Annotated in this window: 67 protein-coding genes and 4 pseudogenes; 16 read left to right on the top strand and 55 right to left on the bottom strand. The window is 34.9% G+C overall.

All coding sequences use genetic code 11. From position 1 onward, the window contains the following. Positions 1–14: 14 nt before the first annotated feature. From KA909_RS09695 to KA909_RS13675, 31 genes and pseudogenes are all read right to left on the bottom strand, one after another. Positions 15–203 (bottom strand): DUF1514 family protein, encoded by a 189-nt coding sequence (locus tag KA909_RS09695; protein WP_210130154.1) that lies wholly within the window; start codon positions 201–203, stop codon positions 15–17. Positions 204–207: 4 nt separating this feature from the next. Further along, positions 208–693: a hypothetical protein gene (locus KA909_RS09690; protein ID WP_210130153.1), complete on the bottom strand. Its 486-nt coding sequence runs from the start codon at positions 691–693 to the stop codon at positions 208–210. Beyond that, a complete protein-coding gene (locus KA909_RS09685) occupies positions 693–866 on the bottom strand; it encodes a regulator (protein WP_210130152.1) in 174 nt (57 codons plus the stop codon). Before KA909_RS09685 ends, KA909_RS09690 begins: the two co-directional genes overlap by 1 nt. After that, a complete protein-coding gene (locus KA909_RS09680) occupies positions 859–1,140 on the bottom strand; it encodes a DUF1381 domain-containing protein (RefSeq protein ID WP_210130151.1) in 282 nt (93 codons plus the stop codon). The genes KA909_RS09685 and KA909_RS09680 overlap by 8 nt, the downstream gene beginning before the upstream one ends. Next, positions 1,140–1,448, bottom strand: coding sequence for a hypothetical protein (locus tag KA909_RS09675; RefSeq protein ID WP_204193017.1), 309 nt, complete (start codon positions 1,446–1,448; stop codon positions 1,140–1,142). The genes KA909_RS09680 and KA909_RS09675 overlap by 1 nt, the downstream gene beginning before the upstream one ends. Before the next feature lie 88 nt (positions 1,449–1,536). Next, a complete protein-coding gene (locus KA909_RS09670; RefSeq protein ID WP_210130150.1) occupies positions 1,537–1,851 on the bottom strand; it encodes a MazG-like family protein in 315 nt (104 codons plus the stop codon). Further along, positions 1,852–2,043 (bottom strand): hypothetical protein, encoded by a 192-nt coding sequence (locus tag KA909_RS09665; RefSeq protein WP_210130149.1) that lies wholly within the window; start codon positions 2,041–2,043, stop codon positions 1,852–1,854. After that, positions 2,030–2,287 carry a hypothetical protein gene (locus tag KA909_RS09660; protein WP_210130157.1) on the bottom strand — a complete coding sequence of 86 codons (258 nt, stop codon included), beginning with the start codon at positions 2,285–2,287 and terminating at the stop codon, positions 2,030–2,032. The genes KA909_RS09665 and KA909_RS09660 overlap by 14 nt, the downstream gene beginning before the upstream one ends. Positions 2,288–2,374: 87 nt before the next feature. After that, positions 2,375–2,584, bottom strand: a complete 210-nt coding sequence (locus KA909_RS09655; RefSeq protein ID WP_210130148.1) for a hypothetical protein — start codon at positions 2,582–2,584, stop codon at positions 2,375–2,377. Then, positions 2,585–2,770, bottom strand: a complete 186-nt coding sequence (locus KA909_RS09650; protein ID WP_210130147.1) for a hypothetical protein — start codon at positions 2,768–2,770, stop codon at positions 2,585–2,587. Then, positions 2,757–3,017, bottom strand: a complete 261-nt coding sequence (locus KA909_RS09645; protein ID WP_210130146.1) for a hypothetical protein — start codon at positions 3,015–3,017, stop codon at positions 2,757–2,759. Before KA909_RS09645 ends, KA909_RS09650 begins: the two co-directional genes overlap by 14 nt. Further along, the gene (locus tag KA909_RS09640; RefSeq protein ID WP_210130145.1) at positions 3,014–3,388 is read right to left on the bottom strand and encodes a YopX family protein; all 375 of its coding nucleotides are present in this window, start codon (positions 3,386–3,388) and stop codon (positions 3,014–3,016) included. The genes KA909_RS09645 and KA909_RS09640 overlap by 4 nt, the downstream gene beginning before the upstream one ends. After that, a pseudogene (locus tag KA909_RS13550) lies at positions 3,385–3,570 on the bottom strand (hypothetical protein). Before KA909_RS13550 ends, KA909_RS09640 begins: the two are co-directional and overlap by 4 nt. Continuing rightward, positions 3,567–4,031 (bottom strand): nucleoside 2-deoxyribosyltransferase, encoded by a 465-nt coding sequence (locus KA909_RS09635; protein ID WP_245339371.1) that lies wholly within the window; start codon positions 4,029–4,031, stop codon positions 3,567–3,569. The pseudogene KA909_RS13550 and the gene KA909_RS09635 overlap by 4 nt, the downstream one beginning before the upstream one ends. Before the next feature lie 2 nt (positions 4,032–4,033). After that, positions 4,034–4,246, bottom strand: a pseudogene (locus KA909_RS13545) (DUF3310 domain-containing protein); the annotation flags it as partial. A gap of 33 nt (positions 4,247–4,279) precedes the next feature. After that, positions 4,280–4,462: a hypothetical protein gene (locus KA909_RS13540; RefSeq protein WP_053017320.1), complete on the bottom strand. Its 183-nt coding sequence runs from the start codon at positions 4,460–4,462 to the stop codon at positions 4,280–4,282. Positions 4,463–4,466: 4 nt separating this feature from the next. Further along, the gene (locus KA909_RS09625) at positions 4,467–4,718 is read right to left on the bottom strand and encodes a hypothetical protein (protein WP_210130143.1); all 252 of its coding nucleotides are present in this window, start codon (positions 4,716–4,718) and stop codon (positions 4,467–4,469) included. 149 nt (positions 4,719–4,867) lie between these two features. Further along, entirely contained in the window at positions 4,868–5,062 is a 195-nt protein-coding gene (locus KA909_RS09620) for a hypothetical protein (protein ID WP_210130142.1), read from the bottom strand. Next, positions 5,062–5,466, bottom strand: a complete 405-nt coding sequence (locus tag KA909_RS09615) for a RusA family crossover junction endodeoxyribonuclease (protein WP_210130141.1) — start codon at positions 5,464–5,466, stop codon at positions 5,062–5,064. Before KA909_RS09615 ends, KA909_RS09620 begins: the two co-directional genes overlap by 1 nt. Before the next feature lie 10 nt (positions 5,467–5,476). Further along, entirely contained in the window at positions 5,477–5,719 is a 243-nt protein-coding gene (locus tag KA909_RS09610) for a hypothetical protein (protein ID WP_034172827.1), read from the bottom strand. Then, positions 5,694–5,873 (bottom strand): hypothetical protein, encoded by a 180-nt coding sequence (locus KA909_RS13535; protein ID WP_136737414.1) that lies wholly within the window; start codon positions 5,871–5,873, stop codon positions 5,694–5,696. The genes KA909_RS09610 and KA909_RS13535 overlap by 26 nt, the downstream gene beginning before the upstream one ends. Next, the gene (locus tag KA909_RS09605; RefSeq protein ID WP_210130140.1) at positions 5,867–6,640 is read right to left on the bottom strand and encodes an ATP-binding protein; all 774 of its coding nucleotides are present in this window, start codon (positions 6,638–6,640) and stop codon (positions 5,867–5,869) included. Before KA909_RS09605 ends, KA909_RS13535 begins: the two co-directional genes overlap by 7 nt. An 11-nt stretch (positions 6,641–6,651) precedes the next feature. Then, entirely contained in the window at positions 6,652–7,371 is a 720-nt protein-coding gene (locus KA909_RS09600; protein WP_210130139.1) for a helix-turn-helix domain-containing protein, read from the bottom strand. A gap of 6 nt (positions 7,372–7,377) precedes the next feature. After that, positions 7,378–7,587, bottom strand: a complete 210-nt coding sequence (locus KA909_RS09595) for a helix-turn-helix domain-containing protein (RefSeq protein ID WP_210130138.1) — start codon at positions 7,585–7,587, stop codon at positions 7,378–7,380. After that, positions 7,577–8,257, bottom strand: a complete 681-nt coding sequence (locus tag KA909_RS09590) for a putative HNHc nuclease (protein WP_210130137.1) — start codon at positions 8,255–8,257, stop codon at positions 7,577–7,579. The genes KA909_RS09595 and KA909_RS09590 overlap by 11 nt, the downstream gene beginning before the upstream one ends. An 11-nt stretch (positions 8,258–8,268) precedes the next feature. After that, positions 8,269–8,718 carry a single-stranded DNA-binding protein gene (gene ssb, locus KA909_RS09585; RefSeq protein WP_149809775.1) on the bottom strand — a complete coding sequence of 150 codons (450 nt, stop codon included), beginning with the start codon at positions 8,716–8,718 and terminating at the stop codon, positions 8,269–8,271. After that, positions 8,715–9,365, bottom strand: coding sequence for an ERF family protein (locus KA909_RS09580; RefSeq protein WP_210130136.1), 651 nt, complete (start codon positions 9,363–9,365; stop codon positions 8,715–8,717). Before KA909_RS09580 ends, ssb begins: the two co-directional genes overlap by 4 nt. Beyond that, entirely contained in the window at positions 9,366–9,851 is a 486-nt protein-coding gene (locus tag KA909_RS09575; protein ID WP_210130135.1) for a siphovirus Gp157 family protein, read from the bottom strand. After that, positions 9,835–10,074, bottom strand: a complete 240-nt coding sequence (locus KA909_RS09570; RefSeq protein WP_210130134.1) for a hypothetical protein — start codon at positions 10,072–10,074, stop codon at positions 9,835–9,837. Before KA909_RS09570 ends, KA909_RS09575 begins: the two co-directional genes overlap by 17 nt. A 73-nt stretch (positions 10,075–10,147) precedes the next feature. Continuing rightward, on the bottom strand, positions 10,148–10,321 hold the full coding sequence (locus KA909_RS09565) for a hypothetical protein (RefSeq protein WP_210130133.1): 174 nt from the start codon (positions 10,319–10,321) through the stop codon (positions 10,148–10,150). Continuing rightward, on the bottom strand, positions 10,294–10,419 hold the full coding sequence (locus KA909_RS13675) for a hypothetical protein (protein ID WP_281059140.1): 126 nt from the start codon (positions 10,417–10,419) through the stop codon (positions 10,294–10,296). Before KA909_RS13675 ends, KA909_RS09565 begins: the two co-directional genes overlap by 28 nt. Before the next feature lie 53 nt (positions 10,420–10,472). Between KA909_RS13675 and KA909_RS09560 the strand changes: the two genes are divergently transcribed. Beyond that, positions 10,473–10,676, top strand: a complete 204-nt coding sequence (locus KA909_RS09560; RefSeq protein WP_049394957.1) for a hypothetical protein — start codon at positions 10,473–10,475, stop codon at positions 10,674–10,676. Positions 10,677–10,820: 144 nt separating this feature from the next. Here the strand turns inward: KA909_RS09560 and KA909_RS09555 are convergent, their stop codons facing one another. The 3 genes from KA909_RS09555 to KA909_RS09545 are packed head-to-tail and all read right to left on the bottom strand — an operon-like array spanning position 10,821 to position 12,528. Then, positions 10,821–11,360, bottom strand: coding sequence for an ORF6C domain-containing protein (locus KA909_RS09555; RefSeq protein WP_053042362.1), 540 nt, complete (start codon positions 11,358–11,360; stop codon positions 10,821–10,823). Continuing rightward, positions 11,353–12,279, bottom strand: a complete 927-nt coding sequence (locus KA909_RS09550; protein ID WP_210130132.1) for a DUF3102 domain-containing protein — start codon at positions 12,277–12,279, stop codon at positions 11,353–11,355. Before KA909_RS09550 ends, KA909_RS09555 begins: the two co-directional genes overlap by 8 nt. A gap of 39 nt (positions 12,280–12,318) precedes the next feature. Beyond that, the gene (locus tag KA909_RS09545) at positions 12,319–12,528 is read right to left on the bottom strand and encodes a helix-turn-helix transcriptional regulator (RefSeq protein WP_119527341.1); all 210 of its coding nucleotides are present in this window, start codon (positions 12,526–12,528) and stop codon (positions 12,319–12,321) included. Positions 12,529–12,691: 163 nt separating this feature from the next. Here KA909_RS09545 and KA909_RS09540 point away from each other — a divergent pair, with 163 nt between their 5' ends. From KA909_RS09540 to KA909_RS09515, 6 genes and pseudogenes are all read left to right on the top strand, one after another. Beyond that, positions 12,692–13,018: a helix-turn-helix domain-containing protein gene (locus KA909_RS09540; RefSeq protein ID WP_180525229.1), complete on the top strand. Its 327-nt coding sequence runs from the start codon at positions 12,692–12,694 to the stop codon at positions 13,016–13,018. A 14-nt stretch (positions 13,019–13,032) separates the two neighbouring features. After that, entirely contained in the window at positions 13,033–13,497 is a 465-nt protein-coding gene (locus tag KA909_RS09535) for an ImmA/IrrE family metallo-endopeptidase (RefSeq protein ID WP_210130131.1), read from the top strand. 13 nt (positions 13,498–13,510) lie between these two features. Further along, positions 13,511–14,200 carry an Ltp family lipoprotein gene (locus KA909_RS09530; RefSeq protein WP_204193080.1) on the top strand — a complete coding sequence of 230 codons (690 nt, stop codon included), beginning with the start codon at positions 13,511–13,513 and terminating at the stop codon, positions 14,198–14,200. 55 nt (positions 14,201–14,255) lie between these two features. Beyond that, positions 14,256–15,641, top strand: coding sequence for a recombinase family protein (locus KA909_RS09525; RefSeq protein WP_210130130.1), 1,386 nt, complete (start codon positions 14,256–14,258; stop codon positions 15,639–15,641). Between the two features lie 28 nt (positions 15,642–15,669). Beyond that, positions 15,670–16,860, top strand: a pseudogene (merA, locus tag KA909_RS09520) (hypothiocyanous acid reductase MerA); the annotation flags it as partial. 233 nt (positions 16,861–17,093) lie between these two features. Further along, complete coding sequence (locus KA909_RS09515; RefSeq protein ID WP_053031400.1) at positions 17,094–17,297, top strand: cold-shock protein; 204 nt, start codon at positions 17,094–17,096, stop codon at positions 17,295–17,297. A 220-nt stretch (positions 17,298–17,517) separates the two neighbouring features. Here the strand turns inward: KA909_RS09515 and KA909_RS09510 are convergent, their stop codons facing one another. The 6 genes from KA909_RS09510 to pta all read right to left on the bottom strand — a co-directional run bounded on the left by KA909_RS09510 (position 17,518) and on the right by pta (position 23,469). Further along, positions 17,518–17,859, bottom strand: a complete 342-nt coding sequence (locus tag KA909_RS09510) for a YuzB family protein (RefSeq protein WP_070854315.1) — start codon at positions 17,857–17,859, stop codon at positions 17,518–17,520. A 209-nt stretch (positions 17,860–18,068) separates the two neighbouring features. After that, the gene (locus KA909_RS09505) at positions 18,069–19,145 is read right to left on the bottom strand and encodes a phosphomevalonate kinase (protein WP_210130129.1); all 1,077 of its coding nucleotides are present in this window, start codon (positions 19,143–19,145) and stop codon (positions 18,069–18,071) included. Between the two features lie 12 nt (positions 19,146–19,157). Beyond that, entirely contained in the window at positions 19,158–20,141 is a 984-nt protein-coding gene (mvaD, locus tag KA909_RS09500; protein WP_075109119.1) for a diphosphomevalonate decarboxylase, read from the bottom strand. Between the two features lie 4 nt (positions 20,142–20,145). Beyond that, positions 20,146–21,069 (bottom strand): mevalonate kinase, encoded by a 924-nt coding sequence (mvk, locus tag KA909_RS09495; RefSeq protein WP_053031392.1) that lies wholly within the window; start codon positions 21,067–21,069, stop codon positions 20,146–20,148. A gap of 568 nt (positions 21,070–21,637) precedes the next feature. Further along, on the bottom strand, positions 21,638–22,480 hold the full coding sequence (locus tag KA909_RS09490; RefSeq protein WP_193839702.1) for a lipoate--protein ligase family protein: 843 nt from the start codon (positions 22,478–22,480) through the stop codon (positions 21,638–21,640). Further along, complete coding sequence (gene pta, locus KA909_RS09485) at positions 22,480–23,469, bottom strand: phosphate acetyltransferase (protein ID WP_053031388.1); 990 nt, start codon at positions 23,467–23,469, stop codon at positions 22,480–22,482. The genes KA909_RS09490 and pta overlap by 1 nt, the downstream gene beginning before the upstream one ends. 174 nt (positions 23,470–23,643) lie before the next feature. Between pta and hemQ the strand changes: the two genes are divergently transcribed. The 3 genes from hemQ to KA909_RS09470 all read left to right on the top strand — a co-directional run bounded on the left by hemQ (position 23,644) and on the right by KA909_RS09470 (position 26,499). After that, positions 23,644–24,393, top strand: coding sequence for a hydrogen peroxide-dependent heme synthase (gene hemQ, locus KA909_RS09480; protein ID WP_210130128.1), 750 nt, complete (start codon positions 23,644–23,646; stop codon positions 24,391–24,393). 873 nt (positions 24,394–25,266) lie between these two features. Next, on the top strand, positions 25,267–26,034 hold the full coding sequence (locus tag KA909_RS09475; RefSeq protein WP_053031384.1) for a threonine/serine exporter family protein: 768 nt from the start codon (positions 25,267–25,269) through the stop codon (positions 26,032–26,034). Positions 26,035–26,046: 12 nt separating this feature from the next. Continuing rightward, entirely contained in the window at positions 26,047–26,499 is a 453-nt protein-coding gene (locus KA909_RS09470) for a threonine/serine exporter family protein (protein WP_053031382.1), read from the top strand. A 202-nt stretch (positions 26,500–26,701) separates the two neighbouring features. Here KA909_RS09470 and KA909_RS09465 read toward each other — a convergent pair whose 3' ends face one another. The 4 genes from KA909_RS09465 to KA909_RS09450 all read right to left on the bottom strand — a co-directional run bounded on the left by KA909_RS09465 (position 26,702) and on the right by KA909_RS09450 (position 29,749). Next, the gene (locus KA909_RS09465; RefSeq protein WP_053031380.1) at positions 26,702–28,183 is read right to left on the bottom strand and encodes an APC family permease; all 1,482 of its coding nucleotides are present in this window, start codon (positions 28,181–28,183) and stop codon (positions 26,702–26,704) included. Between the two features lie 126 nt (positions 28,184–28,309). Then, on the bottom strand, positions 28,310–28,678 hold the full coding sequence (locus tag KA909_RS09460; RefSeq protein ID WP_161632370.1) for a DUF423 domain-containing protein: 369 nt from the start codon (positions 28,676–28,678) through the stop codon (positions 28,310–28,312). A 27-nt stretch (positions 28,679–28,705) separates the two neighbouring features. Beyond that, the gene (locus KA909_RS09455; RefSeq protein ID WP_193839704.1) at positions 28,706–29,089 is read right to left on the bottom strand and encodes a DUF5327 family protein; all 384 of its coding nucleotides are present in this window, start codon (positions 29,087–29,089) and stop codon (positions 28,706–28,708) included. Beyond that, on the bottom strand, positions 29,090–29,749 hold the full coding sequence (locus KA909_RS09450) for a uracil-DNA glycosylase (RefSeq protein WP_210130127.1): 660 nt from the start codon (positions 29,747–29,749) through the stop codon (positions 29,090–29,092). Between the two features lie 139 nt (positions 29,750–29,888). On the opposite strand from KA909_RS09450, the gene thiD reads away from it, so the two are divergent. Both thiD and vraX read left to right on the top strand, forming a co-directional pair. Then, a complete protein-coding gene (thiD, locus tag KA909_RS09445; protein ID WP_193839705.1) occupies positions 29,889–30,719 on the top strand; it encodes a bifunctional hydroxymethylpyrimidine kinase/phosphomethylpyrimidine kinase in 831 nt (276 codons plus the stop codon). 251 nt (positions 30,720–30,970) lie between these two features. Further along, a complete protein-coding gene (vraX, locus tag KA909_RS09440) occupies positions 30,971–31,141 on the top strand; it encodes a C1q-binding complement inhibitor VraX (RefSeq protein ID WP_046309718.1) in 171 nt (56 codons plus the stop codon). A gap of 325 nt (positions 31,142–31,466) precedes the next feature. Here vraX and KA909_RS09435 read toward each other — a convergent pair whose 3' ends face one another. From KA909_RS09435 to hxlA, 8 genes are all read right to left on the bottom strand, one after another. Then, positions 31,467–32,873 (bottom strand): MFS transporter, encoded by a 1,407-nt coding sequence (locus KA909_RS09435; protein WP_070854321.1) that lies wholly within the window; start codon positions 32,871–32,873, stop codon positions 31,467–31,469. 193 nt (positions 32,874–33,066) lie between these two features. After that, entirely contained in the window at positions 33,067–33,327 is a 261-nt protein-coding gene (locus tag KA909_RS09430) for a hypothetical protein (protein WP_193839706.1), read from the bottom strand. After that, entirely contained in the window at positions 33,317–33,697 is a 381-nt protein-coding gene (locus tag KA909_RS09425; RefSeq protein ID WP_193839707.1) for a protein VraC, read from the bottom strand. Before KA909_RS09425 ends, KA909_RS09430 begins: the two co-directional genes overlap by 11 nt. Continuing rightward, positions 33,666–34,811 (bottom strand): thiolase family protein, encoded by a 1,146-nt coding sequence (locus KA909_RS09420; protein WP_193839708.1) that lies wholly within the window; start codon positions 34,809–34,811, stop codon positions 33,666–33,668. The genes KA909_RS09425 and KA909_RS09420 overlap by 32 nt, the downstream gene beginning before the upstream one ends. After that, positions 34,808–36,193 carry a long-chain fatty acid--CoA ligase gene (locus KA909_RS09415; RefSeq protein WP_193839709.1) on the bottom strand — a complete coding sequence of 462 codons (1,386 nt, stop codon included), beginning with the start codon at positions 36,191–36,193 and terminating at the stop codon, positions 34,808–34,810. The genes KA909_RS09420 and KA909_RS09415 overlap by 4 nt, the downstream gene beginning before the upstream one ends. Positions 36,194–36,362: 169 nt before the next feature. After that, positions 36,363–39,653: a CapA family protein gene (locus KA909_RS09410; protein ID WP_210130126.1), complete on the bottom strand. Its 3,291-nt coding sequence runs from the start codon at positions 39,651–39,653 to the stop codon at positions 36,363–36,365. Positions 39,654–39,928: 275 nt separating this feature from the next. Then, positions 39,929–40,477 (bottom strand): 6-phospho-3-hexuloisomerase, encoded by a 549-nt coding sequence (gene hxlB / locus KA909_RS09405; protein ID WP_193839710.1) that lies wholly within the window; start codon positions 40,475–40,477, stop codon positions 39,929–39,931. Positions 40,478–40,479: 2 nt separating this feature from the next. Continuing rightward, entirely contained in the window at positions 40,480–41,112 is a 633-nt protein-coding gene (gene hxlA, locus KA909_RS09400) for a 3-hexulose-6-phosphate synthase (RefSeq protein WP_053031358.1), read from the bottom strand. Between the two features lie 269 nt (positions 41,113–41,381). Here hxlA and KA909_RS09395 point away from each other — a divergent pair, with 269 nt between their 5' ends. The 3 genes from KA909_RS09395 to folE2 are packed head-to-tail and all read left to right on the top strand — an operon-like array spanning position 41,382 to position 43,315. Continuing rightward, complete coding sequence (locus KA909_RS09395) at positions 41,382–41,744, top strand: YojF family protein (protein WP_174841478.1); 363 nt, start codon at positions 41,382–41,384, stop codon at positions 41,742–41,744. Positions 41,745–41,757: 13 nt separating this feature from the next. After that, positions 41,758–42,423, top strand: coding sequence for a bacillithiol biosynthesis deacetylase BshB2 (bshB2, locus tag KA909_RS09390; RefSeq protein ID WP_193839711.1), 666 nt, complete (start codon positions 41,758–41,760; stop codon positions 42,421–42,423). Positions 42,424–42,436: 13 nt separating this feature from the next. Beyond that, the gene (gene folE2 / locus KA909_RS09385; RefSeq protein ID WP_053031353.1) at positions 42,437–43,315 is read left to right on the top strand and encodes a GTP cyclohydrolase FolE2; all 879 of its coding nucleotides are present in this window, start codon (positions 42,437–42,439) and stop codon (positions 43,313–43,315) included. Positions 43,316–43,388: 73 nt separating this feature from the next. Here the strand turns inward: folE2 and KA909_RS09380 are convergent, their stop codons facing one another. After that, positions 43,389–44,690, bottom strand: a complete 1,302-nt coding sequence (locus tag KA909_RS09380) for an MFS transporter (protein WP_193839712.1) — start codon at positions 44,688–44,690, stop codon at positions 43,389–43,391. 250 nt (positions 44,691–44,940) lie between these two features. On the opposite strand from KA909_RS09380, the pseudogene KA909_RS09375 reads away from it, so the two are divergent. Beyond that, a pseudogene (locus tag KA909_RS09375) lies at positions 44,941–46,081 on the top strand (IS3 family transposase). A 186-nt stretch (positions 46,082–46,267) separates the two neighbouring features. Here the strand turns inward: KA909_RS09375 and KA909_RS09370 are convergent. Then, positions 46,268–47,884, bottom strand: coding sequence for a poly(glycerol-phosphate) alpha-glucosyltransferase (locus KA909_RS09370; RefSeq protein ID WP_210130125.1), 1,617 nt, complete (start codon positions 47,882–47,884; stop codon positions 46,268–46,270). A gap of 124 nt (positions 47,885–48,008) precedes the next feature. Continuing rightward, positions 48,009–51,779 (bottom strand): MSCRAMM family adhesin (locus KA909_RS09365; RefSeq protein WP_348634711.1); only part of this gene is annotated, 3,771 nt, incomplete at its 5' end.

Raw genomic sequence — 51,779 nt, 5'->3', positions numbered from 1 at the left:
AATGATTACCTCCATTACTTAAAATGTTTCTTCGCTCTCTCTATCTCACGTTCAATATCTTCTATATCACTTTCTCTTACAAACTTACTAAAGAGATATACGTTGGTGTATTTCAGTGCATCTAATTCATTACGCAAGATTGAGTTACTACCTAATGCAATCAGTAATGCTATTGCTAAGATGATTGATATTGTTATCCACATAAAGTTAGTCCTCCTCTTTATATTTCCATGATTTAGCTATATGCCCACATGTACTACATTTCCATTTTGCAGATATCGGATAATCAACTCCACCTAATCTAGCCATACCATATTTATTTGGAGGACTTACCCAAGAATTTTTGTTTTTATATTCAATTTCTATCTCTAATGTATCGCATAGACATTTGCCACAAACAGGTTCATCATTCAACTCAGATTTCATTTGTATTTTATATTTCCATTCGTTGAATTGTTTCCATGTCTCAGCTATCAACTTATCATTTCTTTCTTTAATTAACGGTTTAACTTGTTTTTCTAAATTATTTATTTTACTATCTAAACGAGCGTTATAATTATTTGAATAAATTCCATCTTTTTTTATTTTCTCGTTTAACTCTGACTGATTATTAACTACGTAATAAATAACTATGCTACCAATAATTATGATTATGAATAAAAGAATAACCCCTATTGTAATCAATGTACTCATTACTCACTCACCTCAGCTTTAATTCTGTTAATATCGTATTGATTGCTCTCACTAGCAAAGTCTTTAGGTGCAGTATCAATATCATCTTCGCTTTCTAGCTTGATGATGAGTGGTTTAATAAGTAGGTATAGTAACTCTGCAAATAAAAGGTTAATTAATATACGTTTAAACATCATACTCACCTCCAAATCTGTGATATTTATGTCCACAATGTTTGCATTCCATATATTCAAGTGGAGTATCATAATCTTTGGCTACTAAATTTCTACCTAGTTGTTTACAAACAGGACATTCGCTTAATCCTGTGATTTTCTTATGTTTCTTTTTAGCTTCTTCTTCGCTCCATTCCTCTACCAACGTCATGTGTTCATTCTCTCTAGGTTGTTCTACATTTACATGCACATAACCTGTGCTATCCGTAAATTCTCTGATTAGGAATTGTGTCATTACTCCAGCACCTCTTTTACATTACTTTCGTATGTTCCAATATTACGTTTTACAAATTCTTTATGTGCCTCTGCGATTTTATCTTTCATCACTTGTCTGAATATATTTTTAAATTCTTTCTGAGTTTTGCTAGGTACTGTTAAAATTTCATATTCATCTCTTCCTAATGGTAATTTGCAATCGAACTTCATTTTGTTCAATTGCTTAAACCGTTCTTCCATATACGTAAAGTGCATAGCTAACTTTGCATCAGATAATTCTTTTAATTGTTGTTTAGGCATGTTGAAACTTCCGATAAAATTACTCACTTTATCTACTCCTCGTTACTCCGTTTTACTCTTCGTTACTCCACATCACTCTTTGCGAAGTATTCTTTTAATCTCTGCTACTATGTCTTTACTCTTTAAGGTCTTCTTCTTTGATGAAACTCCCATCTTTAGACATAACTCCTTTTCTATCTTTAATCTCTCCGTAAGCCTGTTCTAAACACTCTTGTAACGTCATATTATTTTGTTGAGCTAATATCACTAAAGTTACGATAACGTCCCCTATACCGTCTCTGAGAGCGTCTATATCGTTTCTACATAAAGCGGCAGCAACTTCTCCACATTCTTCTGACGTTTTAGCATATTGTGTGAATGAATTACCTTTGTGTAAATCTTTATCAATACTCCATTGTTGTACTTGTTCTACTAATTGATCTAATGTCATTTATTGTTCCTCCTTGATTTCTTGAACTTCTACAATTTCTCTTTGTAACTTCACATTGTTAGGGTGGCTATTAAATGCTTCTTGACCTTTTTCTTTAGCTTCTTCAACACTATTCGCTTCGACTATATAACATGGATGAAAGAAGAAAGCTGGATGTATAAACGTTTCAAATATCACTCTATATTTTTTCATCACTACCACGCTCCCAATCACTTGGAATTTCATTAAAAATATCTCTTAAAAATTTATGGTCTTTTGCGTCTAATGTTTCCCATGGTTCTAAATCTTTTACGTGATAAAGATTAACTTTTATCTCATCAAACGCCTCTGCCTTCCTTTTCACTTCTGCCATATCATTGATGAGTTCGTCACGTTCTTTTGATACATCATATAAATTACCTTCTATTTCATAACTTAATTTAATCTCTTTATTCAATTTTTCTTCCAAATCTATATTTCGCTTGCGCAATCTTTCGAGGTCATCAAGCAATGCGTCATAACTTTTTTTGTGATAATGTTACTGTCATTTATTTTTCCTCCTTAAATTTTCAGAATATAGTTCAGCTTCTTTCGGCGACATATTCTCCATACCTGGAATACTTTTATAACCTTCTTCTGCAAAGTATTCTTCTCTCGCTTGTTTTTTAATTTCTGTTAATAAATCTTTAAAGCTTTTTTCTTCTTTATTTTCTTCTTCCGAAGATTTATCTTTTAGTTTCAAATTGTCATTCATTTATTGTTCCTCCCAGTATTTAATTAAAATGTATGAACGTTCTCTATTATTTGCGTTCTCAAAATGGTTAACTGAATAACCTACTACATGTAAGTTTGGATATATGGATAAGTAACTTTCTAATTTTTCAGTAGCTAACTTATCGTCGTTATTCTCAAAATCTCTTAATTCTTTAACTTTCCACATCACTACCACGCTCCAATTTTTGATATTTCAAAACCTCTAATTTTATCCTTGCAACCAACTCATACGAATTAGCACTTTCATCAACGGCATTGACAATCTCATCAAATGCCTGTACTTTATGCTTTAGCTCTCTGTTACGTTTAGTTAGATTCACATTTCTAACCATTAATTCAGCAATTTCTTCATGCAATTTTTCATTATCGTTAAGTAAGCCGTGGTAACTTTCATCTGATAGTATTACGGTCATTGCGATTCCTCCAATAACTCTGGGTTTTCGTAGATATTGCCTAATATCTTAAAAGGTCTACCTGCACCTATACCTGATAAATAGAAATTACGTTCTTTACGACTAAAACAAAGAGCGTCGTTACAATGTTTAATAAAGCCTATTTCTTTATATATATTTTCGACAATATCCCCTTCATAAATCTCAACACCGTTCTTATCTTTTAAGCCTGTTGATTGCATAGCTTCATAAAAATACATAGGTTGCGCAAACTGACCTGTTGGCTCAAAAATAATTATTTCATCTTCGCCAAGTTCTTTTGTTAAATCTAATTCTTTCCAATCGAGCATTTTTTTATTATTTTTATCCCACACTCTAAATTTAGGTATCATCTCAAACACTCCCTGTTCCTTTTTATGTCACACTCACTAACTTTCATCGTCACTCTACTTCCTGCTACCTTAACCACAAAGCCTTTGACACCTAGCTTGCGTAATTCATGTTGTATCTGTGTAGGTGTCTTGCCTTATGTAGCATAGCGATAGCGTTGGTTAATTGTATCGCTAAGTATCATGAGACTAACTCCCTACATATCTCATCAAACGTTTGAATACCTCTGCCGTCAGTGATATCCATTATTACGCCATACACATATTGATTGATACTGAACTCTGCACGATCTTGTTCATCTGAAATATGTCCCGTTCCTTGTCTAATGTCGGTACATTGAACGTAAATTTTAATATCCTTCTCACTTGCTCTTTTGAGATGCTGTGCGTACCCCATTTCGCAAATTGTCCCTTGTGCATGTGGTAAGTAATCAAATATCATTACATCGCTTGTTTCCATGCCTAATGTGTCATTAAACACAATACGTTCGGCTAACTTATCTTGCTTAGCATTTGCTTTATCATTGATGTCTTTATCGTCATGTGGTGCGTACACTTTAAAGCCTAATCGTTGTAACTCTTGCTTTTCCCACTCTCTGCGCATCTGTTGGCCTATACTTAGCATGTCACCACCTAAATAGATCATTGTTAGTCCTCCCATTTCGTAAATGCACGATTTAAGTACCAACGCGCTTTATCTAAATCTTCTTTGCCGTTTTTATAATTAGCACGACTGATATATTTGATTGCATTACCGATACTGAACGCAAGTTCTGGTTTGTAATCTTTAGTTACTTGTTCAATAAAATCAATGACTTCAATATCTCCGTACGTGTAATGTTTCGGCTTATTTACCATGTCTACTTTTTTATTACTAATAATTGTCATTTTTATCTACACCTTTACTATGTCGTATCTATCATCAATCTTTACTAACTCACTACCAACGCGCACCATAAGGTAAGGTTCGCCATTAAAGTTATAATTCAATTCTTCCACAACCGCCGGGAATGATGTTTTAGCTTTAGGATATTTAAACCAAATGTCATCTCCTGGATTTAATTCATGTAATTCCATTCCGCTACCCCCTCTGCACATTGCCGTACTGATCTGTTTTGACTTTAACAATAAGATTGTTTTGCACTAGATTTTTAAAGTATTTAGTGTTCACTCTGTGCCTAGCAACTTCACGTTCTGCACGTTTAGCCCTAGCAATACGTTCTTCTCTACGTTTACGTTTCAACGCTCTTTCGTGTCTAATTTCTGCTTGCTGTATCTCATACAATTGCTTAGCTGTTAATTGCTTTTCATTTCTTTCGTACGTCTGCACCATATTGATATACTCCCTTACCATGTATTAATTCCGGACCACGCAGGCCTTCGTCATATCTCTTACGAACCGTGCTATCTGATACATCAAAATATTTGTACACATCACACAATCTGTAACGTTTACCTTTTAAATTCACTTTTTTCATGGTGTCACTTCCAATCTGCATAACTGATACTAACGTCAGTAATGTTTTTGATATTATCCAGTAAGTCGTCAGGATCGTTTTTATATCTATTAGCGTAATGTTCGATGTAGTTTTCTCTATCTGCATGTTTGTTTATCCAAATAGGTTGTTCTACTTCGACGGTTAAATCGAATGTGAGTTTTAGTGTTTCTTCCTGCATTACACTTCCTCCACTTCTAAAATAATTTTCGGTTCCTCTGCATATTGCTTAAAACTGTGTATTTCAACGATTTTGTTATCGTCTTTCCATAGATGATCATTCGCTGCATCTAACACAGTTTTGATTAAATTATCTATATCTGGTTTAGTACGTTTGTACTGACCTATCGCTATCAGTTTCTGTTTTTTCGACCAACTCTTAGGCGGTTTAAAATAAAAGTAAAGCGACACCTTAAGTTGTGTATTCAACATTTTTTTAGGTAACTGGTTCTGTATAAACTTCTTATGCGCCGTATATGACGCTGGCATGTATGTTTGAACAAATCTACCTGTATTCCTGAAACGTGGACGAGGCGAGCCAATAGGTGCCTCATACGTTTCGTTAAAGTTAATTTCTATCCGCACGTTGTCACTCCTAGAATAAGAATTCATCTATTGTTGTCTGCTGTTGTAATTCTTCTTTTCTAAATAATTTATGCTTACGTTTCATCTTTGCTAACTCATCTTTAGTCACAGATGCTTTGAAATGCTTATCACTCATTCCACCTTTATTAGCAAGATAGAAAGTACCGTCATCTCTAGGTAGAACCCTAAGCATTTCCCAACCGTCGCTTTCATATAGGCTATATGCGTTAGGTTGATTTTCTATAAGTCCCATATTCGACCACAGCCTCCCTCACACGACGTTCTGCAAGTTTCTGGAAGTATATATCCTCCAATTTGTCTTGATCGCCCTGTGCGTATTCTATGAGTTTCTGAGCATACACATCTGAACACTCAAGATTAAGTTTGATGTCGTCTATCGTCACCATGCGTCACGTCCTCTGAAATCATCTCCCAGCACTCGAACTGTTCTCGCATTTTGTTTCATGCGTGAATTGATCCGTTGCCAGTTCATATTCTGATTTAATTCTTTGTCACTAAAGTTAGTAGTAAAGATGTTATTCTTACCTACTCTGTTATCTACAATTGAAAATAGTTTATTTAATGTGTGTTCAGTATTTTCTACACCTACATCATCAAGTACAAGCAAATCAATATCACTTAATAATTTAACTAACTCATCTGTAGTCTCTACTGCATTTTTGTTGTATGTTGCTTTGATACGTTCCATTAGCATTGGTATGTGCATAAAAGCAACTGTATGTCCTTTAGCTTTAACTGCTTTTGCGATAGCATATGCTAGGTGGCTTTTTCCTGTTCCGTACGACCCTTGTAATATTAATGATTTTGGTTCTTTTGTAGAGAAACTTCGAACATACTCTATTGCCGTTTGTTTAGCGTTTACTTGTTGTTCGTTTTGTGGTTTATAGTTATTAACTGTTGCATTCTGCAAAGACGGATTAACGTTTGATTGGTTAAAAATATAATCTAGTTTCTTTTGTTTGTTACGTTTATATTCTTCATAAGCTAATTTTTGTATCTCACATTCACAACCATCTTTATATTCGTATCCACTTTCGAATTTATACAAATCATACTGATGTCCGCATTTATCACATTTCAGTCTTAGTTCTACTTCAATAGGTTGATATTTTTTTAAACTCTTTTTTATCTTTTCACTAAATAACGGTTTCATATTATCCCCCTCTAATCCCAATAACTTTCGTCATACTTCATTCTATTTAGTTGATCAATGCCACTAGGTTGTAGTTCTTTGCTAAAGTCATTTAAATAACTTTCTTGAGATAAAAATGTTTTAGGATATTTTTGGTATTGTTTATCGGTAATAGTTTTTAGATATTCTTTAGTACCGTTCATGATAGTTTCAAATTCATGTTCCTTAAGCGCTGATTTGAATAAACTGAACGCCTTTTTTTTATCTAACTTTTTATCGTAAAGTTCCCACCATTCCTCAAAACGCTCACGCGTAACGTCAGTTGCGCTATTATTAATTGTCTTACTGTTACTTGTAATACTGTTATTTGTAATACTGTTATTTGTAGTGGGTTGACTGTCGACCGATTGAATTTCAACCGGTTGACAGTCGACCGGTCGGATATCAACCTGTCGAGGACTATGAAACAGTGTGTATAAATTACTTCCGTAGATGTTTCCATTTTGTTTTCTATCAACTTGTAAGTAACCTGCGTTTTCTAACTCACGTCTAGCACGTTGATAACGTTGTTTTCCAATGTTGAGTTCATGTTTTATCAATTCAACGCTAGGGAATGAACTCTCATCTGCACCAGCATAAGCTGATAAGTAACTGTACAATGCTTTAGCTTCTATACTGATATTTCTATCTTTCATCACTCGTTTAAATACAAGTCCATAACCAGTAATGCTAGTTTTTACCTTGTCACTCATATTTCTTCACTCCCCATACAACAAATATTCTTCGCTATATTTAAGATGTTTAGCTATTTTAGGTATCGTTTCTTTTTTAGGTAGATGAACGCCATATTCCCATTTTTGAACTGTCGATTTAGTTGTGTCTGTTTTACTAGCTAATTCTTTTTGTGTCATTCCTAACCGCGTTCTGCGGTCACTGATACGCTCTCCTACATCAAATCTATCTATCATTCACTTTCTCTCCTTTCAGCATGGCATTTAATTTATCGTCAACTTTTATCCAGCTGTTCTCTAAGTGGTAATATTCATCAAAACTTTTAACGCCCATTTGGTGTTGAGTTGAATGATGTTCTCTGCAAAGTGCTAACACTTCGTAACCGTAGTGGTCCATTGTTTTGCGATTTGCACCACGTCCTATTGCGTAATGATGTGCTAAATCGGCATTTGCTTTACCGCAAAGTACACAGTTACGATTGACCGTAGCCCAATATAAAAATGATTTATCTTGCTTGAGTAAGTCGCTTGTTTTATATGCAAGTGGTATATCGTTATGGAATATCCAGTCCAATGTAACCTCGATAATTCGGCTTGCTTGTGTACGTGTGCAATCACTTAATGAGATGCGCTTGTCGTAACCGTAGTAAGTCCGAACGTATTCGATGAACATATGGCGCATGTAGTCCATAGGTTGCCCTGTATGTGCCTCTATGTCCTTTACAAGTGCAAATATCTTACGGCGTTGTTTGTCGGTTATTCTGAAAGGGTCTACGACTTGCACATCTACCTCTACCTCAAACCCGTTATCCAGTAAGAGTGAAGTTTTGTTATCTAGTTCTACACCCTCAATGACAACGGTAGTTGTACCGTCATCTTGAGTGATGTAATTTTTGATTAAAGGCATTTACTCACGTCCTAGAATGGTAAATCGTCATCAGTGATTTCAATTGGACCGTTAGCATTTTGCATTCCGTTTCCAAACGGGTTATTGCCTGTTGGTGCTTGTCCTCTTTGTTGTTGTGATTGATTGTTTTTTTGATTGTTATTCTTTGGCTCTAAGAACTGAACACTGTCTGCTACTACTTCTGTTACGAATACACGTTGGCCTTCTTTATTTTCATAGCTACGTGATTGAATACGACCGTCTACGCCAGCTAAATTACCTTTCTTCAAATAATTATTGACGTTATCAGCTTGTTTTCTGAACACTACAATGTTAATGAAATCAGCCTCGCGTTCACCTTGTGCGTTTGTGAATGTACGATTGACCGCTAGTGTGAAAGTGGCAACATTCACACCGCTTTGTGTTGTTCTGAATTCTGGATCTTTCGTTAATCTACCTACTAAAATTACTCTGTTTATCATTCTTTAATTCCTCCAAGCCATTTATTAATTTGTTGTCTTGTAACGTTTATTTGTTGTTTGTTTAAATCATTTACATTCATATTTTTCAGTTTTTCTATCTGTTCTTGATATTTGCTTGCAGAGTTACTTCTTTCAGCAATTTCGATAAAACTATCTGCTTCTTGTCTAAGTAACTCTTTCAATTGATTATTTGATGTTGCATATCTCTCTTGCTTTTCTTTTGCATCTGCATCATCTTCATCAGTTGGAATATTGAAGAATTTCATTAAGAAGTATCTTTCTGCGTAAGTTAAAGCTGTTCCGTGTGCTTGTGAGATATCGCTTTGTTGACCGTAAGCGTGATAACTTACGTCAAACTTTTCTTCAGGTTTTTCTGCATTGATCCATGTATAATTTAAGTCCATTTCAACAATAAATTCTGTTACCTCTTGGCCACGTTTATTTTTAAAAGTGTGTGTAGTCCAGTTCTCATTACTTGTACTAGGGACTAGTAGCAGATTATGTTCAATCATTTTCTTTCTAATTCTGTGTAGTATTTGTGACCCTGATACATAAGAGAAGTTGTAGCCTTTTGTATCTTTAGTAAAACCATCAATATTAGCTTTAACGTCTGCTATCTTTTGGAATAAGTTAAGTTGTTCAGCCATCTACTTCACCACCAAACTAACAGTATGTTTCAACTTTGCACCCGGAACGTCTTTGCCGTTTTTCAAATCATCTGTAAGCATTTTAGAGTTGAGTTTTGGTGCTTGTGATACCCAATATTCTTTAGGTATTAATTTTTCATCTATGACCTCTTTACTTGGTCCATTATTACGTTTGTAAATGTAGTTAGTAGACGTACGGTACTTATCCAATTGACGTTGTTCTAACATGTCGAGTAAATAACCTTTTAATTTATCAGAAAGGTTAGATTTCTGTTTTTTGATTGCTTGTAGACGTTTGATTTCTTTATCAATAGTTTCAACATCAGCATCTACTGAACGTTTTAAGCCGATTGTATTATCAACTTTTATATTTAATTCTTCTTCGATGCTATCCAATGTATCTTTTAAATCTTCGAACGAATAACCTTCGTCTAATTTGTTTAAAACTTCTAAATAGGCTTGGTTTAAGTTATATGTGTTTGACATTGATATACTCCTCCAATCGTTGGTATGCCCTGTCTGCTCTAGCATCTGCACTTTGATATAGGCTTATATATAAATTGATGTTGTCGTTTAAATCTTTAATATGCTCTTTAGCAGTATCTAGTTGTCTTTTTAAATGTTTGTTTTCTAAACTGATTAAAACTAAGTCTTTGCTATCTTTTAGCAGGTTGTTATATTCTTTTAAAGATATAGTTACCTCTTGCATATATGTGCCTCCCGTTATATGATTAAGATGAAATTTTTGTTAAGTGCTTGACTGTTAGTCGTTGCAGCGACTTTCAGTCTTTTTTTTGTGCGTAATATAGTTTGTCGAAAAACAGATACGTTAGCATTGATGCTAATAAAGCAATTGCTACCGCGTTTGTGATGAATACACTCATCATCATTGCTAAAAAGAATATTACGTTGAACGCCATCCCGCTGATTAAGATTGTTTTGTCTTTGATTGACATTCTTTTGTCTTCCTTTCTTCTAGATTTTTCATCGCCGGCTCTAAGTAGCCACGTTTGGCAAAGAATTGGAACATCATTGTTTGTATGTGTTTTGGCATTACGACCACTCCTTTCGTGTATAATTTAGTTATCAACCTAAGGAGGTGATAACATGGATAAAATTTCTAAAGATGAACTTTTAAAATTGTTCAATCAAAGAAATGAAGTTGCTTCTCAAAAATTTGAAGAGTTTCATGCAGAAAGAAAGAATAATGATCCAAATACTATTACAAATAATTTTTTTAAAGCATTCTCTCAATCAAACGATGAAATGATTATGCAAATTTTAGATAAGTTGAATTTAATCGAGAACTAGTCGAATTTTATCTGCATCGCAATTCATATTAACGTTTGTTTTCTTAGGTCTTGAGTAATTCTCAATCTTTACAACCTTCCACGTCACAACCGCCATTGTGATGAGGAGGGTTGTTTTGTATAAAAATTTCATGGTTACGCCTCCTTAACCTAGTCTTTTTAAAATTTCAAAGTCGCCATGTCTTTCAGCAACGTCGATTTGATGGTCAGTAAGTCTTAAAAAATGAGGTGGCATATTTACTAATTCTAGATTTCCTATAAATTCCATAGCTTTTTCGAAGTCGACATGTCTAATTGTTGTGTAAGTAATTGAATTGAAATGTCTATTAAGTGTCGAATAAATACCTTGAACAAAATGACAACGTTTTTTATGGTAAAGTTCTTTAGATACATCTTCTTTGAAAAATTGGTTGGTTAAATAATATGACCGCTCTCCTACTTTTGATTGAATATACTTCCCTTCACCACGACTTAATACGTTGTTTTTTTCATTTTCTTCCATACGTTTATTAAGTCTGTTTTCCGTATCAATCATTTTGCTTTCAAACTCATTCATTTTTTCATCTTGTTCTTTCATTTTTTTATCGTGCTCTTCCATTTTGATAAAAAGTTCTCTGCTAAATTCTGCTTGCTGCACTAATTGGTCTGCTTGTCGTCTACTGATATCGATTAAATTTTTAGACATCGATTACATCTCCTTTGTTAAGTTGTTGGTTTAATTTTTTTGATAAATCGAGTAAATCATCTGCTATCTTTTTAATAGGCTTAATCGCATATTCATTACTTAAAATATATTCATCATGAATGAAGTAAGTCATAGGTGCGATTTCTTTGATAAGTGCCTCACCTTTTTTAACAAGGTCGTACACTTCTTTTTGGGCCTTTAATCTACGTTGTCCGTCATCTAACTTTCTATTCATATCACCTAACGCTTTATTTAATTCATCATATTTCTGCGACTTCTCACTTATTTCATCTCTACGTCGCTCCATATCTTTGATGTCTTTTTCCAATTTTTCATTACGTTGTTCAATCAGTTTTTGTTGGTGTCTTGATTGAGCGAGCGCATTTTTAGTTTCTTGATAGTCCTCAGGCTCCATATACTTCTCAATAACTTCCGGCTCTCTACTCTCTGCATCTTCCAGTTGTTTCTTCGCAATTTCTTCTGAGCGTTGTGCTTGTTCTACTTGAGATTGAAGTTGGGCGTTTTGTTCGTCACGTTGTTTGAGTTGCTTCTTTAATTCACGTAATTCTCTTACTGTCATTTCATCGGGTGTTTTTGTTTCTCCTTTTGATGTTGTATGTTCTTTGTTCCGTTCTGGTTCGGGAAGAGTTGTAATAAGATATAAAGCATTTGAACCTAAATTGTGGTACGTATCAGAATTTGGTAATTCTGACGAAACTTTCATAAATCTGTTAGCAGTATTCCAATCTAAATTTAAATTTTCTAACCACTTGCCAAACTCACCATGTGCCAAGTCATTCTCTTTCACGTGTTTCAATCTTCGACCAATTTCAAAAATGGACTGACCAGCAATATTTTGGTAACTCTTGATTTCTGTTTCTATTGTGGTTAAGTCATTACTAAGTTGTAATTCGTTCAATTATTATCACCTCTATTATCACTTAAAGTGATATTGATATTAAATTTTTTTAGCCTTTATATAATCAACTTCAGTGTTGAATAATTTGGCTAAAGCATAAAGTTGTAACCCTTTTAATTCAGCGTCATCTTTTTCCCATCTTATTACAGATTGCTTAGTGACACCTAATTTATCAGCTACATCTTGTTGTGTCATTTTTGAATTAGTACGCCACACTTTTACTGGAAACTCTTTAAAATCCTCTGGCATTTCGTATCACCTCCTGTTGACACTTACAACTATACTATCACTTAAAGTAATATGTCAACACTTAAAGTGATATTTTTTTAGAAATAGTGATAATAAGTGTTGTAAAGTAATATCACTTATGGTAAATTAGTATTACATTAAGTAATACTAAAGGAGAAAAAACATGGAATACAAAAGCGCTAGAAAAATTTTATCGGAGAACTTAGAACAACTTATGAAAGAAAATAACATCACTCAAGTAGAATTATCTGAAGCAATCGGCGTAAGCCAGTCCACAATCTCTAACTGGCTAAAAGAAATTAAATATCCTAGAATTTCAAAAATACAAGAATTAGCCAATTACTTTAATGTACCTAAATCTAGAATCACAGAAGATAAAAGTTTACAACAAGATACAATGGCTGCTCATTTCGATAAAGACGGCCTAACAGAAGAAGAAATGAAAGAAGTTCAAGATTTTATTAAATTCATTAAAAGTAAAAGAAAATAAAAAGGGTGTATTGAATGGGGTTATTTGAAGAATTATGTATAAAAAACGACTGGATAGAAATAGAAGAAACTAATCGTTTACCTAAATTTCAACCCGGTTTTTATATAAATGGGAAAATTTATATCAATAGTAACCTATCCGAAACACGCAAAGCAGAGGTTCTCTTCGAAGAATTAGCGCATCATAAACTTACGTATGGGAATATCTTAGATCAATCTAAAGACATAAATCGAAAATTTGAAAACTACGCTAGGCGTCACGGGTTCGAAGCAGCACTTCCCCTACGTATTATTGTGGAGGCACATAACTATGGTGTAAGTAGCTTATATGAACTAGCTGATTATGTTCAATTAAGTGAAAAGTACATAGTAGAGATACTGGGACATTATAAACAAAAACATGGTTTAACTACTCGATATGGTAAATACGTTATTCAATTTGAACCATTGCGAGTTTTTGAATATAAAAATATTAATTAAGGGGGACATTTTTATGTCTGAAAAAAAGAAGTGGTATAAATCCACATGGTTTACTATTTTAACTCTAATCTTTATTTTCCCATTAGGATTGTTTCTAATGTGGAAATACATGGATTGGAAGCGTTGGGTTAAAATTTTAATTACTGTTTTAATTATTATAATAGCTATCACCAATTTTACAAGCCAACCCGAATCAAATAACGAATCTTCAAAGAAAGAAGTAACTACTGAAAAGAAAAGTTCTGAATCAAAAGAAGAATCTAATGATGAATTAGATACCGAAGAAGAGACTACTTCTGAAGAAAACGCATTTGAAGAATCTAATGATGAATTAGATTCTACTGATAAATCTACATATAAGGAAGAATCTACAGAAGAAGAAACTTCTAGTAAACCAACTAGAGAACAGAAAGCTGCATTAAACAAAGCTGAGACGTATTCTGAAATGATGCATATGTCTAAAAGTGGTATTTATGATCAATTAACTTCAGATTATGGTGAAAAATTCCCTGCTGATGCAGCTCAATACGCTGTGGATAATCTAAAAGTTGATTATAAAAAGAACGCACTAGAAAAGGCTAAGGATTATGCAGAACAACAAGACATGTCTACTGATGCTATTTATGATCAATTAACTTCGGATTATGGTGAGAAATTTACCGCAGAAGAAGCTCAATATGCAGTGGATCATTTAGACGAATAATTTATGGGTAGCCCGCCTACCCTTATTATTTTTTTACTTTTTTTGAGGTGATTTAATGAACGTAGCAATATATTGCCGTGTCAGTACACTAGAACAAAAAGAACACGGCTATTCTATTGAGGAGCAAGAACGTAAATTACGTTCGTATTGTGATATCAACGATTGGAACGTTAAAGATGTGTATGTAGACGCTGGTTTCTCTGGTGCTAAACGTGACCGACCGGAATTAAAGCGATTGTTAAATGATATTAAACACTTTGATTTAATCTTAGTTTATAAACTGGATAGACTTACACGTTCAGTTAGAGATTTACTCGACTTGCTAGAAGTATTCGAGAATAATGATGTTGCATTTAGGAGTGCAACCGAAGTATACGATACCACAACTGCAATGGGACGACTGTTTGTCACATTAGTAGGTGCGATGGCTGAATGGGAACGTGAGACAATTAGAGAACGTACACAAATGGGTAAACTTGCAGCACTTAAAAAAGGTATCATGCTCACTACTCCACCGTTTTATTATGATCGTGTAGATAATAAATTTGTACCTAACGAGTATAAAAAAGTAGTGCTATTTGCTTATGAGGAGGCGTTAAAAGGTAAGAGTGCTAAATCAATAGCACGTAAGTTGAATAATTCAGATATCCCGCCACCAAACAACAGAAAGTGGGAAGATAGGTCAATCACACGAGCATTGAGAAGTCCGTTTACACGCGGTCATTTTGAGTGGGGCGGAGTTTATTTAGAGAATAACCACGAGCCTATTATTACTGAAGAAATGTACAATAAAATTAAAGATAGACTGAATGAACGTGTGAATACAAAAGTGGTTGCTCACACATCTGTGTTTAGAGGTAAACTCACATGCCCAACATGTGGCGCTAAATTAACGATGAATACCAATCGAAAGAAAACACAAAATGGCTATACAACGCATAAAAATTATTACTGTAATAATTGTAAAATAATGCCTAACTTAAAACCAGTTTATATAAAAGAACGGGAGGTATTACGAGTATTTTATGACTACTTACTCAATCTAAATTTAGAGAAATATGAAATTGAAGAAAAACAAAGTGAGCCTGAAATAACTGTTGATATCCACAAAGTTATGGAACAACGCAAAAGGTATCATAAGTTATATGCGAACGGGTTAATGCAGGAAGATGAGCTGTTTGATTTAATTAAAGAAACTGACGAGGCTATTAAAGAATATGAAAGTCAAACTAAAAACAAAGTAGAAAAACAGTTTGATATTGAAGGTGTTAAAAAATATAAAAAATTACTTTTAGAAATGTGGAATGTATCCACGCTTGAGGATAAAGCCGAATTTGTACAAATGGCGATTAAGTCAATTGAATTCGACTATATTATAGATGACGGACCACCAACTAGCCGTAAGCATTCGTTGAAAATAAACCAAATAATTTTTTATTAATTTAGTACGGAAGTATGCACAATTGAGCAATCACGGCTGTATACCTTCTAAAGTTCTCGTGCATGATGGTATTGACGGTACAGATTTTGGTTCTGCCTTTTCAAGAAAAAAAGACGTAGTTCGCGCATTAAATAAGAAAAATTATGATAACTTAGCAAATGATGCAAATATTGATGTATTCACTTACAAAGCTCAATTTAAATCAAATACTGAAGTCAATCTTGTAAGCGAAGATGGTACTATTGCTCAGACATTAACAGCAGATAAGATTATTATTAATACTGGTGCGAAATCAAATATTCCTGCTATCAAAGGGATAGAGACCGCACAACATTTATATGATTCACGTGGATTATTAAATATTTCATATCAACCGAAACATTTAGTAATTATTGGCGGTGGCTATATCGCTTTAGAATTTGCTTCAATGTTTGCAAATTTTGGTACTAAAGTTACTGTTTTAGAATATGGTTCACAAATCATGCCACGAGAAGATCAAGACGTGGTTGCCTATGCACTTAAAGATTTAGAAGATAAAGGCATTTCGTTTATTACAAATGTAGAAACACAAGCATTTAAAAATGAGGGCAATCACACAACAGTTGTAACTACTCAAGGTAATTTCTCAGCTGATGCCGTACTGTTAGCGACAGGACGTGTACCTAACACTGACTTAGCACTTGAACACACTGATATTGAACTTGGCGAACGTGGTGAAATTAAAGTGAACGCGCATTTACAGACATCAGTTGCCCACATTTATGCAGCAGGAGATGTCAAAGGTGGACTACAATTTACGTATATCTCGCTAGATGATTTTCGAATACTGCAGTCTGAATTATTTGGAGATCGTTCGCGAACAACGGGGAACCGTGGTACAATCCCTTACTCTGTCTTTATTGACCCACCATTATCTCGAGTTGGTTTAACGGCTAAAGAAGCACAGTCTCAAGGCTATAATTATATAGAAAATACATTACTTGTCTCTCAAATTCCAAGACATAAGATTAATAATGATGCGCGTGGAATTTTCAAAGTAGTTATAAACAAAGATAACGATATGATTTTAGGTGCTACCCTTTACGGTAAAGAATCTGAAGAAATTATCAACTTAATTAAATTAGCTATCGATCAGCATATTCCTTATCAAACATTGAGAGATACGATTTATACGCACCCAACTATCGTCGAATCATTTAATGATTTATTTAATATTTAAAATATTTTTTATGTGCCAAAACGTTGTCATATTAGTGCATGGAGAGATATAATTTCAACTTATCAATATTTTTAAAAATAAAAAGCTTTACTTATTAATGAATAACAGTTATAGTTAATCTAACGTAATAAAAGCTCGTGAATTTAAATGTAGTGTGTTTGTCTAGAATACTCTCTTTTTTATAAATGAATTTGTTACAAATATTCGTGCAAAAGCACATGGAGGTATTCTATATGAATAACGGTACAGTAAAATGGTTTAACGCAGAAAAAGGTTTTGGTTTCATCGAAAGAGAAGATGGTAACGACGTATTCGTACACTTCAGCGGTATCGCTGGTGAAGGTTACAAAACTTTAGAAGAAGGTCAAAAAGTTGACTTCGATATTACTGAAGGTCAGCGTGGCGAACAAGCAACTAACGTTGTTGTAATGTCATAGGATTAAACCTAATTAAGCGTCCGGGACAAAAATAATATANNGCTGACTGAACTGAGCAATCGCTTAATTCAAGCTTTTCTCAGTTCTAGTCACCCTTGCGGGGGTGGGACAACGAATTTAAAAAGAATTCTGTCCCACTCCCGCTTTTTTTAACATTAAAAAAGCTACGACAATATTCAGATTAGAATACATTCATAGCTTAATTTATACTAACATTTAATTATTTATTCGCTTTACGTTTAGCTAATTTTTCTTTTAGCTTGCGGTCTTGTTCTTCTTTACGACGTTTACGTTCTTCATTACGTTTTCTTAGACGCTCTTCTTCTTCCGGATCTCTTGGTTTTTTAAGCTGGGCTGTGACTTTTTCTAATAGTTCGTCTTCAGTAAGCGCAGCAAGTGGACGATTATTGACAAAAGCAAACGTTTTTCGACGTCCAGGACCACAATAAGATTGGCAACCAATTTCAATTTCTGCTTCTGGATCTAACTTCTCTAGTTTTCTCTTCAACGTTTTAATATTAACCGCCTGACATTCATCACAAATTAAGAATTTATTTTTCACCTTGCCACCTACCTTTCTATATTGTCATTGCTATATAAATTTTTTAAAAAGTTTTACATACGCATCAATAAATTTAACTCTAATTATTTTACTCCTTTTACTAAAAAATTCAAGCAAATCATTAAAAGTCATGCGCACTTTCATTAAAAAAGAGCAAGACATTGATTCAACATTTGAATTTAGTCCCACTCGTTTACGTGCGAATATGATTATTGTCCATGATAAATTCTAAATTTCAACGGTTTAATACCGTGAGATGCCCATTCATCATAAATACGATTTTTATCGATACGATTATCGATAATTGCGATACCACAGTCACCACCGCCAGCTCCTGATGTCTTAGCAGCAGCGCCATAACGTTCTCCAATATCACATAATAATTTTAAATTTTCAGTTTCGATATCAACCGTCGCCTCATTATCCATTTGTTGAATAATCATGCGATTTTGTCGTATCATCTTTTGAACACCTTTAATGTTATTCGTTTTAAAGGCATAAATTAAGTTTTCAACACACGCATGCGATTGATCAAGGAATCTTCCGTAGAAAGAAGGGTCTGATTTCAAGCGTTTGACTTCACTAACTAAATATGGTGATGATGCAGGTGAACCTGTCCACCCGATTAACACTTCCATATTTTCTGGTGCCTGTAGTGGTTCAATATGAAGTCCCGGCCAATTCTTTTCTAGTACTTCATTAACTGAAGTTTCTTCCATCTGTTGTTTAACCCAATCATGGTCAAACGTACTATAAGCTAGCCATCCACTATACACGCTGACAGCTATATCACCACATGAACTTAAACTTTGTAGTCGCATGTTAGAAATGACCGCCAATTTATAAATATATAAATTAGACAATTGCATATCGTAAAACTCATTTAAAGCCTTAACAACAGATACTAAGACAGCTGCACTCGAACCAAGCCCATACTTATTACCTGAAGCATCATCTAAGTTACTGTCAATTTCTAAATGAAAGTGCTTTAATTCAATATTGCAACTTCTTGCATATTGTTCAAAAACTTCAATCGCAGTTACAACATATTTCAATTGACTCGCAGCATTGGCATCAGAGATATCTATTTTATCTTCATTGCGATTAAACGTTACAGGCTCATAATGTAGTGTCTTTGAGTGAATCGTACCTGTTACCTCATTTGAAGCTTCAATCGTAGCAGTCACAAATCGATCGACCGCAATTAAGACAGACTTATATCCCGGCTCAGTCACTGCATATTCGCCTGCTACATAAAGCTTTCCTGGTGCTTTCACCTGAATCATTATATCTCTTCCTTACTTAATTATTTCGACTCCTGATTGTGTAATATCACTTGTGATGATTTTTGATTGATCAAATGCTTGTAAAAATTTATCTACGATGGCTTGTTGATTTTTCTTCTCGATCAACACTTTGACATTAGGTCCCGCGTCCATTGTAAAGTAACATGGTAAACCCGCTTCCCTACATTCCTGAACGATGCGCATTGCATCGTAACTTTCTTGTACTAAATATGTAAATGGCGGTTGTGCACCTAAATTTGTAGCGTGCATACGTAAACCATTGGCTTCTATCACTTCACCCATACGCTTGAAATCTTTTTGACTAATTGCCGCTTTTGTCTCTTTCAAATCTGGTTCAACATGATCTAACCAATATTGATAAAAGCGAGACGTATCACGTGTCAATGACATGCCCGAGCGACTAGATACTTTTTTAGATTTATTATTAATGACTACAAAAATCATAGCCAATTCGTTTTCCCAATTGTCGGATTCAACACGGTGTGCATAAGACGTTTCATCATCATGCCCTTTTTCCCATTCAGCAAATCCGCCATAAATACTTCGCGATGCTGAACCAGAACCACGACGCGCTAAACGTGAAAGGTCTTTATCAGACAAACCTAATTGTAGAGCTTCATTACACGCACCAGCTAATGCAGCATACGCACTCGCTGAAGACGCTAATCCTGCAGCTGTCGGAACAAAATTCTCACTTTCAATAAGTGCATGTTCTGAAATACCTGCTTCTTTACGAACCATGTCCATATAACGTTGAATCTTAGCGCTTTCTTTAGCGTTTACAGTTTCCCCGTTTAGGATTAACTGATCTTCAGTCAATGTGTCGTCAAATGTAACACGCGTTTCAGTGTAGAAACGGTCTAGTGTAACTGACAAACTATTATTCATTGGAATAATTAATGCTTCATCTGCTTTACCCCAATATTTAATCAGTGCAATATTCGTATGTGCGCGTGCTTTACCACTCTTTTTCAATGGTTTATCCTCCTAACTTCTCAATCCATGTATGTTGTGCACCAGCTTTTTCAACGGCAGCGACAATACGCTTAGCTGTTTGCAATTCTTTAGCTAAGATAAGCATACTGCCACCTCGACCGCCACCTGTTAACTTGCCAGCGACCGATCCATTTTCTTCTCCTAAACGAAGAAACATTTCAATTTTATCGTGACTTACTGTTAATGTTCTTAAGTCATCTTGACATTGATTAAAGATTGTTGCTAATTGATCAAAACTATGATGCTCAATGGCTTCACTTGCTGAATACACTAAAGATCCAATATGTTCAACAATTTGCATGTAATTTTTGTCGTTATCACATAATTGATGGACATCTTCAACTGCTTGCTTAGTTGAACCTTTGACACCTGTATCGATAACAACCATATAGCCATCTAAATCTAATGTCTTTAATATTTCAACTTCACCTTTTTGATACCAAACAGGTTGATTTGTCACAATCGTCTTTGTGTCTATACCGCTTGGTTTACCGTGTGCAATACGTTCTGCCCAGTCTGCATTTTCTAATAATTCTTTATCCGTTAATGGTAAGCCTAAATAATCATAGCTTGCTCTTATGAAAGCTACAGCAACTGCTGCACTTGAACCTAACCCTCTAGATGGGGGTAAATTAGCTTGAATTTTAATTAATAACGGCTCTTCTACCTTTTTATTTTCAACGAAATGCCCTATTAACGATTTCAAATGTTCTGGCGCATCATAAAGTGGTCCATCATAGACATCACTTTGAATTGCTGAGTAATTCCCTTTTTCTAAACTTTCAATTAAGACTTTTACTTTTCCTGAAGTGAACGGAATCGCAATTGCAGGTTCACCGAATGTGACTGCATGCTCCCCGATTAATATTATTTTGCCGTTAGACTCCCCATAGCCACGTTGTACCATGATATCTCACCTTTAATATTCTTTCTGAAAAATTATTTTCGAGATCAGTGGACATACGTATCATGCATATATCCTTAATCTGCCAACTCTATGTATGCTTAAGTAACTTGGTGTTTGATTTATCGATTTTTATCGATGTATATATACGTAAATTTATCTTTAATGACATTTGTCTTCGTCTAAATTCATTTTTGCGTTTGTTGCAAACTGATTAAAAATAGACTCAAATTATTTACTTTAAAACTTAAAAATAATTATACCCTAAAATTTAAAATCTCTAACATACTGCTATGTCAATGGTTTACGATTGCTAGATCCATTCCGCGGTTTGAACCCACTCTCTGCGCATGATGATGACACGCAATATACATTGTTTTTATATTAATCCACCTAAACTATATTACTATAAAAAGTAATAGGAATATAGCAATTTATAATAAATTTGATATATAATTCCACTAAACTTTACATTTATTCAAATGAAAAGGAGACTTTCTAAACTATATAAAAGTAATAGAAAGTCTCCTTTAACTGTATCAAATTTTTTATTTTAAAAGTTGTTTCACGCTTAATTTTCTTCTATTGAACGATTCATCTTCTCATTACGATCTATCATTCTGTCGAAATAACCTTCATAACGTGACCATTCATCTTCTGTGATGGGATCCATATTCAGATTACCACCTAAATCTTTAATCGCATGCAATAGTTGAAACATCACATCTTGCACTTTAATGTCTCGTCCAAGGAGTGTTTCAAGTGATGCCATACATTCAGGTTGAATATCTGGATATTTAAATTTAGTTACTTCACCTTTTAGCGCATGTTCATAAAAGACTCGCATCATTTCTGCACGTTCTGAACCTGAACCTTCAACGCAAAGGTATATTTGAACTGCAATACCACCTCGAACACGTCGTTGTGAAATACCGGCAAACTTTTTACCGTCTATGCTTAAGTCGAATTTACCTGGGCAGTATGAATGCTCAATTTCACGTGTATCAATCTCTACATTTTCATTTTCGAACATTTTACAAATCAATAAGTACATCACTGTAAATGCTTCATCAATGGTCGTTTCAGTTTGACCTTTGAAAATAAGAGAAATATTTAACACACCCTGATCTAACACAACGCCAAGGCCACCTGAGTTTCTCACAATGGCATTATAACCAATGTCATCCGTTAAATATCGAATACCATCTTTAAGAAATGGCAAGCGAGAATCATGGATACCAAGAATAACTGTATGTTGGTGGATCCACGTTCTAACCACGTTGCATGATAAATCTTTACCTACACTTTCTGAAAACGTATCGTCAAAAGCAAATGATTGCATTGGCGCTAAACCAGATGAATGATCTACATAGCGCCAATCAATATCATTAAAGTACTTGCTTGCTAAATCCATTATTGTAATGTTTGAGCAGCTGTAATGATTGATAATTTATAAACGTCTTCAGTTGAGCAACCGCGTGATAAGTCGTTAACAGGTGAGTTTAAACCTTGTAATACAGGACCAACTGCGTCAAATCCACCTAAACGTTGCGCAATTTTGTATCCAATGTTACCAGCTTCTAAGCTTGGGAATACAAAGACATTTGCATTACCTTGGATTTTAGCACCTGGTGCTTTTTTCTCTGCTACTGAAGGTACAATGGCAGCATCAAATTGGAATTCACCATCAATGACAACATCTGTTAAGCCTTCAGATTCTACTTTTTCTTGAGCTAATTTAACTGCATTTGCAACTTTATCAACATCGTCAGATTTAGCTGAACCTTTAGTTGAGAAACTTAACATCGCAACACGTGGGTCCATGCCGAAACTTTTAGCTGATTTCGCACTTTCAACAGCGATTTCTGCTAAATCAGATGATTCTAATGTTGGATTGATTGCACAGTCACCAAATACATATTGTTGGTCATCTTTAATCATAAAGAAGATACCAGAAGTTTTAGATACACCTGGTTTTGTTTTAATGATTTGTAATGCAGGGCGAACAGTATCTCCAGTTGAATGCGCAGCACCACTTACTAATCCGTCAGCATGACCAGCATAAACTAACATTGTACCGAAATAGTTAACGTTATTTAATAATTCTTCAGCTTGTTCTTCAGTCGCTTTACCTTTACGGCGTTCAACGAATGATTTAACTAATTCTGGTTTGAGTTCACTTGTAGATGGATTGATAATTTCGATATCTGAAACATCTAATCCTTTGTCTTTAGCTAATAAATTAATTTTGTCATAGTCACCTAAAACGACAGGTGTTACATAGTCAGTTGCTTGTAATTGTGTAGCAGCTGTTAACACACGCTCATCTTCACCCTCAGGTAATACGATTTTGACATTTTTTCCTGAAAGTTTCTCTTGTAATACATCTAATAAACTAGACATAATGCCCTCCTAAATAATTTCATAATAATATTTTGCAACCTAATTATACTGTATTTGTATTGATATTTCCATTTCACTAATTTGTAATCATTTAAGTATGTTTACTAATTCTCTTTATGATAAAATTTAGTCTGTATTAAACAATAATAATCAATTTTCGAAGGAGCGATACACATGAGTGAAGCAGCTGAAACTTTAGATGGTTGGTACAGTCTTCATTTATTCTATGCTGTTGATTGGGCAACATTCAGACTAGTGCCTGAGGACGAACGTGAAGCAATGATTGATGAATTCAAGACATTCATTAACGATAAAGCTAGCGCCAGAGAACAACAAGCCGGTGACTATGCACTATATAATATTGCTGGTCAAAAAGCCGACATATTATTATGGTATTTACGTCCGGAAATGAAAGAATTAAATGAGATTGAGAATGAATTCAATAAACTTCGTATTGCTGATTTCTTAATTCAAACTTACTCATACGTATCAGTTATTGAATTAGGTAATTATCTAGCAGGTAAATCGGATGAAGATCCATATCAAAATCCACATATTAGAGCAAGATTATATCCTGAATTACCTAGAACAGAATATATTTGTTTTTACCCAATGGATAAACGTCGTAACGAAACTTACAACTGGTATATGTTACCAATGGAAGAACGTAAAAAATTAATGTATAACCATGGTATGATTGGTCGACAATATGCAGGTAAAATCAAACAATTTATCACTGGATCAGTTGGTTTCGATGACTTTGAATGGGGTGTAACGCTATTCTCAGACGATGTACTACAATTCAAGAAGATTGTATATGAAATGCGTTTTGACGAAACAACCGCTAGATATGGTGAATTTGGTGGGTTCTACATTGGTCATATCTTAACAACAGATGATTTCGAACACTTCTTCGCTATTTAATCTATTGTTAAGTCATTTTATTACTTGTTTATGTATAACTTGTTGAGGCTGAGACATAAATAATATAATGTAGCTATTTTGCAAATTCGCAGTAGCTGACTGAACTGAGAAGGCGCTTAAATCATGCTTTTCTCAGTTCTAGTCATCCTTGCGGGAGTGGGACGACGAATTCAAATGAATTCTGTCCCGCTCCCAACTTCTTATTTATTAAAGATAGAACTCCGTTTTAAATACTCCCATTAACATTATGATATCGAACTGAAATATTCACTATGATTCGTCTAATCATAGTTTAATCGACGACCATTTAGGGAAATACTATAGTCTAGTAAAGTCGTGCACAAGTCCACAATAAAAACAACCTGAGACACATGCGATGTCTCAGGCTATTATAGTGTAGTATGCGTTTTGGGAGAACTTAATTACTACTCTGAACATTAACAATCATGGTCATATTGTCGCTACCCAATATGACTCATAAATTGCTAACTAATTATTATTTAACCAAATTGTAATATTTTGAAACATTATAGAATGAGTTTCTATATCGTTTTCAGTTTAAAAATATTGCAACTTTATACTATTTTGATTAATATACACGCTTTGATTTATCTCGACTACTTTAATGGTATACTGTCTTCATTGTGCAGAATGGCATATGCGTTGTAGTCATTGAATGCCAACTTACTTTTTAGTAAATCTCCTAACGACATACATTCAATAATGCCTTCACGCATGTTTATAACAACTTACTATAAACGTATGACTTTAAATGAATTAGTAGTTTTAATATGACAACATAAGTTTAAATAGCTTTAATATCTCAGATTGATTGACTATAATTATGAATACATCTTAACGAATGGTGATGAAATGGATAATACACAAATACATGAAAATGCAGATGAAAAATTAATCAAAGACGTCGTCATGATGGCTGGACGTATATTATTAGAATCGGGTGCAGAAGGAACACGTGTTGAAGATACGATGACTCGTATTGCGCGTAAACTTGGCTATTCTGAAAGTAATAGCTTTGTCACTAATACTGTCATTCAATTTACATTACACAACGAATCTTATCCTCGAATTTTTAGAATTAACTCACGTGATACCAATCTCATTAAAATTTCACAAACAAACGAAATTTCACGTTTAATAACTAAAGGTGCTATTACACTTGAAGAAGCTAAACTAAAGCTTGAAAATATATATGTTGCTAAACGAGATAGTAGCTTATTATTTAAAGGGATTGCTGCGGCTATTATCGCGATTAGTTTCTTGTACTTACAAGATGGTAAACTGATCGATGTTATCACAGCACTATTAGCCGGTGGCTTAGGCTATCTTGTCGTTGAAATTTTAGATAGACGCTTACATGCGCAATTCATTCCAGAATTTCTAGGATCGCTTGTTATCGGTATTATATCGGTACTGGGACATCACTTATTACCTACCGGAGACCTCGCAACCATAATTATCGCCTCTGTTATGCCAATCGTTCCCGGGGTGCTTATAACCAATGCCATACAAGACTTATTTGGTGGCCATATGCTTATGTTTACAACGAAATCCTTAGAAGCACTTGTCACCGCTTTTGGTATTGGCGCTGGCGTTGGCTCAGTATTAATTTTAGTTTAGGAGTGGGAATGAATGTTTTGGATATTAAACTTAATTTTTAGTTATACCGCTTCACTATTTTTCTGTGTGATCTTCGACGCACCTAGAAAGCTCTATCTTTCATGTGGGTTTGTAGGTGCCTGTGGTTGGATGGTTTACATTCTCTTCTTTCAAGGGTTAAATGTACATACCATTTATTCAAGTTTCTTTGGTAGTTTAGCACTAGGTTTAATTAGTCATTATATGGCTCGTACAAAGAGAGAGCCGGCAATTATCTTCATGGTACCTGGCATCATTCCACTTGTTCCAGGTGGCCTTGCATTTGATGCAACTAAAAACTTGGTGCTATTAGACTTTAGTAAAGCGATTAATACAATGCTTGAAGTCACACTGATTGCAGGTGCCATTGCACTTGGCTTATTATTTGCAGACCAAATTTCTAAAATTATATTATCTGGATTTGCAAGAACACGAAAAAGAATTTAACGTCTTTGATTATATTTATGATATTAGAAGGGAGTGGGACAGAATTCTTTTAAATTCGTCGTCCCACCCCCGCAAGGATGACTAGAACTGAGAAAAGCTTGATTAAAGCGCCTTCTCAGTTCAGTCAGCTACTGCGAATTTGCAAACTAGCTTCATTATATTATTTATGTCCCGCGCTTTTTAAATTGAACGTTTTTTCACTCTATGATTTATAGGTATCGTCTACCATATCCTCAACTTCTTTTTCAGAACGATTTAAAATTAATCGACTTAATTCATCACTATCTATGTTCTTTAATTTAGGATAGCGAATCACAAAGAAAATCAATCCTATCACTAGCCATCCGCCTAACGCAATATAAGACGGCATTGACAGTGACGCCGGTGAACCAGGAACTAATAATAATAAAAGGAAGATAAACGATACAATCGAACCTAAAATGGCAAATGTCTTATAGACAGGCCCATACGTATTGCTTTCTTTATTAAAGCTAAATAACTTAGCAGCAGATAAACATGTAATAAAATAAGCAATCGATACACCTGTTGACGACATATCAACAATCCATGTTAATGCCGTACGACCTAACCAAGGCGCAATTAAAGTTACAGCTACTAAAAAGATAATCGCAATATAAGGCGTTTTATACTTAGAATGTAATTTACTAAACGCAGTTGGCATAATTCCAGAACGCCCCATCGAGAAGAGTAATCGACTGGCACTCATTAAGAAGCCATTTAAACCTGTAAAAATACCCATAATAATCGCTATAGCTAATACACCTAAACCAATGTAACCAAAGGCCGTTTGTGTTGCTGCACCTGTCACCCATAAATTACCATTTAAACTTGCACTATTCGTACTTAACCAACCTGTATATAAAATCATAACGACATAAGTTAATGACGCTGCAAGCAAACTATAAACAATTAATTTAAACGTCTTATTTGGTGAAAAGTTAAATTCCTCCGCAGTTTGGGGAATGTTGTCAAACCCAACATAAGCCCATGGCGCTACCGCCACAATCATAATAATAGATGTAAACCATCCAGTACTTGGATTGGCTAATGGTTGTAAATTATTAAAATCAAAATTATTACCAAAGAATGAGCCGAAGAACATCAGTAAAACAACGATGACCATAGCTACACAAAAGTAATATTGTAATGAACCAGATACACTTGCACCACGAATGGCTACAAACATAAACACAAGTAACAATACTGTTGCAATAATGATTTCAGTTATGTAAACATCCCATCCTGCAATCGTGTATAACCGCCCATTATTAAGCAAATCAGGAAGTAGAAATTTCACTAATAAACTAAACGCAGTCGCATTAAGTGCAACCACACATACATAGCCAAATGTTAGAAACCATGACGAGAAGAAACTAACATATCTTCCGAAACTTAAATAACTAAATGCAAAGGCGCCCCCTGAAACTGGAAATCGCTCTACTAAAGCGCCATAACTCACTGCAATAAGTATCATTAATAATGCACCAATAACGATACCGATAGATGCCGCAATTGGCCCAGATTGCTTAATCCAATCTCCAGGTAAAATGAAGGCACCCCAACCAATACATGAACCATAAGCAATCGCCCAGACAAATTTTTCAGAGAGGTTCTGTTTCAAATCGCCTCGATCTATATTCTGATTTTTATTATTTTTGCTCATAAAATAAACTCACCTCAAGTATGCTATATACCCCAAAGGTGAGTTATTCAATCTATAGTATTGATACAATATAAGTGTTTATCTACTTAAATTCAATCACATAAAGGCTTTAAATCATATTAAATCTTACCCTACAAATTTAAATGTAGAAATGATCAGCATAAGCCAACCTGCAATAAATAATACGCCACCAATAGGTGTAATCGCTCCTAAAATGCGGATTTGTGTTAAAGCTAGAATATATAATGAACCACTAAAGAACACGACACCTAGAAAGAGTAGCCAGCCTGCCCAATTCACATTAATAGATGTTGTACCGCTAATCACGCCAATAATGATTAATCCTAATCCATGGTACATTTGATAATTTACCGCTTTTTCCCAAACTGACATATATTTATCTGATAATTTACCTTCAAGTCCGTGCGCACCAAACGCCCCAGTACCAACTGACATCATCGTACATAACGCACCTAGTATTATAAACAATTTCATCATATCTCTTCATTCTCCTTATTCAGTTTAAAAATCAAATATGGATTCCCCATTACCGATTTCATCGTCCGTGATCATCGTATTAGACGGTAAGTGATTATTCTGTGTCGATTTCATGGTATTTGGAACTGTTCCACCCATCGCTTCGATTTCTGCAGCTGTCACTTTAGATTTATCTTGTGACGTTGATGTATTGGAACTTTGATTTACCTTTGAAAATGACGGCGTCACCGTATTGGTAAAATCTTGACTTTGCGTCTTAGAAGACACCGACTTACTGTCACCATTGGCATAGATCGACGTTAGTGTATGGATTGCATACATATGTTTCTCAAATTGTTGCGCATTCGTCGCCTCATCAGCTTGCACTAATTCCTGTTCAATCAACTGAATTACTTGTGCTTTATTCATTTAAACCTCCCCATTCTCACACCAATTTATAGGTGTTTTACCTTTACTTATTAAATAATCATTCGCCTTTGAATATGGTTTAGAACCAAAAAATCCGCGATACGCCGATAAAGGACTTGGATGTGGTGATTTAATAATATAATGTTTGGATGTATCAATTAATTTAATCTTCTGTTGTGCAGGTTTCCCCCATAATATGAACACAACATCCTCACGTTGTTTCGAAATCGCTTGAATGACTTCATCTGTAAATGTTTCCCATCCAATATCTTTATGAGAATGTGCTTCGCCTTGTCGTACCGTTAAAACGGTGTTGAGTAATAAGACGCCTTCGCGTGCCCAATCTTGTAAATGGGGTGATGTTCTGTGACATCCAATATCATCTTCTAATTCTTGGTACATATTTCTTAATGATGGTGGGAACTTAGCATTGGGTTGTACCGAGAACGCTAAACCATGCGCTTGATTTGGACCATGATAAGGATCTTGACCTAATATCACTACTTTTACATTTTCAAATGGTGTTAAATCAAAGGCTTGATAAATATTTTCTCTATCTGGGTAGACAATTTGCGTCGTATATTCTCTTTCTAAAAAATCATGCATCTCTGTAAAATCGTGTCGTTCCGTAATATCGTGAAATATTTCTGACCATTCCATCGCTTTCACCTCAAGCCATATTTTAACATAATGCGCACCTTATAAGTTATTGATTTCATCCATTACTTCAAGCTAGCACGTTGTCCGATAAACATGCTATGATTAGACATAGATTAGAAATTGTCGGGAGTGAATGTACATGGCTTTAAAAAAAGTATTAACAATTGCAGGTTCAGATACAAGTGCGGGCGCTGGTATGCAAGCTGACCTTAAAACATTTCAAGAATTAGACACATACGGCATGGTCGCTTTAACTGCTGTTGTAACGATGGATAAAGAAACTTGGTCACATGATGTGACACCTCTTCCAATGGATTTATTCGAAAAACAATTAGAAACAGTAATTTCAATTGGTCCAGATGCAGTTAAAACAGGCATGTTAGGTACACAAGAAATCATTAAACGTGCTGGTGAAGCATTTGAACAATCAGGTGCACAATATTTCGTAGTCGACCCTGTTATGGTATGTAAAGGGGAAGATGAAGTACTTAACCCAGGAAATACTGACGCAATGATCGAACATTTATTACCTAAAGCAACTGTTGTCACACCTAACTTATTTGAAGCTGGTCAACTTTCTGGTTTAGGTAAATTAACTTCTATTGAAGACATGAAAAAAGCAGCAGAAATCATCTTCAATCAAGGTGCACAACACGTTATTATTAAAGGTGGTAAAGCATTAGATCAAGATAAATCTTACGACTTATACTATGATGGCAACACATTCTATCAATTAACTACAGACATGTTCCAACAAAGCTATAACCACGGTGCAGGTTGTACGTTTGCAGCTGCTACAACAGCATACCTAGCAAATGGCAAATCACCTAAAGAAGCTGTGATTAGTGCGAAAGCATTTGTTGCTTCAGCAATTAAAAACGGTTGGAAAATGAACGACTTCGTAGGTCCTGTAGATCACGGCGCATATAACCGCGTTGAACACATCGATGTAGAGGTAACAGAAGTATAATAGTAAACACTTAATTTTTATTAACTCAAACTAACCTCCTCAATAAAGTCTTTTTTAAGATCATTTATTGAGGAGGTATTTTTATTAAAGTCATTCACATTAATTTAGGCTTATTATAAATTCTAGGTATTAAGTCGTAGAAAGTGATAGGCTATACGTTGTATCCAAAGTTGGTACCTTGGGCTCATGTTTTTATTTTAAAATTGCTTTACTATATTAAGTGTAGAGAGACAAAGGAGGAATTACACATCATGATTATCTACAAGCAAAATATAGAGAATGGTATCCCAATGTACGAAATCATTACGAAAACCTTCAAGACAATTACGGTAAAATTTGATGAAACGTTTAACAAGAATGAAATCTATAAATTGCTCTCTCTACTAGAAAATGACCTTGATAACATGAAACTAAGTTATTAAGTCATTTGTACAACACGAAGTACAGTAAAAGTGTTTTCCAAATTGAGAATTCAAACAGATGAATTATTCCCAAAATTGACTTAAAAGTTCTTATGCCCCCTAATACTATTGAGTAACTTTAAAAGTCATTAATCATTCCTAAACTCACCTTATTTAAATAGCGTCAATGTTAGACAAGGATTGTCCCCCCTTGGAAGCTTAGAGCGTATCTTTAAGCTTTACTAACATTGACGCTATATTTTTGGGCATGTGCTTTTCCGTTGCAATCTGAATAAATCATAAAACGCATTGATGCACGTTTGCATCAATGCGTTATGTGATTTTACTATGCGTTTTTATTTTTCTTAGTCTTAATCCACCATAATGCTTTTTTAGGATTTGATTCATAAAATTGTAAATCTTTTTTATTATCAACATTAGGATAAGATCCTTTAAGTGATTTACCGGCAGTGCTTACATGTAGAACTGCAATCACAATAAAGCCGATAATACTAATTGCTGTTAAATAATACGCTGGTGCGTAAATATTACCAGTTGATTCAACTAACCATGAGTTCACTAAAGGTGTCGTACCTCCGAATAATGAAACGGAAACGTTAAACGTTACCGCCAATGTTCGATATCTAATATGTGTATAGAACATTGTTGGTAATGAACCAGGCATTGTTGCTTCATATGTTGATAAGAAGAAACCTAAAATAAACACACCAAGGATAATAAATGGTAATGATTGCGTATTTAATAAACTAAACGCAACGATACTTAATAATGTCAGACCACCAGTACCAATTAAGAATACCTTCTTCTCACCAATTTTATCTGCTAATTTACCGAAGAATAAAGCTAATGGAATCATAATTGCCATAACACAAGTAATTAATACACTTGTTGTCGTTTGGTCAATCTTAACAATTTGTCCTAAGTATGTCGGTAAGTAGGCAGTCACTGTATAGTTAGTTACATTGAAGAAGACAACTGCTACGAAACATACTAAGATATCTTTAAAGTAATAACGAATAATTGTAAAGAATCCTATATCGTCACGTTCTGGTGCTTGTACATCATTTTCATAAATTGGAGATTCTTCTAACTTACGACGTAAATACAGTCCAAATAAACCAAGGAATAATCCTAAGATAAATGGAATTCTCCAACCCCAAGCTTCCATTTGTGCATCACTTAAGAAGAAGCTTAATAATGCAATCATAATAGAAGCAGCAATATAACCCGATAGTGTACCAATTTCAAGACCACTACCTAAACTATTACGTTTTTTATCTGGTGAAATTTCAGCAATGTAAGTCATCGCACCTGCATATTCCCCACCAGTAGAGAAACCTTGTAACACTCTAGCAAGTAGCAAGAGCGCTGGTGCCCATAAGCCTATCGCATCATAGTTTGGTAAAATACCAATCGTTAATGTTGATAAAGCCATTAAAATAATTGTTGTAGTTAATACAACTTTACGTCCATATTTGTCACCAATAATACCAAATACGATCCCGCCTATTGGTCGTAATAGGAACGCAATTGCTAATGCGGCAAATGTAAATATTTGTTGAATTTGTGGGTTCTGTACCGGTGAAAAGAAATTCGCACCGATATACGCTGTAGTGTACGCATAGACACCAAAGTCGAACCATTCCATGGCGTTACCAATACCTGTAGCAAACACTGTTTTCTTCGCTGTTTGCCCATCGACCATGTTAATTCTATCTTTTTTAAAATCCATGACCTGTAACACTCCTTTTGTTTATGTTACATAATTATACAGACCTAATGAATGTTGTCAAATTACTAAAAATTATATTAATTTCAAAAATACAATATTATTCATATTACAGAATTTAACAATATTCTTATGTACACGCTTTCAAAATTTTAATAAAAGCAAAAAAAGTTATAATTATAAAATAATATTTTTATCAATTTCTAATTATAACTAGTTTTACCCCACCTGATTTATTCGAAACAATAATTTTATTCTTTCCAACAACTTCAAATACCACAAACTCATTGATACCAATGCTTTCAAGGTATTTAATTTTATATTTATCCCAGTGTTGATCTAACATTGAAAATACCTTTTCAACGATGAGCTGTCCTGGTACAATATCGCTATGAATTGGATTTTCATCATCAACAATTTTTAAATATTCGTCTACCAACTCCTTATTAAAAACCATATATTCCCTCCCCAGAAATAAATGTTTGTTCGATAATCATACAAGTTTTATTATTTTTATTAATTTCTAATTTAAAGATAAAACGGTTAAATTGTTTTATTTTATCACAACTTTTATACGTTAAATATGCACAATATTGCATGTCACTTTCTAAATTTTCAAATTTCTCAACATTAGTACGGACTAGTCGTATCGGCTTCCCCTTGAAAACTTGGAACATTTTAAATTTAGGCCATAGTTTAGCACACATTAATGGTGGAACGATGCCACCATACGCCATACCAATTACATTACAATAACGACGCACATCATGCTCATGAAATTCAATTGTTATCCTTTCACTGGTTCCACTTTTCAAAGAGAATTGCATTACCCATACCTCCTCCTATGCCCATCGTAGTAATTCCTAACTGCCACTTAGGCAAGTTTAATAGTCTAGCAACTAATGCTGCGCCACTTGCACCATATGGGTGTCCTGTAGCAATCGCACCACCCCATTGATTTACCTTCTCTATACATGCATGCAACTCATTTATGGATGCAAGTACTTGTGAACTAAAGGCTTCGTTAAGTTCAATCGCTTGGATATCTTCAATATTTAATTGCTGTTTCTTTAATAATTGTGAAACTGCAGGTACTGGTCCAATTCCTAGTAACGTTGGATCCACACCTGTTGTAACAGCATCTTTAAACACCATGCCATATTTCAAGCCTAATGCTATAGCTGTTTCTTTATCCATTATTAAAGCTAGCCCAGCACCATCATTCTTCATACAGCTATTTCCAACTGTTACTGTACCATTCGATATAAGCGGTCTTAATCGTTGCAAACGTGATTCAGTTAACGTTGGTTTCAAACTTTCATCTTTACACAACCACTTCCCCTTAACCTTTAAAGGGAGAATTTCACATTGTATATCACCATTATTAAAATGTGTTGTTGCCAATCGATGACTTCGTGCCGCAAATGCATCTTGATGCTGCCGAGAGATATTATAATGTTGCGCCACGTTCTCAGCTGCTTCAATCATGCTTGGATCTTGCCCTTCAGGTGCAAATGATGCGCGCTCATAAAATTGTGGCAACTGTGATTCATATACTGACTGAGGGCGTTTCATCTTCCAAGGCGCACGACTTGTACTTTCTACACCCCCTGCGATATACACGCGTCCAGCTCCACATTGCACCATTCGACACGCATAGATGATGCTTTCAAGTCCCGAACCACATTGTCGGTCCACTGTAACACCCGGAATAGTATGCTTTAAGCCAGACTCTAGTACTGCCTTTCTAGCAATATTGCCACCATTGCCTACCACATTGCCTAATACTACATCATCCACTTGATCTATAATTTCTGGAAAACTTGCCTTGATATTTTGAAAAAGTGGCACCAATAAGGCTTCAGGTTCTAAATGCTTCAACATGCCTCCGTATTTACCAAATGGTGTCCGCTTAGCCCACACAATAACTGCTTCTCTCACGATTTAAATGCCCCCTTTAAATAAAGTGCTTGTACTTTACGCCGTGCTACCTTGCCGCTATTCGTAAAAGGCAGTTTACTGACTTTCACAATCTTAGATGGTATTTCATACCTTGATAACGTTTGTTGTAAATAATGTTTCAACGTTGCATATGTGAGTGCTCGATCTCCGAGATAGATTAATACAGCAATTTCACCAAACTGACGATGTGGTTCACCAATAACAACCGCTTCTTCAATTCCATCTAATAATTTTACTTGTTGCTCTATCACACTGGGATATATATTTTTACCTCCAATAATAAGGCGATCACTTTGGCGACTCACTAAATAGAGATACTTATCTTTTACATAGGCGTAATCACCTGTCTCTATCCAACTTTGAGGTTGCACCACTCCAGCATTAACATAGCCTGAATAAGTCATATTACTTTGAACCTTTAACAATCCAATGTGTCGTTCATCTTGTTCTTTAAGTTGAATTGAAACATTCGAAAACACCTGTCCGACCGAATGCGTTGGCGCTGTTTGATTAAAGTTATATGTAATAAAGCTTGCTTCCGATGTTCCAAAGAACTCAATGATGTTGGCGTGTTCATACTGTTGTGTCACTGCTTTAAACAATGGTTCTGATAATTTCGAACCACTACACAATATAGATGTAATACATGTTAATTTCGATTCAGTAGTTAATAATTGATGTAACATTGTTGGCACAAGAAATAACGCTATATTGGAATATTGTTGCCTTAATATTGGTATCAAGCGATATGTGTTAAATTGTCTTTGTCCAATAAATGTTCTTCCCGAATAAAGCGCGTAGATGCAAGTGTACAATGATAATGAATGCGCGAGTGGACCAGGCGCAACTAAAATTTTTTCCTGGTTAAGTAATAATGCTTCATTTTCTTTAAATGATGCAATCCATGAAAGTTCATTTCGATAATATGCCTTAGGTAGCCCTGTAGTTCCTGAGGTGAAGCCAATATGTAGTATATGTTCTACCTTCGCTTGTTCATTTATATATTGATCATATGTCCCATACGATACAGTCGGTTTAAAGTTGGCGATAGCTGTGGCGATATATTCAATGTGATACGTCTCTATGAGTTCATCAATTGTTGCTTGCGTCCACTTGACATCTATAAAGCACGGCAAACCGCCCATCATTAAAACAATAAAATAATTAGTCATATTCGTTATAGGCGAGTCACTCAACAAGCCTACCCTACATCCACTTTGAAACATTGGCAACGTCAACGTGTAGTCGCATATATTTTGGTATAACGTCTCATAACTTAATCTTTCATCATCAATTTGAAGCGCAATAGACTGTGGTTGTACTTGAGCGTAATATTCAAGTCGCTTTAAAATTTCTAGCATCATATGACCTCTTTCGACCTTTAATGTTAACTTATTTTTATATTATGTTAACATTTATTCAAGTTAAATTCTCTTATATTTAAATGAAAATTTGTATTGCGCTATAAATCACACTATAAAAAACCTTCCAAAATTGCATAAGGAAGGTTAATAAAATTTAAAAGCTAATTTAATTAATTTTTAATGGTACTTCAAAGTAAAAATGATCATCTCGACCATTAATGATATCTAGCTTTCCACTATATTGCTCCAACATTTTTCTACAATGATTAAATTCTAATTCAGTAAGAAAGCGTGGTTGCCAGAACGTTTCTAGATTATTCCCATAAATCGGATATAGCTTTAGTTTCAATTGATTATTAGAACTTATAATTAATTGTGCTATAAAACTATATGGTGGTACATATCTTTGGTCATATTCCCCATTACTATTAAATACACCATTACCAATACTATACACTACAGTCGTATCATTTATATATTCAATTTTTTGCATCATATGTGCGCCGTGGCCAATAATTAGGTCTACCCCAGCCTGTTGCAACATTTTTGCATATTCTCGTTGTTTAGCATGAACACTCCCGAAATCGACACCCCAATGTGCGATAACAATCACTTTGGATCCACTATCTTTCATTTCACGAATTTTTTCATATAAGAAGGGATTTAAACATGCTACTCCAGGTTCATTACCTATTGCATAAAAATCATATTCACGATGCATTGGTCGTCTATACCAATATGCATTAAATATCGCATAATTTTGATTGTTAACTATAATATTAAATGGTTTCTCTGCTTCATTCTGATTTATAGCTGCACCAATTGTTGAAATTCCATTTAAATTAAAATGATTCACTGTACGTTCTAACCCTTCTACACCACAATCCATTAAATGATTATTGGCTAACGTAGCTAATTGTATATTTTCTTTTTTTAGTGTTTCAACTGTATGTACTTCAGAAGCATTTAAAACAAATGGCTTTCTTTGTTTCAGATAATCGTTTTTATCGTCGGAAATTGCTGCTTCGAAATTACAAACATTAAAATCTCCTTTTTCTAAAATGTCACGAATACCCTCAAAACTGTAATGTCGATTTTTCAATGTTAAGGCGTCATCAATACCTTTACGTCGACGTCTTTCTGTATAAAATTCTCCGAAATATGTGTCACCTATGATATTGATGGTATATGGTGTATCCCGATTTTCACTAATTGTTTCACTTTCTGAAGATTGTAGTTCATTTTGAGTAACTTGCATAATGGAATTGTAAATCAATGCATCTCGGTGGAACGCATCTCGCGCCCCAATAACTACAGTTATATACTCTTCACCATCGATTTTTGATAATATTGCTCCTATTGAATGTTCTTGTCCATAAAAAATCCCATGTGAAGCAATTCCATAACTAAATAAATTTGATTCTGATTTATAAAGTTTATTTTTAAATACATAATTATTTCTTGATAAAATATCTTTAATGAATGGATATTTATTAAAGAGTAATTTACTTGCTAAATATAAATCCTCTAGCGTTAAATGCTGACGTTTACCTTTAATACGTCTACCAGTAATATTAAGCGCACTTTCTGAATGAGCACCAATCATTTGTGCAGATTTTTTAATTACTTCTAAACTTTCTTTATTCGAACCTTTAACAGTATTTGCCAACATCAAAATTGCATTAGGAGAAGATGTAACAATTGCAGCAGACAATAAATCATTTAAAGTAATTTCATCATTTTGCTTCAAGGGAATCGCTCTAGAATTTACACTTTCTCTAATTGCTTGTCTATCGGGCTTATAAGTTTGATGCAACTCTAGTTGATTGGCAAAGATTAAATCTAAGATATGATTAATTAACAATATTCCGCCAATTCCTTGATTTTGAACTACATCTTGTTTACCGATACTTGCAACTTTTATTCCTGACTTAACATTATATGTAGCAACACCATAACCATTACTAGGTATTGTATTTGTTAACTTAAACTGTACTCCTTTTGTTGTATATGAAATAATTTTACTCTTAACATTCTTAAAATCACTATTTCTAACAGAACCTTTAATTAAAACTAAGTCATCATTCTGAATGATATTAGCAACTTCAATTGCTAATTGATCTGCATTTTCATAATAACCTCCAATAATTTCTTTAGGTAATTTTTTCATAGCATATTTCATTTCTTTACCATGACCAAATACAATGTCAATATTTGCTTTAATGAGTTCATCGGCTATAAGTTCATGTTGTCTTTTAGCTTCTTGTGGATCCAAACCTATAATTCGTCCTAATACCGCTATCGTTTTACCTTTGTAAAATTTAGACTTTTTTTTCAATACTCGAATACCTTCAAGCATAGAGATTCCCATAGCATTCCAAGCATCGTTAATTAATGTAAAATTATCGCCACTCTTTGTGGTATATTCCTCAAAATTCTGTACCCCCATATTAGGCTTATATTGTTCTAAACGAGAAAGTACACTTTGACAAGATATTCCTAACAGTTTAATGATTGTTAATGCACCTACAATGTTTTGAATCATTGCTTCTCCTGACAATTGTGTATCGAATGATATGTTTTCTCCCATAATATAAGCATCTACGTGTGAATGGAATTTAAATTCTTCATATCTTATTACATAAGCATCTGAATCCTTATTAAAACCATAAGTAATAATATTTTTATTGTATTGTTTTACTGTCTGAACAACAGTTTCATACTCATTCATATCTCGATTAACCACTACATTCCCTAAATGATTCATTCCTTCAGCAATTTTTGATTTTAATACTGCTATTTCATGAGCATTTTTCTCCTGCCCACCATCAATCGATGTAATCATTGCAATATCTGGAACGAATGTCTTAGCAATCCCACCATTTCTCATCCATAAACTTGACACTGCAACTTCTAATACTAAATAGTCTGGTTGATTTATAGCATTTGCAATAGTTAGAGGAACTCCAGTTCTAGTGTTATGATTACCTCTTGTCGCATTAACAGAATAATTTTCACTTAATAACTCTTTTAATAAAGATTTACAAGTAGATTTACCTGCTGTTCCAGTAATTTCAATCGTTTTCCCCTTAAATACTTCGTAAGAAAATTGCCCTAACTTGCGTATCGCACTATATGTATCATTCATGATGAATTGCGGAATATTCTCATTTAAATCTTCAATAGGACGGCGTGCAATAACACCACTCATATACGTCTCATATTCTTTCAAATTTTGATGTGTATCATTCCAACCTGCATAAATCCCAGTATTTCCAGAACCTCTGTGCCAAGTCTCTGAATCTATCGCTATAAATAGTGTTTTATAGCCATCATGACTATAATTCTTTATTTGTTGTTTATTAATATCAATATTATCTACATACCATCCATCTTGGGGTTTTCGATACCAATATCCTTCTAATAACTGTTCAATTAACTTTTTATTATATACCATTTCCCTCATCCTATCGCCTTTAGTAATGATTCATTATCTATTGTTAAAAATCACATTAAATTCATTTCATTCTTTAGTTAATTAAAACTAATTTTTATAAGTATTTTACATAGTTGATATTAAAATTAATATTTAAATATATACATAATACACTATTTATTATATATACTTGTTACATTCATTTGTAGCTAAATTTCTAAACTCTTTTTAATATTCCTATTTATATAAAAATAGGACTGAGACATTTTTTAATATCCCAGTCCTCAAATATTTATTTATTCTAAATTAGCATGATTATTTTGCATTTCTTCTTCATTAATATTAAAGGTTTCCATCAATCCTAATACAACACTATCTAAGAATAATAATGAGGATTGTTCAAATAAACTGCCTAGCGGTTGTTCAGAACCTTCAACATCATATTTTGTACCTGCAGGTAATTCAATAACTGTTTCCGCTAAGTCGCCAATCGGAGAATCAGGGTTTGTTGTTAATAATACAACTTTAGCACCTACTGATTGTGCCTTTTCAGCTAATAAACGTAAATGCTCAGTTGAACCTGACCCAGACAAAATCACAAACAAGTCATGTTCTCTAATAGATGGCGTTGTTGATTCACCTACGACAAATGCGTCTTTACCTAATTGATTCAATCGCATTGCGAAACTATTCGCCATAAAACCTGAACGCCCTTTGCCGGCAGTGAATATTCTTTGCGCACCATTCACATCATTAGCAAAACGATCATACTGTTCGTCTTGTACGTGTGATAATGTACGGTCTAATTCTTCAAGAATTAATTTATAATTTGTAAATTGAGACATGCTTATTTACCTTCAATCGCTTCACGACATTGTTTTGCTGCTTCAACAGGGTCATCTGCATTAGCAATACCGCCACCAACAATGACTAAATCAGGGTTTTCTGCTACGATGTCTTTAATTGTTTCTGGTTTAATACCGCCAGCTACTGCTACTTTAGAATTCTTAATTACAGATTTAACAGTGCGTAAGCTATCTAATGGAGATTGACCTTCAGCTTGTAAGTCATAACCCGTGTGTACTGCAATATAGTCAGCACCCATTTCATCTAATTCTTTCGCACGTTTTTCTAAATCTTGAACTGCAATCATATCAACTAATAATTGTTTGTCATGTTTATGCGCTTCTTCAACTGCTGCTTTAATTGAAGCGTCTTCAGCTACACCTAAGATGGTAACTACATCTGCACCAAATTTAATGGCTTGGCTTACTTCGTAGTCTGCTGCATCCATAATTTTAAGGTCTGCTAACACTTTAGCATTATTAATATTTTCATTTAAATGTTGAACTGCCGGTAAACCTTCATTGATAACAATTGGTGTACCAATTTCTACGATATCTACATATTCCTCAACTTTTTTAGCTAACTCTGCTGCTTCCTCTTTATTTAATAAATCGATTGCTAATTGTAATTCCAATGCAAACATCCTTTCGTAACTAAAGTCATATATCTTCAGTTCTTAGTTTTATCTTTCACATTTATTAGTCTACCCGTCTTCTATCTTTTTAAACGATATAACTTCATCAAACTTTTATCTTATTTTTTATAAAAGCCCTTACAGTAATTCAACTATTTAAAGGTATAATTACCATTTTTTCTGAATAAATTGAGCAGAGATGTACAATTAGTCCCATCTTTTTAGTAAAATAAATAGATAAACATATTGTATGGTTGCAAGGAGTGAAAGTGTTGGAACCCATTAACGCTGAAGAAGTACAACAATTATTAACATCATTCGAAAATAAACCTGTATACCTACACGTTGAAACGACTAATGGTGCGTATGCGAACCATTTCGATCAACGTGTCTTTAATGCGGGAACTTTTTTAAGGAATATACAAGTCACGTATGAACATGCACAACTTAAAGGTGGAGAGAAAGACCCTTATAGAGTTGGTCTAAAACTCCGCGATGGTGGTTGGGTTTACGTTCAAGGGCTAACGCATTATGAAATCAATGACAACAATGAATTTTTAATCGCAGGATTTAACTACGAAGGACAATTGGCTGCCACAATCGAAATCAGTGAAAAGCCATTTACAGTATAGAGGAGGTTTATTCATGAAAGATGAAAGACACGTGTTAATGATATTTCCACACCCTGATGATGAGACCTTCTCATCAGCTGGAACGATTGCCAGTTATATCGATAAGGGCATCCCTGTCACTTACGCATGCCTAACATTAGGACAAATGGGACGTAATTTAGGTAATCCTCCTTTTGCAACTAGAGAATCACTACCTGATATTCGCGAGCGTGAATTAGAAGAAGCCATGAAAATCATTGGCATCACTGATTTACGTAAAATGGGGTTACGTGATAAAACAGTTGAATTTGAGCCTCATGAACAAATGGATGACATGGTAAAAAATTTGATTGAAGAAACCAATCCATCAGTGATTATTTCTTTCTATCCTAAATTTGCCGTACATCCCGATCATGAAGCAACAGCCGAGGCTGTAGTAAGAACCGTAGGACAAATGCCTAAGGATGAACGACCACGATTACAACTTGTAGCGTTTAGTAATGATGCACCAGACATACTAGGCGAACCAGATATATTAAATGACATTCGTGCATATCGAGATTTAAAATTGAAAGCTTTCGAAGCACATGCATCTCAAACTGGTCCATTTTTAAAACAATTAGCAAGTCCAGAAGTCGGTGGCGAAACGCAAAATTTCTTAGACGTCGAACCATATTGGACATATCACTTTGAATCTTAAGGGGAGGTAAACAATGACTGAATTTGATTTATCTACACGTGAGGGTCGTTGGAAACACTTTGGCTCAGTTGACCCAATCGAAGGTACTAAACCAACAACTAAAAATGAAATGACTGACTTACAAAGCACACATAAAAATTTCTTATTTGAAATTGAAGAAGTCGGTATTAAAAACTTAATTTATCCTGTGAACATCGATCGCTTCCAAACAGCGGGGCGCTTTAGCTTCTCAACGAGTTTAAATAAGGATGAAAAAGGAATTAATATGAGCCGTATTCTAGAAAGCGTGGAGAAACATTATAACAACGGCTTAGAATTAAATTTCGATACACTTTATCAGGTATTACGTACATTACAAACGAATATGAAACAGAATTCAGCAGGTGTTGATGTTTCAGGTAAATGGTTCTTTGACCGCTTCAGTCCAGTTACAAATATTAAAGCAGTAGGCAATGCCGATGTAACTTATGGTTTAGCTATTGAACAAGACCAAATTACACGTAAAGAAATTACAATTGAAGCAACTGTAACAACGTTATGCCCTTGTTCAAAAGAAATCAGTGAATATTCTGCACATAATCAACGTGGCGTTGTCACTGTTAAAGTTTATTTAGATAAAAATAATCAAGTGCTAGACGATTATAAAGAGCGAATTTTAGATGCTATGGAAGCAAATGCAAGTTCAATATTATACCCTATCTTAAAACGTCCGGATGAGAAGCGTGTGACAGAACGTGCTTATGAAAATCCACGTTTCGTCGAAGATTTAATTCGTCTAATTGCTGCTGACTTAGTAGAATTTGATTGGATAGAAGGCTTTGATATTGAATGTCGTAATGAAGAATCTATCCACCAACATGATGCATTCGCGAAATTAAAATATAGAAAATAATTGACATATATAAACAAACATGGCAGTTGCCACACGTTCGAGTGTGATAACTGCCATGTTTTATGTTTATATATTATTGCTTCGCCATTTTCTTTTCACCTGGTTTAACAAAGCACATAGCTACAACACTGATTAGTGATGCTATAACCGCTGACACAAACATAGAAGTGTAACCATAACTTGCGACAAGGTACCCTGTTAATGTCGGTGCGATAACAGTCGCTGAGTTAACAAAGAAGTGTGTTATACCACCATAAGTACCTGTCTTATTCGGTGCAGTATCGATAATTACAGACCAGTACACACCATTAGGTAAGAAAATGAAGGCATTTCCTATCATCATTAGAAGCATAATTGCGACAATACTATGTGTAAATGGAATGATTAAGAAACAAATTGCTGCACAAATCATGCCAGCGATCGCAAAATATGAACGGGCGATACGTAAATTCCCCGTTTTATGACGTAACCAGTCAGATATATGACCGCCAAAATAAATCGTGAAACATGCTCCAATCCACGGCACCATACCTAAATACCAAAGTGAATGAATTTCAAAATGATACTCATCTTGTAGATACTTTGGTGTCCAAGTTAAAATTAAAAAGTTAACATATTGGAAACCAAAATACCCAAACATATTACCAACCAATGTCGGACTTTTAAAGAAATGGTACCACTTTTCATCCTTAATATCTTCCGTTTCAACTGTCTTTTCTACATTTAAACTATCTTCCGTCGAACGAATTTCTTTCAATTCTGCTTCGGAAACACGCTTATTATCTTCGGGATAATCAGTAAATACAAATGCCCAAATGACTACCCATACTAAGCCTAATGCACCTAAAATCATGAATAATAATCTCCAGCTCGCAATCGTCAAGAAACCAGAAACAATCGGAGCAGTAATTAATGCACCAAGCGGCACGCCTATAAGTCCAAGTGCTGATAATAATCCACGTTCTTTAGGCGCAGCCCAGTTCGCGTTTGTCTTACTAATAATTGAGAATACCGGACCCTCTGCAACACCAAATAGTACTCTAAGCAATCCAAACCCTACTAACGCTGAACCTCCGAAAATTGCCATACCTATCTCTCCAGCATATGCCATTCCCATTTCAGCTATTGACCATGCTGTACCAGCGATAATCCAAACAAACTTTGGCCCCTTCTTATCAGCTGTTAATCCACCAATCAGTGATCCAAGCATATAGCCATAACCAAAGTAGCCTAGAATTTTACCCCAAGCGATTGTATCAAAGCCATATTCACTGATAATATCCTTTTGTGCGTATGAAATCGCGCCCCTGTCAATGTAATTAATCATTGTCATAATAATGATCATCGTAATAATAAAGTATCTGTATTTCTTCATTTCAGCCCCCACCCTTTGTAAGAAAAATTACTTTACTATGATATTTTATCATATTTTTTGTAAGCGTTATCACAAGGGCTTGAATAAATGAAAATTAAATATTTCTTGTTTATTGGCAATATTATCTTTGGTTATAATTAAAGCAATTTCTTTATTTGGAGAAAATGGGCTGACCCCAATTAGTGGGAATTATATAAAAACATTTTCGTTGAATTCATATTAAAATGAATCATACGGAGGTGTTTTTTCTATGAAAAGAGTATCTTATTCAGTAGAAACAAAGTATAAAGCAGTTGAAATGAAAATAGCTGGTTTTTCGACAAAAGAAATTATGAAAGAATTAAATATTAAAAATAGAACACAAGTGGAAACTTGGTGGCGATGGTATCGAAATGATGAAAGTTATAGATTTTCACAACACATTGGAAAACAATATACCTACGGTAAAGGATTAGAGGAATTATCAGAAGTAGAACGATTAAAATTAGAAAATAAGAGAAAAGATATAGAATTGGATATTTTAAAAAAGTACAAGGCATTGGAAAGGAAGTGGTACCAGCAGTAATCATAGATTTAGTGGAGCAATTAAAAGTAAAATATTCAATCAAATTGATACTAGAAGTATTAAACATATCTAAATCAACATATTACCGATGGAAAAACAAAACCCATAAAAATGATACCGTAACACAAAAAGTCATTGAATTATGTGAAGCTAATCACTATACATACGGTTATCGTAAGATTACAGCTTTGATTAATCAGTGTTATACATCACCAATTAATCATAAGAGAGTACAGAGAATTATGCAGGAGCATCAATTGAACTGCCGAGTTAGACCTAAAAAGACGACAAGAATAGGTAAACCATATTATAAAACAGACAATTTATTACAAAGACAATTTAAAGCGAGTCGTCCCATGGAAGTATTAACAACCGATATTACTTATTTACCATTTGGTCATTCTATGTTGTATTTATCTTCGATAATGGATATTTATAACGGAGAAATTGTAGCGTATAAAATAGGTGATAAACAAGACCAAAGTTTAGTTAATGATACATTAAATCAGATCGATATACCTGAGGATTGTATATTACATAGTGATCAAGGTAGTGTTTATACATCCTATGCTTATTATCAATTATGCGAAGAAAAAGGCATTATCAGAAGTATGTCCCGAAAGGGAACACCTGCCGATAACGCCCCGATAGAAGTTTCCATTCCTCACTAAAGTCTGAAACTTTCTACATAAACAATGAGCTTAATAGCCCTAATCACATTGTAATAGATATTGTCGAAAAGTACATTAAAAACTATAATAATAATCGAATTCAACAAAAACTAGGCTACTTATCCCCTGTAAAATACAGAGAATTAGCAGCCTAGAGCATAGTGTTTTTATTAAGTTCCCATTTAAGGGGTTCAGTGCCAAAAATACGCAGTCTTTTTGTTTTTTACAAATTTATAAATTGTCTCAAAATCATCTATTTCATTTGTTTCGCCATTATGAGCACCCTTTAACTCTCCACCTATAATATGATAAATATTTCCAATTGTTAGCATAATCACTACCTACCCTTTGAATGCCTTTTGGTACTGTACATACCCTGATAGATAATGCTCAATATCATCAATACGGACACGATAACCATGGTGTTTAATAAAGAAACTTCCTAAAATTCTAGATGGATTTTTAAAGTACATTGCAGTTTCAGGGTAAAAGAAGCCAACTCTTTGATAATCTGCTCTAATATCAATAACTTCTTTTAAATATTGCTCATCTATCAAATGATTTACTAATTCCCCATAACCAGTTTCTTTGGCTTTTTGTACTAATCTATAAGTAGCCATTAACATTTCCAAGAATGTTGGGAAAGTAGTTTCACGATTTTTAATATAATCTAGATACGTATTCACATTTTTTATACCAAATTCAAAATATTTTTCTTGAGGGTTAATTTGAATTAATTCATTTGTACAATAACCTAGCCAATGATCATGATATTGCCAATATTTCTTCTCAATGAAACGATCCATTAAATTTTCTACAGTTTTCAACCATACTTTATTATTATCTCTTTGATATAGTCTCAACAGAGCAAGCGCAGCTTCACCATCATAATAAATAATTCTGAATTTCTCTTTTACGCTTAAATCAGGATAATTCAATAAGTGCGTCGTTTCATACGTATCTTCATCAATCATTGAAAGAATACCTTTCGCTACTTTTTGAGCAGCTTCAAGATATTTAGGATTATTCTCATATTTTAAATATTCACATATAGCGAATATAAATGAAGCATTTTGCCCTAATTTAATTTCATTAGCATCTTCCGTATCATCATAGATATATGCTTTATCTTCAACTTCAAGTAATTGATTTGAAATAACATAATCAATTGCCTTTTCAACAGGTTGTAAACTTTTGCCTATATAGGCTAATCCTTCTATTAACGCATATGTAGAAGATGAATGCCTTAAAATATTGTAAAATCCAATTTCATTATCAAAATGTGGGAAATATCCATAAATATACTTACCATTATCTAACAACATATTCTGTAAAAAATTAGTGCTACTTTCAATTAATTGATCAATTTCATTCTCTAAATGGTCTACTTTTCTTAAACCTTTTCTATAACCGTTGCTGTATAGTTCATATACTTTCTCATTACCTATGAAGAAACCATGTGTATAAAATTTAACAACTTCTTTTTCATTATAAAATTCACTAGAAAATGCCTTTTTATTAGTCGTATATTTACGTAAATAATTATTAATATTTTTTTCAGAAAGAAATAATTCTTTAGTAGAATTATCTGGTCGAACAAAAGCATTCGCATTAATTTCTTCAGGTAACACTGCTAGATTCCATTGACTATCAAATGCTATACCAAAATCCACATAATTACGTCTTGTATTAATCAATTCTTTTTTTAATTCTTTAAATAGAACTTTTTCTGTTGACGTAACAATATCTAATTTAATCCACTCTGGAAACTGACCTGTCTTCTTTTTAAATTTAAGTGCTAATTTCGAAATATCTTGCTTAAGATAATTAGTTTTTTTGATTAATTTAACTTGGGCTTTGATGTTAGGTTTACCCAAACTTATAAAAACATAATTATTAATTTCGCTTTTATCATTTACTTCGGTTAATAAATTTTCTAATTTATATTCAAAATCCATAGTTTCCTCCTTATTTATAAATATTTATCCTATTTCCATTAATTTATATCATAGTATTTAAAATAAAACCAGGCCATAGAAGGCCTGGTTTTAAATTTCATTGTGTAAATATGAAGTCTACCTATTATTTTTCTTCATTATTTTTGTTTTTACGACGTCTGCCCACTAAGAATAATCCACCAAGTGTAGCGAATAATGAACCAAATAATGTGCCATTAGTTTGATTTTCATTACCAGTATCAGGCAATTCTTTACTATTTGATTTATCTGCTTTGTCATTATTATCTTTATCGGCATCAGCATCACTGTCGGCATCGCTATCTGCGTCAGCGTCGGCATCAGAATCGGCATCCGCATCAGAATCGGCATCGGCGTCAGCGTCGGCATCAGAATCGGCATCCGCATCAGAATCGGCGTCAGCGTCGGCATCAGAATCGGCATCGGCGTCAGCGTCGGCATCGCTATCTGCGTCGGCGTCGGCATCAGAATCGGCGTCAGCGTCGGCATCAGAATCGGCATCGGCATCGGCATCAGAATCGGCGTCAGCGTCGGCATCAGAATCGGCATCGGCGTCGGCATCACTATCCGCATCGGCGTCGGCATCAGAATCGGCATCGGCGTCAGCATCAGAATCGGCATCGGCGTCAGCATCAGAATCGGCATCGGCGTCGGCGTCGGCATCTGCATCGGCGTCGGCATCACTATCCGCATCGGCGTCGGCATCCGCGTCGGCGTCAGCATCAGAATCGGCATCAGCATCCGCGTCGGCATCAGAATCGGCATCAGCATCCGCATCGGCATCGCTATCTGCGTCTGCGTCGGCATCAGAATCGGCGTCAGCGTCGGCATCAGAATCGGCATCAGCATCCGCATCGGCGTCAGCGTCGGCATCCGCATCGGCATCACTATCCGCATCGGCGTCGGCATCAGAATCGGCATCGGCGTCAGCATCAGAATCGGCATCGGCGTCGGCATCGCTATCTGCGTCGGCGTCGGCATCAGCATCCGCATCGGCGTCAGCATCCGCGTCGGCGTCAGCATCAGAATCGGCATCAGCATCCGCGTCGGCATCAGAATCGGCATCCGCATCCGCATCGGCATCGCTATCTGCGTCTGCGTCAGCATCAGAATCGGCGTCGGCGTCGGCATCAGAATCGGCATCCGCATCCGCATCGGCGTCAGCGTCGGCATCCGCATCGGCATCGGCATCGGCGTCGGCATCCGCATCGGCATCGGCGTCTGCATCGGCGTCGGCATCCGCATCGGCATCGGCGTCGGCATCGGCATCACTATCCGCATCGGCGTCGGCATCCGCGTCGGCGTCAGCGTCGGCATCCGCGTCACTATCTGCGTCGGCATCGCTATCTGCGTCGGCATCCGCATCCGCGTCACTATCTGCGTCCGCATCCGCGTCAGCGTCGGCATCCGCATCCGCGTCAGCATCACTATCTGCGTCGGCGTCAGCATCAGAATCGGCATCTGCGTCAGCATCAGAATCGGCATCGCTGTCTGCGTCGGCATCCGCGTCAGCGTCGGCATCCGCATCACTGTCTGCATCGGCATCCGCATCGGCGTCAGCATCCGCATCGGCGTCGGCATCCGCATCGGCGTCAGCATCGGCGTCGGCGTCTGCATCGGCGTCTGCATCAGAATCGGCATCGGCGTCTGCATCAGAATCGGCATCGGCGTCGGCATCCGCATCCGCATCGGCGTCAGCATCCGCATCGGCGTCGGCATCCGCATCGGCGTCAGCATCTGCATCGGCGTCAGCGTCAGCATCCGCATCTGCATCGCTATCATCATCGAAGTATCCATTATCAATACTGAAGTCATCATGATCAGTAATTGTTACACGTACTTCTTCACCATCAGCATCTTTTTCATCATCACTACTTGAGTTTGTAGTTGTTTGAGTTAAGCCTTCAGGCTTTTCAAAATGTACAATATAGTCTCCACTATCTAAATCATCAAAGCGATACTTACCATTTTCATCTGTTGTTGTTGTTTTTAATACGTTACCATTACCATCTTTTAATGTAACTGTTACGCCTGGAATGCCTTTTTCATCAGAATCTTGAACACCATCTTTGTTAGTGTCTTTCCATACATAGTCACCTAAACTATATTTTGGAGTTTTATAGAAGCCACTATCTAATGTCCAGTTATCAGCACCATTAATTGTTCCTTTAGCAATTAAACCATCAGAATCTGTTGCATCATTATTACCCGTATCAACCTTAGTTGGTGTATAACCTTTAGGAGTTGTGAATTCAACAGTATAATCGCCATTTTGTAAATTATTAAATTGATATTTACCATTAGCATCAGTTGTTGTACGATCTAATTCATTACCATTTTTATCTCTTAGAGTAACATACACTCCTTGAATGCCTTTTTCATTTGAATCTTGAATGCCATCTTTATTTGTATCTTCCCAGACATAGTCACCTAATGAATATCTCTTTAAATCTCCCTCTGCAGTTGACGAACCTTGAGCAAGTGAATATGAATTTCTATGAGTATAATTTTGTACATCGGTTTGCAATGTATAGTCAATTCTGCCATTAGTAGCAGATGATTCACTATCTGGATTAGCAACTTGTTGGATGATATATTGTTTATTGCTAGCTGTCGTTCCATCTAATAAAGTTAAAGTTGCTGTCGTATTATTATTACTATAAGTCACCTTAAAATTATTTGTAACATCTTTAAGACCTGAAGTTACTGGAGTGAAACTATCAGCAAACTGATTTTGATTTGTTACTTCATAGATTTTAAAATTATTTGCATTAGGATCAAATTTATAGCCTGTTAATTGACTTACTAACACTTCTTTTTTGAAATTATTCTTAGGTTGATTGACATATACAGTCATATGTCGTGCTAATGTATCAGGATCAATATAATTTGTACCTGCAACTAGTGTATTCCCTTTTTTATTACCATAATCCACAGTAATATTTTCTGAATATTTATCATTACCTAGTGTAACGTCCATTGGATACGTAGCTTTATCAGTATTAGCATTTTCGCGTTTAGAAAATGTAACTTGTTCGAAACTTCCTTTGATATTATCATACTGATCTACATAGTTAGTAAATGTATAAGTAGTAGAATTTGTAGCACTATTATATATACCTTTCGCAATTAAATTGCCATTAGCATTATACAATTTCTGTTCTGTAGAAGGTAAACGTACTGAACCGGGACGGTAATAATTTCCATATTGGAAAGTAAATGTATCTCCTTCATGCACATCATCATCGACTGTATAATCCGCTTTCAACTTTAATACAGCCCCTGAAGTCGCCCAAAACTCCTCTTGTCCAGTATTTTTATTAATATTTGGTGGATTAATCTCTATATCAATATTTGAAAAATGAACCTTGTCATTAACATTTTGGCCAGTTGAAACTGCCGCTAATCTTCTAAGTTTTGATAAAGGACTTGCAGTATTAGAAGTTGTTCTTACATTAGTTGCTAGAGGCTCAGTTGCTGATAATGCCTGAATACCATAATCATTCTTGTTTGTGTCATTAGCTAACGCTGCTTTCAAAATTTCATTATTTAACTCATCTTCTGATAAGCCTTCTAAATCACTATTATTTGCAACGATTTTTTCAATATTAGCTGCATTTTTTTCATCTATATTTAATTCATCTAAATTTTGTTTAGTATAACTAACTTTGTCATTAACTGAACTATTTGCATCAATATTTACTGATTGGTTTTGCTTTTCTATGTCTTTAGAATTTTCTTGTTTTGTTGCTGTTTCTTCTGTGCTAGCTTCTTTTGTTGCTGTTTCTTCTGTGCTAGCTTCTTTTGTTGCTGCTTCTTTTGTGTTATTTTCTTTTGTTGCTGCTTCTTCTGTGCTAGCTTCTTTTGTTGCTACTTC

The organism is Staphylococcus sp. GDX8P54P (genome assembly GCF_017893165.1).
Classification (GTDB): domain Bacteria; phylum Bacillota; class Bacilli; order Staphylococcales; family Staphylococcaceae; genus Staphylococcus; species Staphylococcus borealis.
Note: the sequence above shows the minus strand (reverse complement) of the source record. Positions and strands in the feature narration are given on the sequence as shown.

Coding starts and splice junctions, on each gene's coding strand:
- KA909_RS09600 (WP_210130139.1), bottom strand. CDS start 7,371: ATGAGTGACAAGGTAAAAACTAGCATTACTGGTTATGGACTTGTATTT.
- KA909_RS09685 (WP_210130152.1), bottom strand. CDS start 866: ATGTTTAAACGTATATTAATTAACCTTTTATTTGCAGAGTTACTATAC.
- KA909_RS09605 (WP_210130140.1), bottom strand. CDS start 6,640: ATGAAACCGTTATTTAGTGAAAAGATAAAAAAGAGTTTAAAAAAATAT.
- KA909_RS09620 (WP_210130142.1), bottom strand. CDS start 5,062: ATGCAGGAAGAAACACTAAAACTCACATTCGATTTAACCGTCGAAGTA.
- KA909_RS09490 (WP_193839702.1), bottom strand. CDS start 22,480: ATGGATTTAGCAAGCAAGTACTTTAATGATATTGATTGGCGCTATGTA.
- KA909_RS09555 (WP_053042362.1), bottom strand. CDS start 11,360: ATGTCTAAAAATTTAATCGATATCAGTAGACGACAAGCAGACCAATTA.
- KA909_RS09410 (WP_210130126.1), bottom strand. CDS start 39,653: ATGGTATATAATAAAAAGTTAATTGAACAGTTATTAGAAGGATATTGG.
- ssb (WP_149809775.1), bottom strand. CDS start 8,718: ATGATAAACAGAGTAATTTTAGTAGGTAGATTAACGAAAGATCCAGAA.
- KA909_RS09455 (WP_193839704.1), bottom strand. CDS start 29,089: ATGAATAAAGCACAAGTAATTCAGTTGATTGAACAGGAATTAGTGCAA.
- KA909_RS09560 (WP_049394957.1), top strand. CDS start 10,473: ATGGATAAAATTTCTAAAGATGAACTTTTAAAATTGTTCAATCAAAGA.
- KA909_RS09680 (WP_210130151.1), bottom strand. CDS start 1,140: ATGACACAATTCCTAATCAGAGAATTTACGGATAGCACAGGTTATGTG.
- KA909_RS13535 (WP_136737414.1), bottom strand. CDS start 5,873: ATGGTGACGATAGACGACATCAAACTTAATCTTGAGTGTTCAGATGTG.
- KA909_RS09690 (WP_210130153.1), bottom strand. CDS start 693: ATGAGTACATTGATTACAATAGGGGTTATTCTTTTATTCATAATCATA.
- KA909_RS09670 (WP_210130150.1), bottom strand. CDS start 1,851: ATGACATTAGATCAATTAGTAGAACAAGTACAACAATGGAGTATTGAT.
- KA909_RS09450 (WP_210130127.1), bottom strand. CDS start 29,749: ATGGAATGGTCAGAAATATTTCACGATATTACGGAACGACACGATTTT.
- KA909_RS09515 (WP_053031400.1), top strand. CDS start 17,094: ATGAATAACGGTACAGTAAAATGGTTTAACGCAGAAAAAGGTTTTGGT.
- KA909_RS09535 (WP_210130131.1), top strand. CDS start 13,033: ATGGGGTTATTTGAAGAATTATGTATAAAAAACGACTGGATAGAAATA.
- KA909_RS09525 (WP_210130130.1), top strand. CDS start 14,256: ATGAACGTAGCAATATATTGCCGTGTCAGTACACTAGAACAAAAAGAA.
- KA909_RS09415 (WP_193839709.1), bottom strand. CDS start 36,193: ATGCTAGAAATTTTAAAGCGACTTGAATATTACGCTCAAGTACAACCA.
- KA909_RS09435 (WP_070854321.1), bottom strand. CDS start 32,873: ATGGATTTTAAAAAAGATAGAATTAACATGGTCGATGGGCAAACAGCG.
- KA909_RS09505 (WP_210130129.1), bottom strand. CDS start 19,145: ATGATTCAGGTGAAAGCACCAGGAAAGCTTTATGTAGCAGGCGAATAT.
- hemQ (WP_210130128.1), top strand. CDS start 23,644: ATGAGTGAAGCAGCTGAAACTTTAGATGGTTGGTACAGTCTTCATTTA.
- KA909_RS09635 (WP_245339371.1), bottom strand. CDS start 4,031: ATGATCTATTTAGGTGGTGACATGCTAAGTATAGGCCAACAGATGCGC.
- vraX (WP_046309718.1), top strand. CDS start 30,971: ATGATTATCTACAAGCAAAATATAGAGAATGGTATCCCAATGTACGAA.
- KA909_RS09595 (WP_210130138.1), bottom strand. CDS start 7,587: ATGATAGATAGATTTGATGTAGGAGAGCGTATCAGTGACCGCAGAACG.
- KA909_RS13675 (WP_281059140.1), bottom strand. CDS start 10,419: ATGCCAAAACACATACAAACAATGATGTTCCAATTCTTTGCCAAACGT.
- KA909_RS09465 (WP_053031380.1), bottom strand. CDS start 28,183: ATGAGCAAAAATAATAAAAATCAGAATATAGATCGAGGCGATTTGAAA.
- KA909_RS09570 (WP_210130134.1), bottom strand. CDS start 10,074: ATGCAAGAGGTAACTATATCTTTAAAAGAATATAACAACCTGCTAAAA.
- mvk (WP_053031392.1), bottom strand. CDS start 21,069: ATGGTACAACGTGGCTATGGGGAGTCTAACGGCAAAATAATATTAATC.
- hxlB (WP_193839710.1), bottom strand. CDS start 40,477: ATGTCTCAATTTACAAATTATAAATTAATTCTTGAAGAATTAGACCGT.
- KA909_RS09370 (WP_210130125.1), bottom strand. CDS start 47,884: ATGGATTTTGAATATAAATTAGAAAATTTATTAACCGAAGTAAATGAT.
- KA909_RS09425 (WP_193839707.1), bottom strand. CDS start 33,697: ATGCAATTCTCTTTGAAAAGTGGAACCAGTGAAAGGATAACAATTGAA.
- KA909_RS09530 (WP_204193080.1), top strand. CDS start 13,511: ATGTCTGAAAAAAAGAAGTGGTATAAATCCACATGGTTTACTATTTTA.
- thiD (WP_193839705.1), top strand. CDS start 29,889: ATGGCTTTAAAAAAAGTATTAACAATTGCAGGTTCAGATACAAGTGCG.
- KA909_RS13540 (WP_053017320.1), bottom strand. CDS start 4,462: ATGGAATTACATGAATTAAATCCAGGAGATGACATTTGGTTTAAATAT.
- KA909_RS09565 (WP_210130133.1), bottom strand. CDS start 10,321: ATGTCAATCAAAGACAAAACAATCTTAATCAGCGGGATGGCGTTCAAC.
- KA909_RS09470 (WP_053031382.1), top strand. CDS start 26,047: ATGTTTTGGATATTAAACTTAATTTTTAGTTATACCGCTTCACTATTT.
- bshB2 (WP_193839711.1), top strand. CDS start 41,758: ATGAAAGATGAAAGACACGTGTTAATGATATTTCCACACCCTGATGAT.
- KA909_RS09655 (WP_210130148.1), bottom strand. CDS start 2,584: ATGAATGACAATTTGAAACTAAAAGATAAATCTTCGGAAGAAGAAAAT.
- KA909_RS09640 (WP_210130145.1), bottom strand. CDS start 3,388: ATGATACCTAAATTTAGAGTGTGGGATAAAAATAATAAAAAAATGCTC.
- KA909_RS09460 (WP_161632370.1), bottom strand. CDS start 28,678: ATGAAATTGTTTATAATACTAGGTGCGTTATGTACGATGATGTCAGTT.
- pta (WP_053031388.1), bottom strand. CDS start 23,469: ATGTCTAGTTTATTAGATGTATTACAAGAGAAACTTTCAGGAAAAAAT.
- KA909_RS09575 (WP_210130135.1), bottom strand. CDS start 9,851: ATGTCAAACACATATAACTTAAACCAAGCCTATTTAGAAGTTTTAAAC.
- KA909_RS09645 (WP_210130146.1), bottom strand. CDS start 3,017: ATGACCGTAATACTATCAGATGAAAGTTACCACGGCTTACTTAACGAT.
- KA909_RS09540 (WP_180525229.1), top strand. CDS start 12,692: ATGGAATACAAAAGCGCTAGAAAAATTTTATCGGAGAACTTAGAACAA.
- folE2 (WP_053031353.1), top strand. CDS start 42,437: ATGACTGAATTTGATTTATCTACACGTGAGGGTCGTTGGAAACACTTT.
- KA909_RS09590 (WP_210130137.1), bottom strand. CDS start 8,257: ATGCCTTTAATCAAAAATTACATCACTCAAGATGACGGTACAACTACC.
- KA909_RS09625 (WP_210130143.1), bottom strand. CDS start 4,718: ATGGTGCAGACGTACGAAAGAAATGAAAAGCAATTAACAGCTAAGCAA.
- KA909_RS09695 (WP_210130154.1), bottom strand. CDS start 203: ATGTGGATAACAATATCAATCATCTTAGCAATAGCATTACTGATTGCA.
- KA909_RS09580 (WP_210130136.1), bottom strand. CDS start 9,365: ATGGCTGAACAACTTAACTTATTCCAAAAGATAGCAGACGTTAAAGCT.
- KA909_RS09650 (WP_210130147.1), bottom strand. CDS start 2,770: ATGTGGAAAGTTAAAGAATTAAGAGATTTTGAGAATAACGACGATAAG.
- KA909_RS09610 (WP_034172827.1), bottom strand. CDS start 5,719: ATGGGACTTATAGAAAATCAACCTAACGCATATAGCCTATATGAAAGC.
- KA909_RS09380 (WP_193839712.1), bottom strand. CDS start 44,690: ATGAAGAAATACAGATACTTTATTATTACGATGATCATTATTATGACA.
- KA909_RS09665 (WP_210130149.1), bottom strand. CDS start 2,043: ATGAAAAAATATAGAGTGATATTTGAAACGTTTATACATCCAGCTTTC.
- KA909_RS09430 (WP_193839706.1), bottom strand. CDS start 33,327: ATGGTTTTTAATAAGGAGTTGGTAGACGAATATTTAAAAATTGTTGAT.
- KA909_RS09475 (WP_053031384.1), top strand. CDS start 25,267: ATGGATAATACACAAATACATGAAAATGCAGATGAAAAATTAATCAAA.
- KA909_RS09545 (WP_119527341.1), bottom strand. CDS start 12,528: ATGCCAGAGGATTTTAAAGAGTTTCCAGTAAAAGTGTGGCGTACTAAT.